Genomic DNA, 57671 nt, shown 5'->3' with positions numbered 1-57671 from the left:
ACGAGGCCATGTCGAAATACATCAGCGCTCGCACGAAGCGCGCCTCGGCAATGTATTGCTTCTGCAGCGCCGCATCCATCGTAATCGTCGGGATGTGGTTCAGCGCCTGGTTGGTGCGGTAGATGGTACGGTAGAAGTCGTTCCAAGCAAAAGCCGAGATGAAGAAGAGGTTATTGGCCTGCACGAAGCGCGTAAACAGGGCCAGCTCCACAAAGGGACTTTGGCTGTACGACTCGTCGGAGCGGGCCGTGATGAACTGCCACGAGTGCCCGTAGCAGGCATACTGCTGAATGCCCGAGTAGCAGGCAATAATCCCGCGGTTGGCATCATCGGCCGTCTTCCAATATTGGTCTACCGACAGCGTGTTAGGGTTGACCTGTTCCAGCAGGTCTTTCTTGCAGCTCGTAGCTACGGCCAGGCTGCCCGCCAGCAACAGGGTAACTAATTTGTGGGATTTCATAAAAAGGAGAGGTTAAGCAAGTAGATTCCCTAGAAAGTGGCCTGCACGCCGCCCGTGAAGGTGCGCACGTTGGGGTAGGCGCTATTATCGATGCCGCGGCCGAAGTAGCCGGTGCCCGTAATCTCGGGGTCGTAGCCCGTGTACTTGGTGAAAGTCACGAGGTTGCGCCCCGTCACGTACACGCGCAGCGAGCCAATGGCCGGAGCCCAGCCCAGCAGGTTTTTACCGAACGTGTAGCCGAGCTGCACGTTCTTCAAGCGCACGTAGGCCCCGTCTTCCAGCCAGCGCGTGGTGTAGTTGAGCGAGTTCATGTTGGCCGACGTGTTCAATGCTTGGGTGGCTCCCAGGCCCTGTAGCAGCCGGGCGTTGGAGTTGGTGTGGTTGTCGGCCGACCACGGCAGCACGTTCAGCTCGTAGTTATTGGGCCCGGCATAATTTTCCAGCGCCACCTTGGCATTGTTGTAAATCAGATTGCCGTGCACGCCCTGCACCAGAATGGACAGGTCGAAGCCCTTGTAGCCAAAATTGAGGTTGGCACCGTACTGCAGCGTGGGGAAGGCCGAGCCTACGTGCACCCGGTCTTTGTTGTCGATTATGCCATCGCCGTTTACGTCGGTGTACTTCACGTCGCCCGGCGCGGCATAGCCCTGAATAAGGCGCCCATCGGCCGTTTTGTAGTTGTTCACCTCATCCTGCGTCTGGAAGATGCCCGCCATCGGCACCAGGAAGAATTGCCCCAGGCTGGTGCCCACGCTGGTACTGGTCAGGCCCTGGCCATCTACCAGCACCTGGCCCTCGTTGGGCAGCGCCAGCACCCGGTTGCGCAGCGTCGTGAGGTTGCCATTGAGGCTATAGGTAAAGTCGCCCAGGTTGCCCTTATAACCCAAGGCCAGCTCCAGGCCCCGGTTCTCGATATTGCCCGCATTCTGGAACACCGGCCCAAAGCTGCCCGTGTAGATGGGCACTACTACCGGAGCCAGCGCCTTGCGCGTTTCCGAAATGTAGTAGTCGGCCGTAAAGGTCAGGCGGCTATCAAACAAGCTCAGGTCCAGGCCCGCGTCCTTGGTGCGGCGCTCTTCCCACTGCAGGTTGGGGCTGGCCAGCACCGTTTGGGTGCGGCCATTGGTCACGACCTGGCCATTGCCCAGCACGTAGTTCACGTTCTGGTTGATGTTGGGGGTAGGCAGGTAGGCGCCGTAGTAATCGCCCGTCAGCTGGTCGTTGCCGATGATGCCGTAGCTGGCACGCAGCTTCAGGTTGCTCACTGCGGGCAAGGCATTCTTGAAAAAATCTTCCTCGCTGATGCGGTACCCCAGGGAGGCCGCCCCGAAGTTGCCAAAACGATTCTGCTCGATGAAGCGCGACGAGCCATCGCGGCGGAAGCTACCGCTCACCAGGTAGCGGTTCTTGTAATCGTAGCTAGCCTGCGAGAAGTACGAGCGGTTGGTAATGATGCCTTCAGTACCCTGCACCACGCCCACCGTCTGCCCCGCGTTCAGCTGGAAGTAGTACTGGGGGGTAGAGGTAAAGTTTTGCGTTTGCGCGGTAGTGTTATGAACGTTGTAGTAGCGCTCCGAGTAGCCGCCCACTACGTTCACGTGGTGGTCGCCAAAGGTCTTGTTGAAGTTCAGCGTATTCTCCGCCATCAGAAACACGTCGTATCCCTGAAATTCGGACAGGTACGAAACCGGAATGGCCGAATTCTGCCGGATGGTGCCGAGCTTCTGCGCGTCGGAATTGCTATACGTGTGGCCATCCATCGCCAGGTTCAGCCGGTAGGTCAGGAAGTCGAAGATGGAGTAGTCGAAGGTCACGTTGCCCGCCACCCGGTTGTCCGACTGCGTGCGGCGCAGCAGCTGCTGGGCGCCCACGGGGTTAGTGGCAAACGTGTTATTGATGGTCGAGCCCGTACCGAAGCCGCCAGAATTAGTGGGGTCGTACACCGGAATGGTGGGTAGCATCGTCAGCACATCAATGAAGGGCAGCCCGTTGAGCAACACCGTGTTGATGTGGGTGAGCTGCAGGTTTTCCTGAAAGCGGAAGCGCCCCTTGGTCAACCCCGAGTTCAGGCGCAAGCTGTAGCGCTTGAAGTCCGGCCCTTTTACAATTCCCTCCTGGTGAAAATACTCCGCCGAAATCAGGTAATTGCTCCCCGTGTTTTCGCCGGTGGTGCCACCCGAAAAATTTATATTGTAGTCTTCTACCTTGCCGGCCTGGAAGAACTCTTTCTGCCAATCGGTGTCAATATTGGGGTTAAAGGCGCCGCCTGGCCCCTTTACTGCGCCCGCCAGGCTGTTCTGGCCCGGCGTGAGCGGGTTAATCCCCGCGTTGGCATAAGCTTGCACCGCGCGGTCGGCCCACTGGCTAGCGTTCGTGAGCTGGTAGCGCTTGTACACATTATCTACCCCGTAGTAGGCGTTGAGGCCAATGGTAGCCACGCCCGCCTTGCCTCTTTTGGTCGTTATCTGAATAACGCCGTTGGCACCCCGCGCCCCGTAGATAGCCGTCGAGGACGCGTCTTTGAGCACTGTAAGCGTGGCAATGTCGTTGGGGTTGAGGTCGCGGATGTTATCGGTCCACAAGCCGTCAATCACGTAGAGCGGGGCGCTATTGCTGTTGCCAGCGCTGCCCGCCCCCCGAATTATTACTATTGGGGCCTCGCCCGGCCCGCCCGAGCCGGTTATTTGCAAGCCCGCCACCTGCCCTTGCAGGGCCTGCGTAATGGTGGGCACTGGTTGCTTGGTAGCCTCCTTCAGGTTAGGCGTGCTTACGGCACTGCTGATGTTCTGGCGGTTTTCCGCCAGGTAGCCTACTACCACCACATCGCCCAGCGACTTGCTATCGGCGGCCAGGGCCACGTCGATGGTGTTGCGGTCGCCCACTACCACTTCCTGAGTGGCATAGCCGACGTACGAAAACACCAGCGTAGCACCGGCCGGAGCCTCAATGGTATAGCGCCCGTCAATATTGGTTTGGGTGCCGTTGCTGCTACCCTTCACCACAACGTTGACGCCGGGCAGGCCTACCCCCTTCTCATCCACGATGCGGCCGGTTACGGGGCCGGCGGCCGGAGCTGGGCGCAGCATTTCGGTGGCGGCCCAGCTATGGGCCAACAGGGGTTGCAGGGGTAGGCAGCTGAGGGCGGCCGGCACCAGGAGCCGCCCCATTTTGGGTACTGACTTTCTCATGAGCGAGAAGAAGTTGGGTGGGAAAAGTGAATGAAATCGAAACAAGCATTTACACAATCGATTGTGTAAGCTGATTAAAAAAAACGCCGCCAACTGCTAAGTAAACCCGCGCGGGGCTGCATTTCTGTGCTGCCGCATTGTATCAGCAAGACAATAATACCGGCTTTTTTTAGAATTAACAAAAAGAAAATTATCACTGAAGAGTCATTTCTCGCTAAAAAAGCTATTGCAATCGTTTGCAGAAGACTTTTTGTCGAGTATTAACTCTTTGAAAAAAACTCATTTTCTTGCCCACAGCTTCTCGAACATTAACGATTGTGTAAATAAGACGGCTAGTGCGCCAGTAATTACTGATGGATAGCTTACGCGGCGGCGGGTAGTCTGGAAAGCAAACTACCCCCACTACGCAGCCCGAAGCGGCTGCGTAGTGGGGGTAGCAATGGAGCCGGGCCGGCTGAGTTCAGCGGGTAGCTGGGCTACTCGGCCACGGGCACCATGGGCGCCACTTTGCTGGCTACATGCTCGCCGCGCACTAGGCGCGAGTAGAGCGAGATTTCCTGGTCGAAGAGGAAGCGCAGCAGCACTTTGGTGTAGCTGGTGTGGTGCAGCAGCGGCTCGTAGAACTCGGGGGCCAGCTTGTGCAGCTCGGGCAGCTTGTTCCAGGGCACGCCGGGCAGGTCGTGGTGCTCGTTGTGGTAGCCGATGTTGAGGTGCACGCCGTTGAGGCGGCCGTAGTAGGAAGTAGTTTCCTGCTCGGGGCTGAGCACGAGGTAGTGCTCCTGAATCCAGCGGGCGCCCACCGGGTGCAGGCTCACCGAAAACCAGAAGCTGAAGAATAGGTACAGAAACGCCGCTGGCCCCAGCCACAGGTACATGCCCAGGTTGAAGGCAATCTGGGCCACCCAGTTGGCCGCGATGTACTTATCGAACGGTACCACGCTGCGGCAGCGAAAGGTGCGCACTACTTGGAAAATCGGGAAGAAGAACAGCCACACGGCCTTACCAATGGCGTAGTGCTGAATGAGCTTGGCCTCGTAGTGGTCGGGCAGGTCGGCGTCGTGCTCGAAGTGGCCCAGCGCCGAGTGGTGCTTGAGGTGATACTTGCGAAAGCTCATGGCCGTGGGCAGCACCATGGGCAGGTTGGCCCCGATGCCCACCGCCGCGTTGGCCCACTGGCCCTTGAAAACAAGGTTGTGGGTGGCCTCGTGAATAATAACGAACAGCGTGTGGCAGATGAACGCACCTACCAGGTAGGCCACGGCCAGCGACCAGTACCAGGCCTGCCCGCGCAGCAGGTAGGTAAGCAGCACCTGGGCCGCCACGCAGCCCGCCGTGATGAGGGCCGTGGTAGAGTTACGGGTCATCAGGCGCTTTACTTCGGGGTGCGCCTTAAGCAGCTGGCGGGCGCGCACGTGGTGCGACACAGGCTCGGCGGTGGGGATGTAGGCGAGGGGGGCGGTAGCCATAAAAAAATCGGTGGAATCCGGCAAAAGCGGCCTGGGACTGCTAAGGTAACCCCTTTTCGGCGCGCAAGTTTGCCAGCGGCCTACCCCCCTACCCCGGTTCCGGGGCCTTAATGCGGGGGTCGAACGCAAAATCTTCGCGGCCCGCGATGCGGATTTGGATAAAGTCGGGGTGGCGGGTATTGAGCACGTAGTTGTACTCGTGGGCAATGATGGACGAGGGCACCCGCAGTACGGCCGTGGCCCGGCGGCGGTACCAGGCCGCGCCCAGCGGCTGGCAGCGGGCATAGGCGCTGGTGGGCTGCCAGTCGGGGGGTAGGGCGGCCAGCGTCAGGTCTTCCACGGCCAGCTCGTCAGGCACCGCTATCCGAATGACGCTGAACAGGTTATTCAGCCCCTCACCACTACGGTGCACCACGTTTTCGAGGCAGGCCAGCGCCCGGCTGCCCGCGGCGTAGATGACGAGCTGCCCGCGCTCGTTCCAGCGGCCCGAATTGCCGGAGGCCACCAGCTCGCCCGCGTACTTGGTCAGGCAAATGCGGTAGATTTCCACTCGTGAATCTGGCTGTTGGCTATTGGCTATTGTTTTTTCTAAACGAAAGCTAGCAGCTTAAAAAAATCAGGCAAAGTCGCCGTAGGCAATGCGGCTCACCTCCTCGGCTACCAGGTCGATGCCGCCACTCGTTTGGAGGAGGGCCAGCGGCAGCTGGTTGTCGAGGCCGAAGGCAGGCTTGCCCAGCCAGCGCCGAAAGGCCGTGGGCTCGCCAAATACTTCGCCGCCCTGCCGGGCCAGCGCCAGCAGTTTGAGCACCTGCTCGCTGGCGGCCGGGGCGAGGCGCTTGTTGGCATCGCGGTAGGTGCGCAAGGTTTTGGTGGTAGTGTGCAGCAGGTCAGCTAGCTCGTCGGTGCTTAGCTGCAGTAAGCTGGCTACGGCAAAGGCTGCTTTGGCGGGCACGCCAGAGCGCGCCTCCATTACGAGGGCAAAAGAATCGGTGACAACAGCGGCCAGGCTGGCCAGCGCTGCCGGCAGGTGGCTAGAAACGTAGTTGGGCGTGGCAAGCATAGCACAAGTAAAGTGGACTAGCCCAATATAACTGGGCAAAGACCCGGCAAAGATGGGAAATTTTTCTTTATAAAACGGAAATTTTTCTTTTTCGTTCCGCCAATGGCCTTGCCTACACGCTTGCTAGGTAACGCTTGTGGCCGTTGGCCCGTTTGCGCTAGCTCACCTACTTGCGTGTAGTTATATGCCGTCCCTACCCCTCCCCCAGCGCGTGGTGGCGCTCGAAGAGCACATCACCTTTCCCGATATGGTGCAGCGCGTGCCGCTGGCCGCCCGGCAGCAGGCCGGCTGGCCCTCCAACAACAACCCCGACTCGCCGGTGCGGGCGCAGCAGGCTCAGCTGGCCGAAATCGGCCCCGAGCGCCTGCGGCTAATGGAGGAGGCTGGCATTACGGTGCAGGTATTATCGGTGTCGGGGCCGGGCGCCGAACTCCTACCCCCCACCGAAGGCCCAGCCTTCGCACAGGAGTACAACGACCGGCTAGCCGAAGCCATCGCCCGGCACCCCGACCGCTTTGCCGGCTTCGCGCACCTGCCTATGACCAACCCCGCGGCGGCGGCCGACGAGCTGGCGCGCACCGTGAACACGCACCACTTTCGCGGAGCCTTACTAAACGGCACCACCCAAGGCTTGTTTCTGGACGACCCGCAGTTTGCGCCGCTGCTGGCCCAGGCCGAAGAGTTGGGCGTGCCGCTGTACCTGCACCCCGGCGTGCCGCCCGCGTCGGTGCGGAACGTGTACTACGACCGCCTACCCCACGGCTTGGGCGAGCGCCTAAGCATGGCCGGCTTCGGCTGGCACGCCGAAACTGCCATTCACGTGCTGCGCCTCATCCTGAGCGGCACGCTGGAAAAGTACCCGCGCCTCAAGCTCATCATCGGCCACATGGGCGAAATGCTGCCCGTCATGATGGACCGCGCCGACATGACCATGCCCGCCCACGAAACGCACCTCCCCCGCAGCATCGCCCAAACGCTGCGCGACCAAGTGCACATCACCACCAGCGGCATTTTTACGCGCCCACCCCTGGAGGCCGCGCTGGCCACGTTTGGGCTAGATAACATCTTGTTTTCAGTTGACTACCCCTACGCACCAAATAAGCCGGGCCACGAGTTCTTAGCGGGCCTGCACTTGCCGCCGGCTGATATGGCTAAGCTGGCTTACCAAAACGCCGACCAGCTGCTGGGGCTCTAAGCCGCCTAGTCTGCTGCGCTTGCAAAGGGCCTTCTCCCAGCTAAACAACCCGCTACCGAACTGGTCACCGAACGCCCGGAAGCGTGGCAAGCTCTTAAATTAAGTCGCCTAGCTCTTTCACTCCAATCGGCCGCTCCACGGTGTAGCCTTCCCCGAATTCCACCCCAATCAGGTGCCCAAATTCGCGGGCGCGGGCTTCCATGAAGTGCGAAAAGGTTTGGCCCGAGAGGTAGGTCACCGGCGCGGTAGGGTCAGCATTCGTGTTGAAGAACTGCGTACCATAGGCATTGATGCTGGCCCACTTGCCGGCCCAGTGCGGGGTAATATCAATTACAAAATCGGCCGCAATCTGGCGGTCCTGGATGTAGTGGTACACGTGCTTGGGCCGCCAGGCAGCCTGCGGCTGGCCATCTTCATCGAGCGTTTCAATCATGCGCAGGCCACTCAAAAAGCACGCATCAGTAGCCAGCTGCGCGCCGCGCCCGTGGTCGGGGTGCCGGTCCGATATGGCGTTGCAGAGTACGATTTCGGGCTGGTAGCGCCGAATGGCCGCGATGAGCGGCAGTTGGTGCTCGCGGTCGTTCTTGAAAAAGCCGTCGGGTAAGCCCAGGTTTTCGCGCACGCTGAGCTGGAGAATCTTGCTGGCCACCGCCGACTCGGCCGCCCTGGTTTCGGGCGTGCCACGCGTGCCCAGCTCACCCCGTGTAAAGTCCACGATGCCTACTTTCTTACCCGCCGCCACGGCCGCCAGCAGCGTACCCGAGCACGACATCTCTACATCATCGGGGTGGGCCCCCAGGGCCAGAATATCTACCTTCATCACGGATTATGCGGATTTAAACGGATTACACAAATTTTGTGGACGATTAACCTTCCCTAAACAAGGCTAGTACTTGACGACGGAAAGCAGGACGTCCACAAAATCTGTATAATCCGTGGTTTTACTTCACGCGCAGACTATGGCCGGGCTGGAGCTTACCGCGCAGCTTAGGGTTGAGACGCTTGAGCGTGCTCACCCGCACGCCGTAGCGGTCAGCAATTTCGGATAGCGTATCGCCCGAGCGAATCTTATGCGTGGCCACGCGGCGGGCAGCCGTGGGCTCGCTGTGGCTGCGACTGCTCCGGTGCACGGCCCGGTTATAGTAGTTAAACAGCGCCGAAGTAATGGTAAACGTCTCACCCCGCAGCTTGTAGTCGGGGAAGTCATATAGGTAGGTTGGATTGATGGGATTGCCTTCGTAACGCACCTCAAAGTGCAGGTGCGAACCCGTACTCCGACCTGTGCTCCCTCCCAAGCCAATGACCTGGCCGGCTCGCACAAAAGTACCCACGGGCAGCAAGGGCTTGCTCAAGTGTCCATATAAGGTTTCGAGGCCATTGTAATGACGCACAAGCAGATAATTACCGTAGCCACCACCGTCCCACTTGCTGATACGAATCACTCCGTCGAAGGCTGCGCGCACCGAGTCGCCAGTTTCCAGGTCGAGGTCAACCCCAAAGTGCCAGCGCCCCCAACGGAACGTAAAGCCCGAGGTAACGGGGGTAGTCAGGAGGGGCATTTTGGCAAATCGCTGCCGCTCCGGCTCGGTTAGGTGTAGCATCAGCGTATCACGGATGCGCCGGCCATCAACCCGGTAAGGATTGATGTTGTGCGTATCCCAGATAGAATAATAGCCCGCCACCTTTACCCACGAAGAGTCGATAAGCACTTCGTCCGACATTTCCACAATCTCTTGCCCACCCTCATTAAGCGTAGTGGTATCCTCGCTCACAATACTGAGCTTGCGGGCCGGGTTAAAAATGGACTTGGCGGCGTCCGACCTGTCATCGGGTATCTCCTCCGTTTCGATGATGGTTGTCGTATCCGGCTTCACGTAACGCATGGTAGGCGTGCGAATACGAAAGAAGTCGCGGTTTTGCGGCATGCCGGCCCGCGCCTTGGGGGCGGACGTTTTTTTGCGGCGTTGCGCCTGCGCTGGCGCGCTACCCCCCAGCCAGCAGGCCAGGAACAGCAGGAGCGCTAGGAAGCGAAAGAACGGCTTGGGGAAATTCAAATGAAGCCCGTAAGTAGCAGCAGTGACCCGATATTCAGACCACTGCTGCGTGTTAACAAAAAGTCGCCGGCTTGGGCGTTAGGTTGCATCTAAACGGCTTTACCTAGCCATGCAGGCCTGCTAGGTAGCGCTCGGCATCGAGCGCGGCCATGCAGCCCGTACCGGCGGCCGTTACAGCCTGCCGATACGTGAAATCCTGCACATCACCGCAGGCAAAGACGCCATCCACGTTGGTCTTGGAGGTGCCGGGTAGGGTTTTCAAATACCCTTGCTCGTCGTGGTGCAGGTAATCATGAAAAATCTTGGAGTTAGGCTCGTGGCCGATGGCTACGAAGAACCCATGAACGGGGATTTCGCGCGTTTCGTGCGTCACCAGGTTCTTTACGCGCACGGCCTCTACGGCGTGCTCACCCAGAATCTCATCGGTAGCCGTATCAAACAGTACCTCAATCTTGGGGTTATCAAGCACCCGCTTCTGCATGATTTTCGACGCCCGCATGGCATCCTTACGTACCAGCATGTACACTTTCGAGCACAAGTTGGCCAGGTAGTTAGCCTCCTCGGCGGCGGTGTCGCCGGCGCCCACAATGGCTACCTCCTTGCCCCGGTAAAAAAAGCCGTCGCACACGGCGCAAGCCGATACGCCCGAGCCATTCAGCCGCGCCTCGGAGGGTAGGCCCAGCCACTTAGCTGAGGCGCCGGTAGCGATAATAACCGAGTCGGCCGTTAGCTCTACCGTTTCATCCACGGTGATTTTGTGCGGATGCCCCGAAAAGTTAACCTTTGTCGCAATGCCGTAGCGGATGTCCGAGCCAAAGCGGGTGGCCTGCTTTTTTAGGTCCTCCATCATCTCCGGGCCCATGACACCGTCGGGGTAACCCGGAAAATTCTCTACGTCGTTGGTAATCGTAAGCTGCCCACCGGGCTGCAAGCCCTGGTACATGACGGGGTTCAGGCCCGCCCGCGCAGCGTAAATAGCGGCCGTATAACCCGCCGGACCCGAACCAATAATCAGGCAATGAATGTGTTCCATATGTAAGGTAAGCTTTAGCTTGCCGTAATGACAATTCAGATAAGTTGACCGGGCAAGCTAAAGCTTACCCTACAAAAAACCCCAACCTCACGGTCGGGGTTTTCAGTTAACAAATTTACGCAGAAATTAGCCCAAATAGGGCTTCAGGGCCTTCGAGCGCGACGTATGACGTAGGCGGCGAATAGCCTTTTCCTTTATCTGGCGCACCCGCTCACGGGTCAGGTTGAATTTCTCGCCAATCTCCTCCAGCGTCAAAGCCGCCTCGCCATTCAGCCCAAAGTAGAGCGTAATAACGTCAGCCTCACGCTTGGTGAGCGTTGAGAGGGCCCGCTGCACTTCCTTGCGCAGCGAGTCATTCATCAGGCCCGAGTCCGGCTTTTCTTCGTCCTCGTTTTCGAGCACGTCGAGCAAACGGTTTTCTTCCCCCTGCACGAACGGCGCATCTACTGACACATGGCGACCCGAGATTTTCAGGGTATCCACGACCTCAGAAGTAGTTAGTTCAAGTACTTCAGCAATCTCTTCGGGTGAAGGCTCGCGCTCAAACTTCTGCTCCAACTCCGAGAACGACTTGCTGATTTTGTTCAGCGAGCCTACTCGGTTGAGGGGTAGGCGCACGATGCGGCTCTGCTCAGCCAAAGCTTGCAGAATGCTCTGGCGAATCCACCACACGGCGTAGGAGATAAATTTAAAGCCACGGGTTTCGTCAAAGCGCTTGGCTGCTTTGATAAGACCAAGGTTACCCTCATTGATGAGGTCACCCAGGCTAAGACCCTGGTTCTGGTACTGTTTTGCTACCGACACTACGAAACGCAGGTTGGCTTTCGTCAATTTTTCGAGCGCTTTCTGGTCACCATCGCGGATGCGCTGCGCCAGCGTCACCTCCTCGTCGGGTGTCAGCAGGTCCACTTTGCCAATCTCCTGGAGGTATTTATCCAGCGACTGGCTTTCGCGGTTGGTAATCTGCTTGCTGATTTTTAGCTGTCTCATCGGTAACGGCGCTAACTAGGTAATTCTAAAGAAGTTATTCGGAAAGTAATAGGTATTTCGAGCTTATTCCAATCTAACCGAAATCAACAAGGCTATACGAGCGAAAGTTCTTTTGGGTCATTTGGCAAGGGGGTAGGCCAGCGGGTATGCCGGCCTACCCCCTACTCAAAAATTACGCCTGCTTTTCGAGCAGCACTTTGCGCGAGAGGCGATACTTGCCGGTTTTCTTGTCGATGTCCACCAGCTTCACGTCAATTTCCTGGCCCACTTCCAGCACGCCTTCGAGCGAGGCAATGCGCTCGTGCGTTACTTCCGAGATGTGCAACAGGCCGTCCTTACCCGGCATAATCTCCACGAACGCGCCGTAGGGCTGAATGCTGCGCACCTTGCCTTTGTAGGTTTCGCCCACTTCGGGCTGCGCCGCGATAGCGCGAATGCGGTCGATAGCACCCTGCATATCGTTCTGATTGGCGGCGTAAATGCTTACATGGCCTTTCTCGTCCTTCTCCTCGATGATTACCGTGGCGTTGGTATCCTTCTGAATCTGCTGGATTACTTTGCCGCCCGGCCCGATGATTGCACCAATGAACTCTTTGTCAATCAGCATCTTGTGCGAGCGCGGCGTGTGTGCCTTCAACTCAGCAGCCGGGGCGGCGATGGTCTTGGCCATCTCGCGCAGAATGTGCAGGCGGCCTTCGCGGGCCTGGTGCAGCGCGGCGGTCAGAATCTCATTACTCAGGCCCTGGATTTTGATGTCCATCTGGCAAGCGCAAATGCCCTTCTCCGTGCCGGTTACCTTAAAGTCCATGTCGCCGAGGTGGTCCTCATCGCCCAGGATGTCCGAAAGCACAGCGTACTCGCCGGTTTCCTTGTCCTGCACGAGGCCCATGGCGATGCCAGCCACAGCGGCCGAAATCTTCACGCCGGCATCCATCAGCGCCAGCGAACCGGCGCACACCGTAGCCATCGAGCTGGAGCCGTTCGACTCCAAGATGTCCGACACGATACGGATGGTGTAGGGGTTTTCATCGTCGGGCGGCAGCACCTGGCGTAGCGAGCGCAGGGCCAGGTTGCCATGGCCGATTTCGCGGCGGCCAGCACCGCGGTTTGGCTTCACCTCGCCGGTCGAGAAACCGGGGAAGTTGTAGTGCAGCATAAACTTGGAGTAACCCTTGGCCAGCGGCTGGTCGATGATTTGCTCATCAAGCTTAGTGCCCAGCGTAGCTGTAGTCAAACTCTGGGTTTCGCCACGGGTGAAGATGGCCGAGCCGTGAGCACCGGGCAGGTAGTTGATTTCCGACCAGATAGGGCGAATTTCGGTGAGCTGGCGGCCGTCAAGGCGCACGCGCTCCTTCACCATCATATCGCGGATGGCCTTCTTCTCAGCCGACGAGTAGTAGCGGCTGAACAGCTTGGTGTCCAACTCCGGCTGCTCCGCCATCAGCTTGTCCAAAAACGCCTTTTTGACGGCCGAGAAGCCTTCCTTGCGGCCACCCTTGCTGGTATTGCCGGTGCGGGCTACGTCGTAAGCACCCTGGTACACGCCATCGCTGATGAGCTTCTTCAGCGTCTCGTTTTCTTCGTACTTAGGGTACTCGCGGGGCTGCGACTCAGGCGTGCGGCCCACAGCCTCAGCCAGCTCCTTCTGCAGCTGACACTGGGCCTTGATGGCTTCGTGGCCGAAGGCGATGGCGGCTACCATCTCTTCTTCGCTCACTTCCTTCATGGCACCTTCCACCATGGCCACTGAGTCGGCGGTAGCGCCCACCATCAGGTCCATATCGGCGCGAGCCAGGTCCGAAGTTTTGGGGTTAATCTGGAACTGACCGTCGATGCGAGCTACCCGTACCTCCGAAATCGGGCCGGCAAACGGAATATCCGAAATCGACAGCGCGGCCGAGGCAGCCAGGGCGGCCAGCGCGTCGGGCTGCACTTCTTTATCAGCCGAGATGAGGGTAATCATTACCTGCACCTCGTAGTGGTAGTCTTTGGGGAACATGGGCCGCAGGATGCGGTCCACGAGGCGGCAAATGAGGATTTCGTAGTCGCTCAGGCGGCCTTCGCGGCGCTGGAACGAGCCGGGAATCTTACCAGCCGAGCCAAACTTTTCCTGGTAATCTACCGATAGCGGCAGGAAGTCAACGCCTTCGCGCTGGCTCGGGGCCGATACAACGGTGGCAAGCAACATCGTGTCGCCGAGGCGAACTACAACGGCGCCATCAGCGAATTTGGCGAGCTTGCCGGTTTCGATGGAAATCTGGCGGCCGTCGGGCAGCGCCAGGGTTTTGGTAATCGCGTGGGGAGCGGGCATTTCTGTGGGTTGGACGTTAGACGTGAGACGCGAGACATGAGAGGCTGTACGGGCACCCCGCTTCAACAGGACACGAGCAAGCCAGGGCCTGCGCATGTCTACTGTCTAACGTCTCATGTCTAAACAGACAATGGGCAAAAAAAAGAGTAGGGAACCCTCGTTTGGAAGGCTCCCTACTCTCAGCGGGTGGGCTTACTTACGGATACCCAACTCCTTGATAATGGCGCGGTAGCGGTTGATTTCGCGGTGCTGGAGATAATCCAGCATGCGGCGGCGCTTGCCTACCAGCTTCAGCAGACCCAAGCGGGTGCTGTGGTCTTTCTTATTAACTTTCAGATGCTCCGTGAGGTGCTGAATGCGGTGCGTGAACAGCGCAATTTGCGACTCGGCCGAACCGGTATCGGTGGTAACTTTCTGAAGGCTGTTTTTTTCGAAGATGGCCTGTTTGGCCTCGGTCGAGAGTATCATCGGCAGATAGGGAGGACCCGTCTTAGATTGAAAAAATAGGAAAAATGCGTACCCCACAACTCGGGGCGGGTGCAAAGGTACGCAGTTTTGGGCGCAATTCCTAGTTCCCCTCCACAATGGGAGTTGCCAGCCGCCGTAGCCGCGGGAAGCGGGGTAGCCGCTGCGCTAGCCGGCGCCAGAAATCCAGCTCCAGCAGCCCCGAGTCGTTATAGGCCTGGTAAAGGAAGAAAGCCCCGAACGGAAATAGAATAGCGTTCGACAGCCACATCCCTACCCCTACTGGTAGCACGAAGTCGCGGCCATACTTCGAGCCCATGGTATCGAATACGTAGAAAACGATAAAGAACAGGATAGATACCAAGATAGGAACTCCCAGGCCGCCCTTTTTAATGATGGCCCCGAGCGGCGCCCCAATCAGAAACATCAGGAGCACGGCCGTCGATTGCGTGTACTTACGATACACCTCAATGCGAAACTCCGCCGACTCGCGGGCAATCTCATAGAGCCGCTGCGAAGTCGCCGTTATAAACGAGTTCACGTTGCGGGCCCGATTGAGCGCCTGCTCGACCTGGGTGGCCGTGAGGGGGGGTAGGCGCGAGGCGGGCACCTGCAGAGCCGCAAGCTTGCGGTTCTGGGCACGGCCCATTGTATCGAGCCGCAGGTACGTGTAATAACCACCCAGCCGTGCTGGAAGCGTGCGGCGCTCGCGGGCCAACGTACGCTGAATAGAATCGGAGGCGTGGAAAAGCTGCGGAATGTTCAGCATCATCCGGTTGGTACTGAAGAGCTCCTTCTTCGTGTTGTTCAGGTCAAACGAGGCCAGCGAGAAGGTTATCATGTTGCGCTTGAAACCCTGCCGGTAGAAAGAGGCTGCCGAGCGGTTCTGGGCATCGGGCTGCTCTATGTACTCGTGCCCCCTAAACAGCTCAAAACCAAGATACTGCCCATTAAACCGCGTAAACATGCGGCCCGAATCGGCCAATATCACCGTGGCATTACCCGTTTTTTGGGTATGGTCATAAATCATGATACCCATCAGGATATCCTTTTCCAGGCCGACTTTCTTATCTACCTTGATAGTGTAGCCAGGAATGCCATTGTAGAAAATGCCAGGCCGAATATCCAGCGCCAGCTTTTTCTGGCGCACATCCCAAAGCAGGCTGTAGGCGCTAAGGTTAGCCTTGGGTACAATGCTGTCGTTAAACCAAAAAGCGATGCCGGCCAGCATCAGGCTAACCAGCCACACTGGCCGCAGAATACGCGTCAGTGCCACGCCCGAGGCCTTAATTGCCGTTAGCTCGTGATGCTCGCCTAGGTTGCCATACGTCATCAGCGACGATAGCAACACCGCTAGCGGGAGCGAAATAGGGATGATGGTGACGCTGAGAAAAAAGAGCAGCTTCAAAATCACCTCTATCCCCAAATCTTTTCCTATAATATCATCTAGATATTTCAATAATAATTGAGTCAGAAAAATAAACTCAACGACCGCAAACGTAAGCAGAAAGGGCCCGGCGAAGGCCTTCAGAATAAGTTTATCTAGCTTTTTCACAAAAGTGTAGGGTAAGCTTTAGCTTGCCGAGTTGTGCTTGTTATCTGAGCGATTTTCTTGCAGTAAGCGAAAGCTTACCGCACAGCCTAACGCCAGTTCCTCCCAGGATAGTGCCTACCCCCCTACCTGCTCCCGAAGCTTGCCCACGAGCCCTTCCCAAAGCTCCGAATGCTCCTGCGTATCGGGATGGTCGGAGTAGTCCGTTACCCGCAAAAATACCTCGTCCGTGATGCGCGACGACTCCAGGGTAAAGTCCAGGTAGTTGGCGTCGTTGAGCGGCCGCTTGTGCTCATCTAGGAACACGTAGCGAATGCTACGGCCGGGGCGCTGGGTAGCAATTTCGGCGTAGTGGCTTTGCTTGTCCCACACCATGTCGAGGCGATGGTCGGGGTCGAGGCGCACATCGTCGCAAAACCACTGCGACAGACCGGAGGCGGAAGCGATGTAGGGGAAGAGAATTTTAGGAGACGCGTTAATCGAGTATTCCATCTCGAAGCGGCGCTTAGCGGCGGCGGGCATAGCCATGTGTATGAGTAAGAGGAAAGTGGCCCGTCACCAATCGCTAAAAAGCGGCTCTGCGGGCAGGAAAACAAGTATTTTTAAGCGAACGCTTGCGGAGACAGGTTTTTTTTGTACCTTTGCGCTCCCAAACCACCAACTGGCGGGGTAGCTCAGTTGGTTAGAGCACAGGATTCATAACCCTGAGGTCACGAGTTCAACTCTCGTCCCCGCTACTTTTATCGAGCCCCACTTTAGCTTAGGCTGGAGTGGGGCTCATCGTTTGTAATCAGCAAAACCGCTGATTACCAGCCATTTCGATACTTACAACATAAAAAAGCGCTTGCCTCCACTTTGGGGGGCAAGCGCTTTTCAGAGTCAGTCGAAAGGTTTAGGCTACACCCGGTAGCCTTAGCCGCATTACTTCACTTTCTCAACGATGCCCGCAAAAGCAACGGGATGGTTCAGCGCGAGGTCAGCAAGCACTTTGCGGTTGAGTTCAATGCCAACCTTCTTGAGGCCGCCCATCAACTGCGAATACGAGAGGCCATGCTCACGGGCGCCAGCGTTGATACGCTGAATCCAGAGGGCGCGGAACTCGCGCTTCTTCACCTTGCGGTCGCGGTAGGCATAGAGCAAGCCCTTTTCTACGGCGTTTTTCGCAACGGTCCATACATTCTTGCGCCGGCCATAGTAGCCTTTGGCGAGGCGCATTACTTTTTTGCGGCGGTGGCGCGAGGCCACATGGTTTACACTCCTTGGCATAACCTACTTGTTTTTGGCAGCCGGCGCGTGGTTGCTTGAGAAACGAATGTTTCAGCCGGAAGCCTGGTGATAGTTTAGATATTCAGCATCTGGCTTACCCGGTTCATATCGGCCGAGCTAACGAGGCCGCTACGGGTAAGAGCGCGCTTACGCTTGGTGCTCTTCTTGGTCAGGATGTGCGACTTGAAGGCGTGCTTGCGCTTCACTTTGCCGGTACCAGTCAGCTTGAAACGCTTCTTGGCACCCGACTTGGTTTTTACTTTGGGCATGGGGTTGGTTGATTATTGATTGTTTGGTACTGACGCTGAACGACTTACTTAGTCGGCAACGGCAGCCATCAACAAACGGGGTTAGGCTATTCGGTGGCGGCGGGCTCCTGCGCCGGCTTTTCCTCCTTCTCCTTGGGAGCTTTAGGTTTATCGGCGGGGGCAGCGGCGGGCTTGGGGGCAGCTTTGGCTACTACCGCCGCCTTGGGAGCCAAGTAGAGGAACATGCGCTTGCCTTCCAGCTTGGGCAGCTGCTCTACTTTAGCCAATTCTTCCAGTGCCTGTGCAAACTTGAGCAACAAAATTTCACCGCGCTCCTTGAAGACGATACTCCGGCCCACAAAGTGAACGTAAGCTTTAATTTTGGCGCCTTCCTTCAAAAACTCTTGCGCATGCTTGAGTTTAAAGTCGAAGTCATGGTCGTCCGTATTGGGTCCGAAACGGATTTCCTTGAGGACTACCTTAGTTTGCTTAGCCTTTAGCTCGCGGGTCTTTTTCTTCTGCTCGTACTTAAATTTCGAGTAGTCGATGACGCGGCACACGGGCGGCACGGCAGTGGGCGAAATCTCCACCAGGTCCAGGTTCTGGTCCTGGGCCATTTTACGGGCTTGGTCGGTCGGGTAAATACCCTGCTCGACGTTATCCCCCACAAGGCGAACCTCGCGGGCGGTGATTTTCTGATTGATTTTGAACGGCTCCTCCACCTGCTGGCGGGGCACGTACCGACGATTCGGGGTAGCTATGGCGAAAGTCCTCCTGCTAAAATGTGGCGGCAATAGTACACTAAGTGAACAACCGGCTCAAAAGCCAGTCGTTCGGGGGGCAAATATCCGAATTTTTACCCGCAAATCCTAATTAAGCTGTTAGCTTTTAGCTATTAGCTGTCAGCCAGGGAGTAAATGTAGTTGCTTACCCCATAAATTAACAGCTAACAGCTAACAGCTAACAGCTTAACTGTTAGCCCATTGCCTCAGACACCTGGCTATTAACGCTCTTGATGAAGCTGTCAATCGGCATTGAGCCAATGTCGCCTTCGCCGTGGCGGCGCACGCTTATAAGGTTATCCTGCGCTTCCTTTTCGCCAACCACCAGCAGATAAGGCGTTTTGGCAATCTCCGCGTCGCGGATTTTGCGGCCAATGCGCTCGTCACGGGCGTCGACGGTGCCGCGCAGTTCGGCGGCTTCGAGGAGGGCCTTCACTTCGTAGGCGTAGTCGGCAAATTTATCGGAGATGGGTAGCACAATAAACTGCTCGGGCGAGAGCCAGAGCGGGAAATTGCCGGCCGTGTGCTCGATGAGCACGGCTACGAAACGCTCCAGCGAGCCAAACGGGGCCCGGTGAATCATCACGGGGCGCTGCTTGGTGTTGTCGGGCGCCACGTACTCCAGGTCAAAGCGTTCGGGCAGGTTGTAGTCTACCTGAATGGTGCCGAGCTGCCAGCGGCGGCCCAGGGCATCGCGCACCATGAAGTCAAGCTTAGGGCCGTAGAAGGCCGCTTCACCTAGCTCCGTCACCGTATTCAGGCCCTTTTCGGCGGTGGCTTCCTTGATGGCATTTTCGGCCAGGGCCCAGTTTTCGTCGGTGCCGATGTACTTGGTCTTGTTCTCGGGGTCGCGGAGTGAAATCTGGGCCGTGAAATCGCTAAAGCCAAGCGCTTTAAAAACGTACAGCACCAAGTCAATCACCTTCTGAAACTCCTCCTTTACCTGGTCGGGGCGGCAGAAGATGTGCGCATCGTCCTGGGTGAAGCCGCGCACGCGGGTGAGGCCGTGCAGCTCGCCCGACTGCTCGTAGCGGTACACGGTGCCAAACTCGGCGAGGCGCACCGGCAGGTCGCGGTAGCTGCGGGGCTTGGTGCGGTAGATTTCGCAGTGGTGGGGACAGTTCATCGGCTTGAGGAAGAACTCCTCGCCGGGGTTAGGCGTCTTGATGGGCTGAAACGAATCGGCGCCGTATTTCTCATAGTGGCCGCTCGTTACGTACAGCTCCTTGGAACCGATGTGCGGCGTCACAACCGGCTGGTAGCCAGCCTTTACCTGGGCCTTGCGTAGAAACTGCTCTAAGCGCTCGCGCAGGGCGGTACCCTTGGGCAGCCACAGCGGCAAGCCGGCCCCTACCCGCTCCGAAAAGGCGAATAGCTCCAGCTCCTTGCCTAGCTTGCGGTGGTCGCGGCGCTTGGCTTCTTCGAGCTTTTCGAGGTACTCGGTGAGGTCCTTGGCCTTGGGGAAGGTGATGCCGTAGAGGCGGGTAAGCTGCTTATTTTTCTCATCGCCGCGCCAATAGGCGCCGGCCACGTTCATTATTTTAGCGGCCTTGATGGTGCCCGTATCGGGAATGTGCGGCCCACGGCAGAGGTCGGTGAAATTGCCCTGCGAGTAGAACGTAATCTGGCCATCTTCGAGGCCGTCAATCAGCTCCAGCTTGTAGGGGTCCTGCTTCTCGGTGAAGTAGGCAATGGCCTCGGCCTTGGGCACTTCGCGGCGCTCAAACTTGCTCTTATTCTTGGCTAGCTCCAGCATTTTCTTCTCGATAGTCGGGAAGTCGTCGCTCGAAATGGTACGGCCTTCGCCGAGGTCTACGTCGTAGTAGAAACCATTTTCGATGGCCGGGCCGATAGCCAGCTTCACGCCGGGGTAGAGCGCTTCGAGGGCTTCGGCCATGAGGTGAGCCGAGGAGTGCCAGTAGGCCTGCTTGCCGCCGGCGTCGTTCCAGGTGAGAATTTCGAGGGTAGCGTCGTCGGTGAGGGGGCGGTGCAAGTCGCGGATTTCGCCGTTTACTTTCACGGCCAGGGCATTGCGGGCCAGGCCTTCGCTGATGCTGGCGGCAAGGTCGTAGCCCGTCGAGCCGGCTTCAACCGCGCGGACGGAGCCGTCGGGGAGAGTGATATGGAGCATAACTACTAAGCTGTTGCTTGCGGTGAGCGCAAAGCAGGCGCAAGTTACGCCGGGGGGCATCAGGAAGTAAAATCAAGCGCAGCTTTATACATTTCAGCCCCCCCTACCCCCTCCTAGCGAACCGGGCGCGCCAGCAGCGGCGCCACGGGCTGAGGCCGGCTGTTTGGTTCCGCAGCCGGCCGGCGGTAGTAGTTCGGGGCGGGGCGCAGGCTATCAGGCAAAGCGGCCCGTACCTGCCCCCCCGTTTTCCATACTTTATAAGTCCAGTGCTGGTTAGTAGGGTTTTCGAGCACGAGCATCTGGTACTGGCGCAGGGCTTCGGGCAGGCGATGCCGCTCTTCCAAGGCCTCGGCCAGTATAGCGCGGGCCTGGGGCAGGCGCGGATTGAGACGCAGGGCGCGCTGCAAATGCGGGATAACTGCGGCCGGCCGCTGGCCGTGGGCGCTGGCTGCCAGAGCAATACGGTAGTCGGCCCGGTACTGCGTGGTATCGAGGGCCAGGGCGCGGCGGTAGTACCGCAGGGCACTGTCGGGGCGGCCCAGCAGCTCCAGCTGGCGGCCGTAGTCGTAGTGCAGGGCGCCAGAAGCGGAGTCGAGCCGCAGGCCCCGGCTGGCGTAAGTGGCGGCCTCTTCCGGCACGCGGTAGGCATTGAGCAAGAAGGCCAGCTGGTGCAGAATTTCGGGCTCGCGCGGGTCGCGGGCCAGGGCCGCGCGCAGGTAGTCGAGGGCCTGCGCGGTGTCGCGGGTGGCCGCGTAGGCTAAACCTTTATAGAACAGCGCGGCGGGCTGGTCGGGGTCGAGGCGGAGGGTACGGTCGAGGCTGGCCAGCGCGGCGTCGTACTGATGCGCGGCGAGGCGGGTTTCGCCTTCGAGCAGCGGCAGCTCGGGCGAGTTGAAACCCGCGTCGGCGGCGCGGCGCGCGGCGGCCAGCGCCTGCGTGAGGCGGCCGAGGGCGCGGTAGGCCCGCGCCTGCAGGTAGTACAGGTCGCCATCCTGGTCATCAATGGCCAGCGCGGTTTCTACATCGTGCAGGGCAGCTACGGGCTGGCCAGCGGCCAGGCGCAGGGTGGCACGGCGGGCCAGCAGCCCGGTATTATCTGGCTGCTGCTGAATGGCGCCATCTAGCTCATCGGCCTGCACGCGAGGGCCACTTTGCACGGTGGCCAGGTCCACGAGGGTATCGGGCCGCTCGGCGGGGGTAGTATGGCAGGCGGCCAGCAGCAAAGCCAGAAAGGGAAGAAGCCGGCGGGGCATGGGGGTAGGGCAACCGTAAAACTGGTCAAAAATAACGCCGGCGCCGGCTTGGCTGGTAGCCGCGCGCCGCCGACCGGCCGCCAGCGCGCAAATTTGTGCGTTGAACAGACACGCAGCTCCGGGCTTTCGGAAGGCAGCGCAATTATTTAGCTATGAAAATTCTCCTTGTCGAAGACGAGCCCTCGGTGGCGGCCTTCCTGCATCAGGGCCTCACGGAGCAGGACTACACCGTGGACCTGGCCGCCGATGGCCTGCTGGGCCTGCGCCGCGCCCAGAGCACGCAGTACGACTGCCTGATTCTGGACCAGATGCTGCCCGGCCTCAGCGGCCTAGAGGTGTGCCGGCAGGTGCGCGCTCACGACCCCGGCGTGCCCATTCTGATGCTGACGGCGCTGGGCGAAACGGATGATAAAATCCGGGGCCTCGACGCGGGGGCCGATGATTACCTGGTCAAGCCTTTTGCCTTTGCAGAATTGCTGGCGCGGCTGCGGGCGCTGGTGCGCCGCCGCACCGACGCGCCCGCCGCCACCGCGCCCCTGCGCCTGGCCGACCTCACCCTCGACCCGGCCACCAAGCGCGTGGAGCGGGCCGGCCAGCCTATTCAGCTCACCGCCCGCGAGTTTGCGCTGCTCGAATACCTGCTGCGCCACCAGGGGCGGGTAGTGAGCCGGGCCGAGCTGCTGGAGCACGTGTGGGATATGAGCTTCGACACGGGCTCCAACGTGATTGACGTGTACATTAATTTTCTGCGCAAAAAAGCGGATAAGGGGTTCGCTACCAAGCTCATTCATACCCTAGTAGGCATGGGCTACGTGCTGCGGGAGGGGTAGCGCCTGCCGCTTCCGGCTTGCCTCCTACCCCCCTCTTTTCGCCCCACGCTATGTCTATTCGCCTGCGCCTGGCGCTTCAGTTCGGCACCTTGCTGGTGGTGACGCTAGTGCTGTTTCTGATGGTGATTTACTTTTTCACCCAGCACACACGGCGCGAAGCCTTTACCCAAAGCCTCTTTAGCCGGGCTGAGGTGATGGGGCACGTGTACGCCGATGGCCAGGTGCACGCCGACTCGGGCAAGGTGGCCTCGTACCGGCGCTACCTGCGGCAGCTCTACCGCACGCTGCCCGCCGAGGAGGGCCGGGTGTATAATGCGGCGGGGCAGCTGGTGTTTCGGGAGGGGCAGCGCAGCTTTAGCCGGCCGGTGCCGGCGGCCTGGCTGCAACAGGTGCGCCGCACCGGCCGGGCCGTGCTGGAGCCCGAGCACAATTTTCACGAAACGGTGGGCATGCTCTACGCCGACCCGCGCCTGGGCGAGCTGGTGGTAGTGGCCTCGTCGGTGGATGAGGACAGCCGCCAGCAGCTGCGGCTGCTGCGGCAGGTGCTGGCGGTGGGCCTGCTGGCGGCCGTGGTCTTCACGGGCCTCGGGGGTTGGGTTTTTGCGGGCCAGGCGCTGCGGCCGCTGCGCCGCATGATTGGCGAAGTCGATGGCATTACGGCTTCGGACCTGGGCCAGCGGCTGAGCCACGCCGCCGGCCCCGCCGATGAGCTCGACCTGCTGGCCACGCGCTTCAACCAACTGCTCGACCGCCTCGAAGCGGCCTTTGCCGGGCAGCGCACCTTCGTGCGCGACGCCTCGCACGAACTGCGTACGCCCCTCACGGCCCTCACCGGCGAGCTCGAAGTAGCGCTGCTGCAAGCCGAGCGGCCCAGTGCCGAGTACCGCCGCGTGCTGCAGCGCACCCTCGATGCTGCCCGCCAGCTCACCAGCCTCACCAACGGCCTGCTGCAAATTGCTCACGCCTCCGGCGACCCTTCGCAGCTGGCAATGGGGCCGGTGCTGCTCGACGAGCTGCTACTGCTGGCCCACGAGCAGGTGGGCCGGCGCTACCCCACCTGCCGCATCGACCTAGAGTTTGGCGAAGGGGCCGAGGCTGGCGCGTTCACCGTCACTGGCAATGAGCCGCTGCTGCTCTCGGCCATGCTCAACGTGCTCGACAATGCCTGCAAGTTTTCGGTGGGCAGCGAGCAGCCCGTGACGGCCACGCTGGCCCGGCGCGGGGGCCGCCCTACCCTACTGGTAGCCGACGAAGGCCCCGGCCTCGCGGGTGCCGACCTGGAGCAGGTCTTCGTACCATTTTTTCGGGCGGCGGCGGCGCGGGCGGTGCCAGGCCACGGCATTGGCCTACCCCTCACGGCGCGCATTATGGCCCTACACGGTGGGCTGGTGCAGCTGGCCAGCGAGCCGGGCCAGGGCACCCGCGTGTGGCTGGAATGGCCCACCACCGCCGGCCGCTAACCCGATTGTTGTTCTGCTAGCCGCCAGCCACTGCCCTACCCCCTCGCTACACGCGGTTGGCAGCGCACGCTCATGCCTGCTGTGCCGCCCCACAGGCAGTCAGTCACTTAGCAAATTATTGCTTTTTCAAGTAGCATAACTTATTTAATTACAGAATATTAACTTTTTAATTTCTTTTTAACTTCACTTTAATTTCATCTTAATTGCGCTGAGGTACACTTGTAGCTACAAACCAGGTTTCTGGTCGCGGCCCCCTTCCTACCCACCCTCACGCAAGTATTTTATGCAAGTAAGCTCTGTTCCGGCGCGCACGGGCACCCCCATTGCCCCCACAGTGCCCCCGGTTCCGCCCGTGCCAAAGGCCTCCATATTCGGGTCAATTGGCCAAGATGCGCCGGCGGGGCTAGTGGTGTTTTTAGTGGCGCTGCCACTGTGCCTGGGCATTTCGCTGGCTTCGGGCGCACCCTTGCTGGCGGGCATGGTATCGGGCATCGTGGGCGGGCTGCTAGTGAGCGTGCTCAGTGGCTCGGCGGTGAGCGTGAGTGGGCCAGCGGCGGGCCTCACGGTGGTTATTCTGTCGGCCATTTCCACGCTGGGCTCGTGGCCGGCGGTGCTGGCGGCTACGGTCGTGGCGGGGGCTATTCAGGTGCTGCTGGGCGTGGCGCGGGCGGGTATTATTGCGCTGTACTTTCCGGCGGCAGTTATTCGCGGCATGTTGGCCGCCATTGGCATCATCTTAATATTGAAGCAGCTGCCGCACTTTCTCGGGGCCGACACGGATTACTTCGAGGACATGGACTTTCTGCAATTCAATGGCCAGAACACCTTCTCGGCCATTGGTGCGGCAGCGCGGCACATCAGCCCCGGCTCGGTGCTGGTGGGGGGGGTAGGGCTGGCGCTGGTGCTGCTGTGGGGCAGCGCGCCGGTGCGCCGGCAGCCCTGGGCCCGGCTGGTGCCGGGCGCCCTGGTGGCCGTGCTGGCGGCCGTGGCTCTCAACTGGCTGCTGCAACAGGTAGCTCCGGCCTGGCAGGTGCGGCCTCAGCACTTGGTAAAGCTGCCCGTGGTGACCTCACTGGGCCAGCTGGCGAGCGAGATGATTTTTCCCGATTTCAGCGCCCTGCGCAACCCGGCTACCTACGGCGTAGCTTTCACCATCGCCATCGTGGCCTCGCTCGAAACGCTGCTTAGTGTGGAGGCCGTGGACAACCTCGACCCGCACAAGCGCCACACGCCCACCAACCGCGAGCTGCTGGCCCAGGGCGCGGGCAACTTGGTAAGCGGCCTGCTGGGCGGCCTACCCCTCACGGCTGTTATCGTGCGCTCATCGGCCAATATCGCGGCCGGCGGACAAACCAAGCTGGCGGCTTTTATTCACGGTATTCTTTTGTTGACAAGCCTCTTGTTTCTGGGCGCGTTGCTAAACATGATTCCGCTGGCGGCGTTGGCGGCGGTGCTGCTGGTGGTGGGCTTCAAGCTGACCAAGCCGGCACTCTATCGCCAGCAGTGGCAGCTGGGCTGGGCGCAGTTTGGGCCGTTCATTATTACCATCGTGGCGGTGCTGTTTACCGATTTGCTCAAGGGTGTGAGCATCGGGCTGGTGCTGGGCTTTTTCTTCATTCTGAAGGACAACGCCAAAGCCGGCTCCTACCTGCGGCGCGATGAAACCGACCTTAACCCCGACGACATCCACAGCGTGCTGCACCTGCGCTTGCCCGAGCACGTATCTTTCCTCAACAAGGCCAGCATTGTAACCACGCTGGAGCAGCTGCCCAGCGGCAGCCGCGTCCTACTCGATGGCTCCCGCTCCGACGTTATTGACCACGACGTGCTCGAAGCCATCGAGGCGTTTCGGCAGGCGGCCCCGGCGCGGGGCATCGACCTGGAGCTACGCGGCATTACGCAGGTAGCCATGGTGGGCCACTAGCTGCTGGCCGCTATTTTTTGTTCATCTATTCCCCTGTTTTCTTCTTTATGAACACGTATTTCAACCAAGCCGTTATTCCCACTACTGGCGGCGTGCAGGACATTCTGGCCAACAACCGCAAATGGGTGGCCGACCGCAACGCCGAAGACCCTAACTTTTTTAAGCGCCTGGCAGATGGCCAGCAGCCGCGCTACCTGTTCATCGGCTGCTCCGACTCGCGGGTACCTGCTTCGGGCATTACGGGCACCGGGCCGGGCGAGATGTTTGTGCACCGCAACATCGCCAACATGGTGGTGCACACCGATATGAACCTGCTCAGCGTATTGCAATACGCGGTAGAAGTATTGGGCGTGCGCGATATTCTGGTAGTGGGCCACTACGGCTGCGGGGGGGTAGCCGCCGCCGCCGCCGATAAGCAGTATGGCCTGATTGACAACTGGCTGGTGAATATCCGCGATGTGGTGCGCCTGCATGAAACCGAGCTGCTGCGCATCCCCAACGAAACCCAGCGCCTACGCCGCCTCGTGGAACTCAACGTTGTGGAGCAAATTCGCAACCTGGCCAAAACCAACATCATCCAGAATGCGATGCGCAGCGACAACCCACCCCGCCTGCACGGCCTCGTATACGACATTGCCGACGGGCGCCTCAAGGACCTGGAAGTGAGCGGCCAGACCGTTATCAGCGACATGGCGCACATCTACGGCACGCAGGCGGCGCAGGTAGCTGACGCTGGCGCCGCCCCGGCCGACGAGCCTAGTCCCGAGGAAGAGGGCAGCAACTACCAGGATGCGCAGTTTAGCAACCACGAGTCCGTGCCCGAGCGGGTAGGCGCTTAGGCTCAGCTCACTAAAATAGAATGGCCAGTAACAGAAGGGGCCCGGCTACTGCAGTAGCCGGGCCCCTTCTGTTACTGGCCGGTGGTGCTCGTGGCAGGCGTGGCTCGCAAGCTCTCATACCAGCGGGCGTGCAGGCGGTCGCGCCGGGCCACGGCCCGCAGCAGGGGGGGTAGCAGCTGCTGGCACAAGCGGTTCATGGCCAGGTCCTCGCTGGTATAGGTAGGCAGCTTGATGGCCTCCTGAAGCACCCGAATGGCGCGGCGGCGCTGGCCCTGGTACTTGTATATCCGGGCCAGGTCGTAGCAGTATTGAATACGCGTTGAGTCGAGCTGCCGGGCTTTTTCGAGGGCCAAAACAGCCTTTTTAGTGGAGGCTCCCTGGGGGTAGCCGCCCAGCACAATGCGCGAAAAGGTCTTTTCCAGCACGTTGTAGTGCGCCACGCGGTAGTGCCAGCGGCCCAGCAGCTGCCAGGCCTCGGGCAGGTCGGGCCGGTGCTCTACGGCCAGAAAAACCGGCGTGCGCAGCTCCTTGAAAATTCGCAAGCGGTCGCGGGCGCTTAGCAAGCCAGCCTCGCTAAAGAGGGCCAGCGCCAGAGCGTAGTTGCTTTCGCCGCCCAGCGGGTGCACGGCCACGGCGCGAGTGGCATAGTCGCGCGCCGCGCTGAAATACGCCTTTTTGCGGGTTTCGTCCGAGTAGCGGTTGCCGATACGTACGCTGAGCACGGCCGCCTGCCACAGGCCCGTGTAATTGCGCGCGTTGAGCTTGAGCGCTTCCTGGTACTGGGCCAGCGCTTCCGAGTCTTGGTACTTGGCTTGCAGCGCGGCGGCCTGGCGCAAGTGCCGACGCAGGGCTACCGAGTCGGGGGCCAACGAAGTGCGGGTAGTCGGCTGGCTCACCAGCTCCGCCCCCTCGGGCATGGCCGGGAACGAGGGCTGCGACGTAGTGGTGGCCTTCTGCGCCGCGGCCACGCGCGGGCTACCCCACCCCAGCAGGCCCAGCACCAACACCCCTATTTTAACGCGACCCAATGGCATAGCTCCTCAATAACGGCGCAGCTCCCGGCTACGTGCCAGCTCCTAGCCAGAAAACAGCCCTAGCTGCGCCTTGGGCCGCCGCAGCAGCGCCTGCGATTGGGCTACCTCCTCCTCGGTTACGTCTACGGACATGGGCAGCTCGGGAACTTCGCTGGCCACGTCGCTACCCCCCTCGGGCTTGGTAGTGCCACGGCGCTTGACTTCGCGGCGAACCGGCTCGGGGCCTTCGTCGGTGAGCAAGCTCAGGTTATGAATTTTGTAATAGCTGAGCTTATTACCCATTGCCTTCCAGCCTTTTACTTCGATAAACTGGTCGAGGCGCAGGGACTCAGTTTCTTTATCGGCCTTTTTATCGCGCTGGAGCTTGATTTCTACCACCGGCTCGGCAAAGCTGCTGGCGGCCAGTAACTTCGAGCCCTTGCTTTCGGATATGAAGGTAAAGCGCTTCTCCAATGTCGTGGTTTCAATGTGAAAACGCTTGACATAGTGGGTTTTGGACTCGCCATCTACGTACACGGCACTCACCACGGTATCGGGCTCCAGCTTACGCAGCAGCACGATGTTGGGCACGTCGAAGTGCGTGGCCGTGGAAGGTGGAGTCAATTCGTACGAGCCGTCTTTGTACACCACCAGCACCAGGTGCTCGGTATCGAAGGTGCCCAGGTAGCGGCCGTGGTTGGTGTGGTTGAGCTTGCCCACCACGCTGTCGAAAAACACTTCCCTACCCCCCAGTGTGCTGTCGCCCAGCGACTTCTGGGTAATTTTCTTAATTAGCTGCTTGGTTACGATATTGCCCATCGAGCCCTTGCCCTTGATGGCCAGCTCGGCAAAATCGAACTCGAACTGCTTGACCCGCGCCGGTGCCTTGTCCGAAAGCTGCACGGCCACGGTTTCGCTCTCCGAATTAGGATTAGCCGTGAGATACAGTGTTTTAGTACCCTTGGTGCCTTTGGTAAGGTCGTAGATTTTGTCGCGCGTGATGCCCGATACCAAGAAGCGCTTGGCGAAGCTGATGCCGCTGGCGCCGTCCACGTACACCATGTTGTACACCAGCCGGTCGTCGTTCTTGTTGTAGACGCCCACGTGCAGAATATCCTTGCCCACGAAGGTCTTCTCCGCAATCTTGGTCACCATAAACGTGCCGTCGCGCCGAATGGCGATGATATCATCGAGGTCCGAGCAGTCGGTCACGAACTCGTCCTTCTTCAGCCCGTAGCCCACGAAGCCATCCTGGCGGTTCACGTAGAGCTTCTGGTTGGCCACCGCAACTTTCTGTGCCGTAACTATATCGAAGGTACGCAGCTGAGTCTTGCGCTCGCGCCCTACCCCATACTTTTTGAGCAGGTTCTCGAAGTAGGCGATGGCGTAGCGCGTGATATTGGCGAGGTTGTCGGCCACTTCGGCCAGCTCGGCGTCGAGCTTCTGAATATATTCCTCGGCCTTGAACCCGTCGAACTTTGAGATGCGCTTGATGCGAATTTCGGTGAGGCGCGTGAGGTCGTCTTCGCTCACCGGCCGGCGAATTACCAGGCGCAAGTCATTGGCCTTGAGCTTCTCCCCTTCCACGCGCACAAACTTCTTAAGGCCCGCGTCGATGGTTTCCAGAATCTGCTCCCAGGTTTCGCACTCCTCAATTTTACGGTAGATGCGATTTTCAATGAAAATCTTCTCCAGCGAGGCAGAGTGCCACTTTTCCTGTAATTCCTGCTGCCTGATTTCGAGCTCACGCTCCAGCAGGCGCACGGTTTTGCCGGTGCTCAGGCGCAGCATGTCCTCCACGCTCACGAAGCGCGGCTTGTCGTCGATGATGACGCAGGTGTTGGGCGAAAGGGAGATTTCACAATCGGTGAAGGCGTAGAGCGCGTCGATGGTGAGGTCGGGGCTGATGCCGGGCGGCAGCTGCACCTGAATCTCGACCAGCGCGGCGGTGTTGTCCACCACCTTCTTAATCTTGATTTTATTGGCTTCTGACGCCTTTACAATGCTCTCCATGAGCGCCGTAGTAGTAGTACCGTACGGAATGTCGCGGATGATGAGCAGCGTCTTATCAACCTTCTCAATCGTGGCTCGCAGCCGGATGCGCCCGCCGCGCTGCCCGCTCTGGTAATTACTGATATCAGCCAGGCCGCCGGTTGGAAAGTCGGGGTGAAGCTGAAATTCCTTCCCGCGCAGCACCGCTACACTGGCCTGGCACAGCTCGCGAAAGTTGTGCGGCATAATCTTGGTACTCAGGCCCACGGCGATACCCTCTACCCCCTGCGCCAGTAGCAGCGGGAACTTAACGGGCAGCGTGACGGGCTCGCGCTTGCGACCGTCGTAGCTCATCTGCCAATCGGTGATGTCGGGGTTGAACACCACTTCGAGGGCAAACTTGCTGAGGCGGGCCTCGATGTAGCGCGCCGCGGCGGCCGAGTCGCCGGTGCGCACGTCGCCCCAGTTACCCTGGTGGTCGATGAGCAGGTCCTTCTGGCCCAGGTTCACGATGGCATCGCCGATGCTGGCGTCGCCGTGCGGGTGGTACTGCATAGTCTGGCCGATGATATTAGCCACCTTGTTGAGGCGGCCATCGTCCATCTCATTCATCGCGTGCAGAATGCGCCGCTGCACGGGCTTCAGGCCATCCTCCACGGCAGGCACGGCACGCTCCAGAATCACGTAGCTGGCGTAGTCCAGAAACCAGTTCTGGTACATGCCCCGCACGCTGTTCACGTCGTGAATAACTTCGCCGGGGGCAAATTTGGGCTCTTCCTCCACGGTGGCTTCCTGCGGCGAGTCGGGTTCCGCCTCAGTAGTAGCCTCTTCGGCTTCCGCTTCATCGGCCGCCTCTTCGCCAAACAGCGCGTGGGCTACAGCCTGCGCCGCATCATCGGCTACTTCGGGTACTGGTGTTTCGGCCGTTGCATCGTGGGCCGCGCGGGCTGGTTCGGGCAAGTCAAAGTCCAGCGAGTCACCCGGTTGAAGGTAGTCGGGAGTAGAAGCGTCGGAAGCGGGAGGGGTAGAAGTAGCCACTGGAAAAAACGTAAATCGGCAAGCTGCCGTCAAAAGTACCGTAAAAAAGGGGGCAATACACCAGTTAAATTAATACTGATACCAGCCGTAAAGTTCCCAAAAATATTAGCCACACCCCAGATTCAGGTTACTAACCACACTAGCAAACAGTTGATGACTCCAACCTGAAACCGCCGCCCTGCCACCAACCAGAGGCAAAGCTACTCGCGCGCCGATGGTAGCTGGCGCGTTTCTTCTAGGTCAGCGCTGGGGGCGGTATACTGCACGTAGTCGAGCAGCTTATCGAGCAGTGGGCTGGGCAGGTTGTGCAGCAAAGGGAGTAGAAACGTGGCATCGGCCGTATTAAAGTGCCCCGTCAGCTCGCCGAGCGCTTCGGGGGTAGCAAACCGAAACCCCATGTGCCAATCGCTGAAGCGCCGCCGTTCGAGCACGCCCGCTGCCAGCAGCTGCAGCCGATGGTGGCGAGGGTCGTGCGCAATGCGTTCAAAGTATAGCTGGTGCAGTACTTCCATCGGCCCTTCCAGCACCTGCAGAAAGTGGCCGTCGGACGCATAAAGCAGCAAGCCAGTCAACTCATTGGCTTGGTTATAAGCGCGGGCCTGTTGCAGCAGCAGTAGCAGGTCGGCTTCGGTTAGCGGCTGGGTGGCTTGGCTTTCGTAAATGAGATGATGCAGCGGCATAAAGCAAAGATACGAATGGCTGAAAAAAGCCATTTTTTAAGGCTGCTAAGAACAGCTTGAGCAATAACTATTTTATGAATAAAAAATATAACTATTGACAAAGCCTCGTAAGCGAAGAAGAAATTTATAAGAGCCTTACGGTATCTATAAAATCACATTTCACTTTTAATAAATTATCGACAATTAATTTTGTTTTTGTTACTTATTTTACACTTTGTTCTCAAATATTTTACATCGCTAATTATTTTCGTTTTATGCATAATGTACAATTTTTTTCAGTTCAAAAACTATTACTTCTGCGAATCAATGAGTTAGCATTTTATTGTTGTGGTGGGGCAGTAGCTTTTACCTAAACAGGCCCATAACTTGCACCTCGAATAGGAGCCACTTAATTAACTACGTGAAAGCATTTTACCGTCTTGTTTTAGCCTTTAGCGTCTTCACAGTTTGCAGTTTATTTGCCTGGGCCAACTGGGATGCCCCGGAAATGCACCATTTTGTGCGGCCGGTTGAGATAACAATCTGGCAGCTAGCTCCCTTGGGTGGCGATTCAGCGGCAGCCTATTCTCTACAGCGCCGGTTGGCCACCGAGCCAGGCGTATCGGCCTGCGCAGTAAGCCCGCGGACCAGCTGCGTGGCCTTCGTCTACCATCCGGAGCAAACTACACTTGCGGCGCTTTACCAAGCCGTGGGCCACTACGGCGCACGCATTATTGACAACCCGCCGGCCAATACTGCTCAGTCGGCCATCCGGCAGTGTCCCGTGCCAGTAAGCTATTTGGCTTGGCTGGACCAGGTCCGGTTTGCGCTCAATGTCCGACGCTTTTTTGTATCCGTCTAGCTGCTTTTCTCCTCCGGCCCTACCCTAGCCAGAGCCAGGGAACGTGGCTATTCCTTGCTTCACCCTCACCTTTTTTCTATGACGAAACCTCAACTCTCCTTAGCCAGCGCTTGCTTGCTAGCCCTCACCTTGGCCACGGCCGGCTGCGGCTCCCAAAGTGACCCTACCCCTGCCGCACAGCCTAGCTCGCTCTACGTGCGCATGGGTAGCAAAACTGGTATTGAAGCCATCGCCGACCAGATGGTAGCCAACGTAGGCGCCGAAACCGGCCAGGCCAATTCCGTGATGTTGCGCTCGCACAAGCCAATGCTCGATGCCATCAGCAGCCAGAATGGCCAGCCGGCCACTGACCCTACCCGCCTTCAGCGCCTGCGCAACAACGTGGTAGACCAGTTTACGGACATTACCGGCGGTCCCATCAAGTATGCGGGTAAGAGTATGCTGGCAACTCATACCGGCATGCAGGTAACCACTGCCGAATACGCCGCCTGGCGCACACTGCTCGACAACTCACTGGCGACCAACAAGATTGGCACTACGGAGAAAACGCAATTCACCGCCCTCATTGATGCTATGAAAAGTGACGTTGTGAATCACTAGCCAACAGAGACGTATCCTCACTAAAAAAGGTCTTGCGGGCCTACCCCTGGGGTAGGCCCGCAAGACCTTTTTTAGTGACACAATCGGTGGAAGCCTACGCCAGCGCGATTTCGGCTACCGGCAGTACGTCGCTCGTTACCAAGTCTTTTTCGAGGCGCAGGTTATCGATGATAAACTCCTGGCGCGCGGGCGTATTCTTACCCATGTAATACGCCAGCACCTGATGCACCGAGCGGTCGGACTGCAGAATAACCGGCTCCAGCTTGATATTTTCGCCGATGAACTTGCCAAACTCGTCGGGCGAGATTTCACCCAGGCCCTTGAAGCGCGTTACCTCGGGGTTGCGGCCCAGCTTGCGCATCGCGTCCTGCTTCTCGCTCTCGTTGTAGCAGTAAATGGTATCCTTCTTGTTGCGCACTCGAAACAGCGGCGTTTCCAGGATGTAGACGTGGCCGTTGCGCACGAGGTCGGGGAAGAACTGGAGGAAGAACGTGAGCAGCAGCAGCCGGATGTGCATACCATCGACGTCGGCGTCGGTGGCGATTACTACGCGGTTGTAGCGTAGGCCTTCGAGCCCTTCCTCAATGTTGAGAGCGTGCTGCAAGAGGTTGAATTCCTCGTTCTCGTACACAATTTTCTTCTTGAGACCGAAGCAGTTGAGCGGCTTGCCGCGCAGGCTGAACACGGCCTCCAGCTCCACGTTACGGCTCTTAGTGATACTACCGCTGGCCGAGTCGCCTTCGGTGATGAAGAGGGTCGTGAGCGGCTCTTTCTCGGCGCCGTCCTTGGCATTCTCGCCCAGATGAAAGCGGCAGTCGCGCAGCTTACGGTTGTGGAGGTTTGCTTTTTTGGCGCGCTGGTTGGCCAGCTTTTTCACGCCGGCCATATCCTTGCGCTCGCGCTCGCTCTGCTCGATGCGCTTCTTGAGTAGCTCCTTGGTTTCGGGGTTTTTGTGGAGGTAGTTGTCGAGGTGCTCCTTCACAAAGTCCAGAATGAAGCCGCGCACCGTCGGGCCCTCCGGCCCCATGTTGATGCTGCCGAGCTTGGTCTTGGTTTGGCTCTCGAATACCGGCTCCTGCACCCGCACCGAGATGGCCCCGATGACGGACGCCCGAATATCGGCCGCGTCGTATTCCTTGCCATAGTGCTCGCGCACGGTCTTCACCAACGCTTCGCGAAACGCGGCTAAGTGCGTGCCACCCTGCGTAGTATACTGGCCATTCACGAAGGAATAATACTCCTCCCCGTAGTCGTTGCCGTGGGTCAGGGCCATCTCGATATCCTCCCCCTTCAGGTGAATGATATCGTAGCGGCGGCTATCCTTGTCCGTTTTGTCGCTGAGCAGGTCGAGCAAACCGTGCTCCGACACGTACTTCTGGCCGTTGAAGTGGATGGTGAGGCCCGCGTTGAGGTAGCAGTAGTAGCGAATCTGGTTTTCGAGATATTCCGGAATGAAGCGGTAGTTCTTGAAAATCGTCTCGTCGGGCTGGAAGGTGATGAGCGTGCCGTTGCGCTGGCTGGTTTTCTGGGGGGTAGGGTCGCTCACGAGCTGGCCCTGCGAAAACTCGGCTGCCTTGAGCTGGCCTTCGCGTATACTTTGTACGAGGAAGTAGCTGCTGAGCGCGTTCACGGCCTTGGTACCTACCCCGTTCAGGCCCACCGACTTCTGGAAAACCTTGCTGTCGTACTTGCCGCCGGTATTGATTTTGCTCACCACGTCCACGACCTTACCCAGCGGAATGCCGCGGCCGTAGTCACGCACCTGCACCTTGCTCTCCGATATCTTTATCTCGATGGTGCGGCCGTGGCCCATCACGTGCTCGTCGATGCAGTTATCGACTACCTCCTTCACCAGCACGTAGATACCATCGTCGTAGCTGGAGCCATCGCCGAGCTTGCCGATGTACATGCCGGGGCGCAGGCGAATGTGCTCGTCCCAGCGCAGGGTGCGGATGCTGTCTTCGTCGTAGGCGTGGATGGGGGCGGCGGGTAGGGAATCACTCATGGGGCAGAAAGCAGAGAAAGGCGCGTTGGTGGGGTAAAATAACGGCGAAAATGGCGGTTAATCACCACCTGCCTTGCCAGCCGGCTTAGTTTTTCCGGCCAATTTACTTAGCTAACAGCGGCCAGCCGCGCCCGGTTCGCTGGGCTGGACCCAACGCGGCAGCCCGCTTTGCGTAAGCGCCCTACCACCTCCGCTATTGGGTCTCAGCTTATCAGCTTATATTCGGAATGCTACCCCCTGCTAATCAATTCAATACTCCCCGCCACGTGCCCTCTCCAACCGCCAACCACGCCCCGGCGCAGGTTAGGCAGTCACCGGTAGTGCACTACACATTTATGCTCATTGGGCTGTCGCTGCTGGTATTTGTGCTGCACAAGCTCGACGACCTGCTGTTGCCGCTGCTCTACGCCATTCTGCTGTCGCTGCTGCTGATGCCGCTGGTAACTAAGCTTGAAAAGTGGAAATGGCCCCGGATGCTGGCCATCGCCACGGCCATTATTCTGGTCATTGCCAGCCTGGCGGTGCTCATCTACTTGTTTGGCTCGCAGATAATCGGGCTCCGCAACGAGATTCCGCTCATCCAGACTAAGCTGGTGGCGTACTTCGACCAAGTGCAGCAGCAGCTGAGCCATCGCTTTGGCTTTCAGCCAATCAGCCACGACGATATTATTACTTCCTCGCTCGATACGGCCCGCAAAGACGCCAGCAAGTACCTGGGCTCTACGCTCAGCACCACCATTGGCATCCTCAGCACCCTGACGCTGGTGCCGATTTACATTTTCTGTTTTCTGTATTACCGCGACCATCTGCGCCAGTTTATGTTCCGCTTTGTGGAACCCGACAAGCGCACGACGGTGCTGCATACCGTTGATAATATTCAAAATGTGGTGCAGGGCTACATGACGGGCCTCTTCACGGTTATCGTGCTGGTTTCCATTATGAACGCCGTGGGCCTGCTGCTGCTGGGCGTGAAATACGCCCTCTTCTTTGCCGTATTTGCCTCAGTGCTGGCCGTTGTTCCGTACGTGGGCATCACGGTGGGCTCGATTATTCCGGCCCTGATTACGTTCGTGGAAAGCGGCTCGCCGGGCCACGGCCTGGCCGTCATTGGGGTGTTTATGGGCGTGCAGGTGATTTCAGATAACATTCTCTCCCCCATGATTACGGCCTCTAAGGTGAGCCTTAACCCACTCACGGCTATCATTGCATTGATTTTGGGTGGTGAGCTGTGGGGCACGCCGGGCATGATTTTGAGCGTGCCCATCTCGGCCGTTATTAAGGTAGTGCTCGATGCGAATAAGGGTACCGAGGCCTGGGGCTTTCTACTGGGTGATGTGGGCGATGGCGAGGCTACCAGAAAAGACCCGGCCGATGACCGTGGCTTTATGGCCAAAATACTCGACCGGCTACGTGGCAAGCGCCCGCCGCTGGCACCCGAGCCGCAGCTGCCCACGATGTCGGCCACCCGCCGGGCCCAGGGCAAGCAGGTCAATGTATAAGGTGACGTGTAAAATTCAGCTGAATTCCGCTCTTTCTCAACCTTAGGCTGACGCCTACCCGTATAATATCCCACAACAGCAGCCCATTGGCGGCTGCTTTCTCACTTCTACTTAAATTCCACAGAAACCATGGCTAACGAAACAATTGCCCGCGCTCTTACCGACATTCTCAACCTCAACCGCACCTCGGTAAAAGGCTATCAGGAGGCTGCCGAAGAAGTAAAAAGCGCCGATTTAAAAGCTAAGTTGAGCCAGTTCTCGCAGCAGCGCGCTGGCTTCGTATCAGACCTCGAAGGCTTTGCCAAACAGTACGGCATTGATGCCCACGACACCAACACCGAAAGCGTAGTAGCTGACGCTGCTGCCGCCGTGCACCGCGGCTGGATTAATATTAAGGCGGCCATTACGGGCCAGGACGATTCTTCGGTACTCGATGCCGCCGAAACCGGCGAGGCTTCGGCTCTGAAAACCTACGAAACCGTGCTGTCGTCGAACGACGTACCGGCTGGTGCCAAAACGGTATTTCAGCAGCAGCACGACGCTATTTTGCAGGCCAAAAACTGGCTGGCTATGAACAAGAACAAGTAATTGCTGCCTGGCAATTAGTTAAAGAAAGCCCGTTGGTGCAAACCAACGGGCTTTTTTGTGCGCAGGCAGCAACTAACAAGCGCCCTAACTTTGTTAACAGCACTCGTCCTCCTACCTCCGCGCTTTGTACGCTATCATTGACTTAGAAACCACCGGTGGCCAGCCGGCCAACGACCGCATCACGGAGCTGGCTATTTTTGTGCACGACGGCCAGCGAGTGGTCGATTCCTATACCACGCTGGTAAATCCCGGCCGGGCCATTCCGCCCTTCATCACCCAGCTCACGGGCATTACCAACGACATGGTGGCCGATGCGCCGCGCTTCCATGAGGTGGCCCGCAAGGTGGTGGAGATGACCGAAGGCTGCGTGTTTGTGGCTCATAACGTGCGGTTTGACTATTCCTTTCTCAAGAAGGAATTTGCTGACTTGGGCTACAACTATTCGCGCAAAACGCTGTGCACCGTGCGCCTCAGCCGCTCCCTGATACCGGGCCAGCCCAGCTACAGCCTCGGCAAGCTGTGCCAGAATATCGGCATTCGGCTGGAGGGTAGGCACCGCGCCGCCGGCGACGCCGAAGCCACGGCCGTGCTCTTCGACCGCCTGCTCAAAATAACCCAGGCCAGCGACCTTGCCGAGGCCAATGCCGCCGACGCCCTGGCCCGGGTAGATGCCCTGGCGCCCGCCGGCCGCGGCGCCACTGCCGAAAAAAAGCCGAGTCCGCGCCGGGTAGCGGCCATGGCCCAGGCTATTAAAACGGCTCTTCTACCCCCCCTCATTACGCCCGAGAAGGTGGCCGCCCTACCCCAGGAAACGGGCGTGTACTACTTCCACAACGAGGCGGGCGAGGTGATTTACGTGGGCAAGAGCATTAACATTTACAAGCGCATTCAGCAGCACTTTGCGGTAGATGTGAAGTCGCGCAAGAGCCTGGATTTCAAGAACTCCATTGCTGATATCACCTATGAGCTGACCGGCTCGGAGCTGGTGGCGCTACTCTACGAGTCGCACCTCATTAAGCAGCTTAAGCCGGCGTATAACCGGGCGCAGCGACGCAGCGTGTTTCCGGCGGGCATCTACCTGAAGACCGACGAAAACGGCTACAAGTGCCTCTATTACGGCCGGGCCGATGCCCGCAACTCGGAGATTCCCATCATCGCGCTAGGCAACCAGTATAAGGCGCAAGGCTTTCTCTACCATAAAGTTGCGAAGTATAACCTGTGCCAGAAACTGTGCGGGCTGTACAAAACAACGGGCGCGTGCTTCGACTATCAGGTGCACCGCTGCCAGGGCGCCTGCGTGGGCCAGGAACCGCCCGAGAGCTACAACCAGCGCGTGGACGAGGCCATCGACAGCATTACCTACGAGCACGAGTCGTTCGTGATTATCGGCACCGGCCGGCGCGCCGACGAGAAGTCGCTGGTCGTGATTGAGAATGGCCGCTACGTGGGCTTCGGCTACGTCGATGAAACGTTTTCGGCGCGCAAGCTGGCCGATTTTCGGGAAGCTGTGAAGCCTTACGCCGATAATAAAGACGTGCAGCAGATTATCCGGCAGTACGTGCGCACCAAGCGCAAGGGCGAGCAGGTGAAGATATTTGGGTAATGACTAATGACGAGCGACTAATAATCCCTTACTCGTCATTAGTCATTAAATAGCTACTTTGCCCGCCAGCTCACGTACACGCCTACCCCCCCACCGGGCAGCAACGTGGGGCTGACCTGCCACTTGGCTCTGGCGGGCTGGGGCAGCGCCAGCCCTACCCCCGGCCGGTTGGCCGGGTGGCGGCCCCAGCGGTGGCGGTGCGACAGATACGCCAAGTGCGCCGACAGGATGCCGAAGCCGGCGCCGGCTACCACGTCCGATTCCCAGTGCTTGTTGTTAAGCATTCGAAAGGCGCCTACGGTGGTGGCCACGGCGTAGGCGCCCACGCCGTACCACTGGCTTTTGTCGCGTAGCTCGGTGTGCACGATGCTGGCCGCCAGAAACGCCTGCGCCGTGTGCCCCGACGGAAACGAGCGGTAGTCGGAGCCGTCGGGCCGCAGGTGCTGAGTAGCGCGCTTGGTAATTTCTACGGCGCCCAGCATCAGGACTTCCGACTTGACCAGAATGAGCGCCAGGTTTACGCGGTCGTTGCGGCCGTCCACGCCGAAAGCCAGCACCGCCCCCAGCTCCAGGTAGGGCACCCACTGCCCATAGTCGTCGAGGTGGCTGCGGAAGTCGGGGAAGTGGTGCTGCAAGTCGGCCTGCGCCTGGCGCGAGGAGTACCACCCGTGGTCGTCGTACACGCTGATACCGTAGCCAATGAGCAGCGCCGGCACCACGCTGGCCCGCACCAGCTTGCCCCGGTACCAAGGCCGGGGCGCGGCGCCGGGCGGCGTCTGGTACTTGTGCAGCGTGGTATCGGGGGGCGTGGCGGCGGGCGTGGGGGGTAGGGCCTGCGCCTGGGCCACGCTGGCCAACGAGCTTGTCAGCAGCACTAAATAGCCGCGACGAAATGGCCGTCCAAGGGGCCGACAAAGGGTAAAAATCGACATAGAATACAAAGAAAAGAGCGGGCCAGCTTACGCTGGCCCGCTCTTACGCAAAACGGGGGGGGTAGGGCGCGGCAGCTATTTGCCGCTGTCGGCCAGGGCATCTTTGCTGAGGCTGGCGGCATCTTTCACGATAACGGCGGTGCCGTTTTTCAGCGTTTTTGACACGGCCCGGAACGGCCCGCTCACCACCTTGGTGCCGGCAGTGAGGCCGCTCACAATCTCGATATTCTGGAAGTCGCTGATGCCTGTTTTTACCGGCGTCAGCACGGCTTTACCGTCCTTTATCACGAATACAACTTCCTCAATCTTCGCTTTGGGCGCGGCCCCGTTCTGGTCCACTGCCTGGGCGCGGGCGTCGGCCCCTTCCACTTTCTGGTCGTTTTTACGCACGGCGGCCGAGTCGGAGCGCGTGGTCACGGCGGCCAGCGGCACACTCAACACGTTGCTTTTGCGGTCGGCAATGATATCGACCGAGGCCGTCATGCCCGGCCGGAAGGGCACGGTGCTGTGGCCCTTGGGACCAACTTTTACTAGATGGCGGTAGCTGTCGGGCAGCAGGCGCACGCGCACCTCAAACTCGGTCACGGCCTCAGCCGTGAGCGCGTCCTTGGCCGTGTTGGCGATGGCCGTTACGATACCTTTAAAGCGTTCATTCTGGGTGGTGTAAGAGTCTACCTCCACCTCGGCCGAGTCGCCGAGCTGCACCCGAATAATGTCGTTCTCGTTCACGCTCACCCGCACTTCCATGTTGTTAAGGTTGGCGATGCGCATGATTTCGGTGCCGGCCATCTGGGTGGTGCCCACCACGCGCTCGCCCTTCTTCACGTTGAGCTTGCTCACGGTGCCGCTCACCGGCGCGTAGATGGTGGTTTTGTTGAGGTTCTTCTGGGCTTCCTGCAAGCCGGCCTGGGCGCTGCGCACGGTGCTTTGGGCCGCCCGTATTTGCGCCTGAATGGCTTTCAGCTGCTCTTGCGAGGCATTATAGGCAGCCTGCGCGGCCTCGTAGTCGGCCTGCGAAATCACCTTCTGCTTATACAGCGAAGCCTGGCGGCGGTAGGTCAGTTCCGTTTGTTTGGCGTTGGCGGTTTGCTGCTGCAGCTGGGCTTCAGCCTGGCCCACGTTGGCGCGCTGGGTGCCCACGGCGGCGCTCTGCTGGCTCACCATGGCCACGTAGTTGTCGGGCCGAATGCGCAGCAGCAGCTGCCCTTTCTTCACCGAGTCGCCCTCGTGCACGTACAGCTCCGTGATTTCGCCCGATACGTCGGGGGAGATTTTCACTTCCGTTTCGGGCTGCACCTTGCCCGAGGCGCTCACTTTCTCCACAATGGTGGCCGGCCCGGCCATGGCCATCGTCACCTCAGCGCCCGCGGGCTTGCCAATCCAGCCCATTTTTTTGGCCAGCGCGAATCCTCCGATGAGTACGATTACTACGGCCGCCAGAATGTATAGTATACGGTTGTTTTTCATTTTTTAAGCTGTTCGCTAATACTAAGCCGCTAACTGTTAGCTACTAGCCGTTAGCTTTTTTTGCAATTATTCCTATCTTACCAAAACGTCAGCTAAGCGCCACTTTGAGGCTCGTGCTGGCAGCCATTAGCCAACGGCCAACGCTCACAGCTCCAGTGGGATGCCCTGGTAGAAATCGAGCACTTTGCGGCGGAAAATGAAGGTGTATTTGGCTTGCAGCTGATTGGAGACGGCAAAGTTCAGGTTGTTTTGGGCAATATTGAACTCGGTGCCGCTGAGCAAGCCGTTATTGAAGCGAATTTCCGAGTTGCGCTGCGTGAGCGTGAGGGCCGCTACCTGGCGCGTGGCAGCAGCATATTGCAGCTGCGCGGCGCGAGCGTCGGCATACGCCTGCTCGATGCCCTGGCGCAGCGTGAGGCGGGCCTGCTCGGCGCGCACCCCGGCGGCCTGCTCATTGATAATGGCGCGCTGCACGCCCGTGCGCACCTGCAAGCCGTTGAGAATCGGGACGGACAAGCCAAACTGAATGGCCTTGCCGTAGTTATTGCTCAGCTGGTCGATAAAGCGCGATGGCAGAGTCTCAAAGTTGGGCTGCCGGCCGGTCGTAACTACGTAGCTGGTAGGTACAATAGCCCCGCTCGATACGCGCTGCAACACCGGCACGTACTGGGCAGCCGTTGAGTCGCCGGTGAAGATGCGCGTCGATTGCGACGAGGAGAAGACCGTGGACAACGAGCCGTTGAGAAACAGGCGGGGGTAGTAGCTGCCGCGGGCAATATCTACGCTGCGGCGGGCGCTCCGCACGCGCAGGTCGGCAGCCTGAATTTCGGGTTTTGTGTTGGCGGCCTGCTGGTACACCGCGTTCAGGTCCAGCGTGTAAGACGCTTCCTGGTCAGGGTCGGGCAGTGAGGGCACCTCAATCTCAAAATTCTGAGCCGTAGCCGGGTCGATGTTGAGCAGCTGCAGCAGCGCCAGGCGAGCCAGATTGGCCTGATTTTGCGACGTTACCACGTTCAACTCGTTGGTAGCGAGCTGCGACTGGTTGTCGAGCAGCGTACTCTCCGGAATACTACCCGCCTTGAGCAGCAGCTTAGAGCGTTCAATCTGAGCCTGGGAATTGTCTACATACAGCTGGTTGGCGCGCACCAGCTCCTGCGCCAACACCAGCTGCAGAAACTGCGAAGCCACGTTGAGACTCAGGTCATTGCGAGATTTTTCAATATCCTGCACGCTGGCCTCGTAGTCCAGGGCATTGCGCTTAATGGTATTACGCAGGATAAACCCCTGAAAGATAACCAGCTGCCCCTGAGCAGCGAAGTTATTGGAGCGCGTTGTCGCGTTCTGAAACTGCGAGGTTACCGGGTTCACGTAGGTACCGTAGTTCCAGCCTTGGGTCGCATTCAGGTTGACGGTAGGCAGCAGCGCCGCCTTGCTCTGGCGCAGCACCTGGGCATTGCCCTGGGCCGTGAACTGGTTGAGGCGCACGCCCAGGTTGTGGTCCAGGGCATAGTCTACGGCGCGCCGGAGCGTCCAGGGGCCGGTAGCGGCCGCCGCAGGCGAGTTGAGCGCCGCCGCGGGCGGTGAGGCCGGGCGCGCATCTTGCTGGGTTTGGGCGGCCAGCGGCCCGGCGGCCAGCAGGCCCGCCAGCCCCAGGGTGGCGCGTAACAGGCAGGTACTTGGTGCAGTCATAGAAAAGAAGAGCTAACGTATTTACAAACAGAGACCCGACACTGCGAAAACGCAGTAGACCAGCAAATATTTTTGCCGGCCAGGATGCCGCTTCGGCCGCTGCGAGGGGGGTAGTATCGGCAACAAGGGCAATTCATTACCAGGCTTCACCGGCTTTTCACCTCTATTTGTGGGCGAAAGTAGGGCTGCTTACTCCAGCGTTGGAATGTAGGTGATGCGCTGCACCCAGCTCAGGTGGCGCAAGTAGGCCAGTGTCAGCTCTTTAATAGCACTATCCATTTCAATAAACTGCCGGGCGGCATCTCGCTTACCCTTGCGCGACACAAACATGGTGGCGATGTTGCAGTCGTCGTGGGCAATAACCGAGGCGATGAAGGCAATGGAGCCCGGCACATCGTGCGCATCTACGATGAGCGTGTGCAGCGCGCCCGAAAAATCGCAGCTAAAGCCATCGACCTCCACAATGCGGATAACGCCGCCGCCCCGGCTCTGGCCAATCACCTCCACGCGGTGGCCATCGGGGCCGGTCAGGTTCAGCTTGATGGTGTTTGGATGCAGGGTAGAAGCGTTGCCCACGCTCTGGAAGGTGTACGTCAGCCCCGCTTCGGCCGCGTGGTCGAAGGCGGTGCGAATGCGCGTATCGTCGGGGGCGTAGCCGAGCAGGCCGGCCACAATGGCGCGGTCCGAGCCGTGGCCCTCGTAGGTGCGGGCAAACGAGTTATAAAACGTGATGACGGCATTGGTAGGTACCGCCCCCAGGATGCGGATAGCGGCCCGCGCAATGCGCACTACCCCGGCGGTGTGCGACGAGCTGGGCCCAATCATCACCGGGCCAATCATGTCAAAAATGCTGGATTTTTCGGCCAAAGTGGTGAGTGGTGAGTAGTGAACTAGTGAGTCGTTGTCGTTGCGAGCGCAATGACAGATGCAGCCTCAAAAGTAGCGCCCCGCCGCGTTCGACCCGCGCCCGGCGGGGCCTGCCGATATTTGCCCCATTCACCACCTCCCGCCGATGGCCCCTTCGCCTACCCCCCCCGCCGCGCCCGAAGCCGAGTTTTCGCCCGCTGTGCTGGCCCAGCTGCGCCGCCTGCAAGCCCGCTACGCGGCCGACAACCAGGACCTGGCCGCTTATCTCGAAGGCCTGTATCACGCTGACTACGTGAACTATTGGGACTACATTCAGCTCGATACGCTGCTGAGCCTGCAACGGCCGCTCACCAAGTTTCCGGACGAGAAAATCTTTATCATCTACCACCAGATTACGGAGCTGTATTTTAAGCTCTGCCTGCACGAGTATGAGCAGCTGGGCGAACTACAAGAGCCCACGCTGGGCGAGGTGGTGCTACGCCTGGGCCGCGTGAACCGCTATTTTGAGAATCTTATCGACTCGTTCGACGTGATGGTGGACGGCATGGAGAAGGAGCAGTTTCTGCAATTCAGAATGAGCCTGATGCCGGCCTCAGGCTTCCAGAGCGTGCAGTATCGCTTCATCGAACTTGCCAGCACGGCCCTCGAAAACCTGGTACCCGCCGAAAAACGCCGCCTGCTCGGCGATGCCCCGACCCACGAAGAATTTATGGGCTGCATCTACTGGCAAGCTGGCGCCACCGTGGAGGACACCGGCGCCAAAGCCCTGACCCTCGTGGAGTTTGAGCGCAAGTATACCGGCGAGCTCGTGGCCCACGCCCGCCAATATGAGCACCGCAACGCCTGGGCCGTGGTGCAGCGCCTGCCTGAGGCCGACCGCCACCACCCGCGCCTGCTGCGCGCCCTCAAACAGCTTGACGTGAACGTGAACGTCAACTGGCCGCTCATGCACTACAAATCGGCGGTGCGCTATCTGCAGCGCGACCCGACCGACGTGCCCGCCACCGGCGGCACCAACTGGCGTAACTACCTGCCCCCCAAGTTTCAGCGCCGCATCTTCTACCCTCAGCTCTGGAGTGCCCAGGAGCTAGAAGAGTGGGGTAAGGGCTGGGTAGATAAGGTGCTGGAAGAACTGGGGTAAAAAAGCCCATTTACTTAATTTAGGAGCTAACATAACCTCCTTTCAGAGCCAATGGATTTTTCCTCTTTCGAGCCGCATGAGCTGACAGCTTTAAGTAAAGCGCTTCATTTTATAAAATTCGAGTCTGAAGATTCGGGCGCTTCGACCATAGCCGGCAGTCCAATCCTGGGGGCGCTTTACGCAAAATCTACCGAAATACTTTGGCAAAAAGCAGCCGCCTCGGGTGCTGGCCCAACCAAATTTTTTATGGCTAATGGTTGGCCAAGCATTGACAACGATGCTGAGAAACTAACTGTACTTAAATTTCATATAGCACAAGTAGAGGGCTGGAATGACTTGGCTGAAAGTGTACAAAGAGGTTTTATCAGTGACTTGATTTATCCCTTAAAAGCAACTGAGCAGACGTTAGATTCTTTACTAAGCTTTGGCAATGAGCACCATTCCCCCGAAGCTGGTATTACGCGCTAGGTTTTAGAGCATACAGGGAAAGTAGGAACGGTCATGCTGAACGCAGTAAAGCATCTCTACCGCTTCGTTAGATTAATCCAACGAAGCGGTAGAGATGCTTTACTGCGTTCAGCATGACGTTCTTTCAGTCGCAGCTAATCCTCAAGAAATGAATACCCCACCCTATTCCCACCCACGCTCATGCTGAAGAAGCTATTTTTCCTGGTCGCGCTGCTGGCCGGTTTGGCTGCCACCGCCCAAGCTGCGCCCCCTACCCCCCTGCGGGTGGGCATTGCCGCAAGGGTATTCACGTGATGGTGGAAAAACCGCTGGCCGTGAATATGGACCACGCCCGCCAGATGGCCGCGCTGGCTCAAAAGCACCACATTCACCTGCTCACCAACTACGAAACCACCTGGTACGGCTCCAACCGCGCCGCCTATCAGCTGGTGCAGAACCACGCCCTCGGTGATATCCGCCGGATGGTGGCCCACGACGGCCACCAGGGCCCCAAGGAAATCGGGGTGAACCAGGAGTTTCTGACCTGGCTCACCGACCCGGTGCAGAACGGCGGCGGGGCGCTGCCCGATTTTGGCTGCTACGGCGCCGACCTTATGACCTGGCTCATGCGCGGCGAACGGCCGCTATCCGTCACGGCCAGCGCCCTGCACATCAAGCCCGACGTATACCCCAAGGTGGAAGACGATGTGACCATCCTAGTTAATTACGCGAAGGCCCAAGGCGTCATTGAGGCGTCGTGGAACTGGCCTTACGCCCGCAAAGACCTCGAAGTGTACGGCCAGACCGGCTCGGTCATCGCCCTCGACCGCGACCACCTGCGCGTGCGCCGCACCGAAAAAGACCCCGCCAAAGATGAAACCGTGGCCGCCCCGCCCGTGCCCTACGACGAGCCCTTCGCATACCTGGCGGCCGTAGTACGCGGCACCGCGCCCGAAGACGTACTATCCTCCCTACCCACCAATATGCTGGTAGTCGAGATTCTGGACGCCGCCCGGCAGTCAGCCAAAGAAGGCCGCACGGTGCAGCTACCCAAGCAGGGGTGGCCGCAAACCGCTCCCGCCACGACAAGCAAAAGCAGCCGGTAAGGAGCCTCGGTGCTACGCCACAGCCGGCGCGGGGCGTAGCATATAGATGTGCGGAATACCGTCCTCTAAGTACCCCGCGCCCTGCTGCTCGAAGCCGAAGCTTTCGTAAAATTCCTTGAGGTAAAGCTGGGCGCCAATCTTGATGGCTTGCGGGCCAAACTGCGCCTGGCACTGCGCCAGGGCCTGGGTTAGCAACTGCTGGCCCAAGCCCTGGCGCCGGTAGCACGGCGAAGTCACGACCCGCCCAATGCTGACCTGGTCGTAGCTGCGGCCCGCCTCGAAAAGCCGGGCGTAAGCGGCCAAATCGCCACTATCGGTGTGCCCCAGCAGGTGCAGGGCCGCCGGGTCGTGGCCGTCAATATCCTGAAAAGCGCAGGTTTGCTCCACCACAAAAACCTCGCTACGGAGCTGCAGCAGGGCGTATAGCTCGGTCAGGGTGAGGGCGTCGAAGGGTTTGGTTGTCCAGTGTAGGGTCGTCATGGGCCGCGAAAGTAGCGGCGCGGGCGGCGTGTTGGCGCCAGGCTGCTCAATTTCCTACCCCCCGGCAAAAGCCTCACTGTACTTACTTAGCGAGGCTTTTGCCGGGGGGTAGGAATAGTAGCGCGAACTTTGTAGTTCGCGTCTCCGCGCCATTAGAACCAACCAAACGGCTCGGGGACGCGAACTACAAAGTTCGCGCTACTGCCCCTGACCCTGAAACCGTGCTAGTGCAGGCATCAGCATAGGCTTTCTAGCTTTGAAAATAATGCCCTTGCTCCAGGTCGGCCAGCAGGCCGGGCTGGGTGGGGTGCCAGCCCAACCGCTGTTGCGTGAGCACGCTGGTGGCCGGCATGTCGAGGCCCACGAAGCGGGCCATCCAGCCGAAATGGTCGGCGGCCTCTTCGGGCGTTTTGGATGCGACTGGCAGATTCAGGTGGCGGCCGATGATGGCGGCAATGTCGCGCATAGCAATGCCTTCGTCGGCCGCGCCGTGGTAGATGGCGCCGCCTACCCCCTGCTCCAGCGCCAGGCGGTAAAGGCGGGCCGCGTCGAGGCGGTGCACGGCGGGCCAGCGGTTGTGGCCGTCGCCCACGTAGGCTGCCACGCCCGTTTGGCGGGCGATGCTGATGAGCGTCGGCACGAAGCCATGGTCGTCGCGGTCGTGCACCGACGACGCCAGGCGCACTACCGAGGCGCGCACGCCCTTCGTGGCCAGGGCCAGCGCCACGGGCTCCGACATACGGGGTAGGGCGATGGGCTTGTCCTCCTCCGTAGCGGGGCGACCGAGGTTGAAACCCGCCAACCCGCCGGTGACGAGCAGCGGGCGGTCAGAGCCGGCCAGCGTTTCGCCCAGCGCCTCGATGGCAAGTCGGTCCGTTTGGCCAGCCGTTTCGTAGGCCGCGAAGTCGTGCACAAAGGCTAAGTGAATGACGCCATCGGCGGCCGCCGCGCCGCGGCGTAGGCTGTCGAGGTCGTCGAGCGAGCCCCGATGGGCCTCGGCGCCGGCGGCGCGTAGCGCCTGGGCTGACTCCTCCGAGCGGGCGAGGCCGAGCACCTGGTGGCCCGCGCTGAGTAATTCCTGCACAACGGCCGAGCCCACAAAGCCCGACGCGCCGGTTACGAAAACACGCATGTTAGTTTCCTTTAAATGAGGTGATTTATTATCTCACAAAGGTCCGGCAAGCAGGGGTAAGCGACATTGCGCGGGTCAAACCATCTGTTGAAAAAATCAAACAACGACCCTACCCCCTAAAATCGCCTGGGGTCAGGCTGGTCTGGCGCTTGAAGAAGTTGCAAAAGTGCGCCACGTCGGCAAAGCCCAGGCTGTCGGCAATCTCGGAGACGGTCCAGTTGGTTTGCTTGAGCAGGATTTTGGCTTCCTGAGCCACGCGGCCGCCGATGAGGCCGGTGGTGGTGTGGCCGGTGGTTTCCTTGAGCACCCGGTTAAGGTGGTTGACGTGCACGGCCAGCTGGCCGGCAAAGTCGGTGGCCGTGCGCAGGCGCAGCCGCTGCTGCGGCGACTCCAGCGGAAACTGCCGCTCCAGCAAGTCGGCAAACTGGGCCGCCACCCGCGCCGAGGCCGAGTGAGCGGGCGCCAGCGCCGGAGCGGGCTGAAACTTCTGCACCAGATGAATCAGCTCCAACAGGTAGGCGCGCAGCAGGTCGTATTTATAGAGGTAGTCAGACGCAATTTCCTGGGTCATCTTCTCAAAAACCGCCCCAATGGCCGCGTATTCGGCATCCGTGACCGCGAACACGGGGTAGGCGCCGGGCTGAAAAACTGGCAGCTCATCGACTACCGTGCGGCCTTTGGCGGGTAGCAAAAACTCCTCGGTGAAGATGCAGAAGTAGCCGGTTTGGTCCTGGTCGTGCGGCAGCCAGCGGTAGGGCACGCGCGAGGTGGCAAACCACAGGGCACCGTCGGCCACGTCCACCACCTGGTCGGCAAACTCTATCCGGCTGCGGCCCCGGATGAGGCTGATTTTGTAGAACGCCCGCCGGTCGAACGTCATCGGCGGCCGGTCGCGGTTAGCTAGCATCAGGTCGGCCACGTTGAAGACGTTGAACAGGCCGACTTCTCGTTGCTGGTCGGTCGGCAGTAAGGCGTTGGGAGCAACGCCGGCTGCGGGAGCCAGCTTAGTGAGGAGTTCGGCAGGCGGACGGGGAGGCATAGGCAAGAGTTGTAAAAATCAAAGGTATGCCTCGGACTTTTTAACTACAACCTGCGCCTACCCCTCCCCGACCGCCGCAATGTTGTAAACCAGGTTATAGCCTTTCCCACTCTGGTTGATGTGCGCCTTTTATATTAGTAGGACCTACGCAAAAGCGCCTGTCATTGCTTCGCTCGCAATGACAGGCGCTTTTGCGTAGGTCCTAAATTAATTGCTTTTCACAAGCAAGAAATTGCGGTAATTAATTCCTTACCGCCAATTCACCTTCTACCTGCGGCACCGACACGCCGCGTAGCGCCTCGGCCAATAGCGCGTAGGAATGCACGCGAGCTTCGTGGCTGAAAATATTGGAAACGGCCATGAGTTCATTCACCTGCGTTTGGTCGATAAAATCCTGCAGCTCCTGTTGCAGCGTGGCCGGGCCGCCGATGAAGGAATAGGCTAGCATGTGCTCGACCATCTGCTGCTGGCCGGGGGCCCAGAGCGGGGCCATCGACTCGACGGGTGGGGGTAGCGGGGCGGGGTGACCCGACACCACGCCCAGCATAAACTGTTGCAGCGACGTGGACAGCCACTGCGCCTCGGCGTCGGTATCGGCGGCTACCACGTTCACGCAGGCAATGACGTAGGGCGCGGCCAGCGCGGCCGAGGGCCGGAAATTCTGACGGTAGATACTCAGCGCCGCCATCATTTGGGTGGGCGCGAAGTGGCTGGCGAAAGCGTAGGGCAGGCCCAGAGCCGCCGCCAGGTAGGCGCTGTCGGTGCTCGAACCCAGGATGTAGATGGGCACATCGAGCCCCTCGCCGGGGATGGCGCGCACGGCGCTGGTACTGTTGCTGGCCGAGAAATACTTCTGGAGCTGCTGCACATCGCGCGGAAAATCCTGCGGCCCGCCAAAGCGGCTGCCCCGGATGGCCTGGGCCGTGACCTGGTCGGAGCCGGGGGCGCGGCCCAGGCCCAGGTCGATGCGGCCGGGGTAGAGCGTGGCCAGCGTGCCGATTTGCTCGGCCACTACCAGCGGGGCGTGGTTGGGCAGCATAATGCCACCTGAGCCCACCCGCAGCGTGGTGGTGCCGCCCGCGAGGTAGCCAATCAGCACCACGGGCGAGGCGCTGGCCACGCTGGCCATGTTGTGGTGCTCCGAGAGCCAGTAGCGGGTATAGCCCAGCTGCTCTACATGTTGCGCCAGGTCGAGGCTGTTATGAAAGGTATCAGCGGGGGTAGCGCCGGCCACAATGGGGGCCAAATCGAGGACGGAGAAAGCAACGGAAGACATAGCGAAGGGATAATGGCGGTCGATAATGAGCAGGTATAACCCCCGGCCGGGCAAATTGATTGCTTTTCGCCCGGCCCGCGGCCCTGGGCCCCTACCCCCTCCTGCCGGGCCAAACGGCCACGGGCAGTCCAGCGCGAACCCATTAATAGGCCGACTGCGGCGGCTAGCACGGGCCGGGCGGTGCAACCAATTTGCTAGTTCGCCAACTTTCTCCCTAACTTATTGCTTTGCCACTTGCGACCCGCCCGGCCTGTCCGGCCGAGCGCTAGCTCACTTTCAGCTTCCTTTTCCCATGACCAAGCATCCTGAGCCGGACGGGCCGGCCAACCACGATGAAAACCGGCGCACGTTTTTAAAACAGTCGTCGCTGTTCACGGCCCTGGCCCTGGTGCCGGGCACGGTAGTAGAGGCCGCCGCCGCCAAGCTGGACGAGCGCGTGGCCGACGCCTTCGAGAAAGTGCCGTTGAGCCTGAAAATCAACGGCGTGAAGCACAAAGTAACGGTGGAGCCGCGCGCTACGCTGCTCGACTTTCTGCGCGAACAACTGCACCTCACGGGCACCAAAAAGGGCTGCGACTACGGCCAGTGCGGTGCCTGCACGGTGCACGTAGACGGCCAGCGCGTAAATAGCTGCCTGAGCTTTGCAGTGATGCACGACGGGCAGGAAATCACAACCATTGAGGGACTGGCCGACGGCGACAAGCTGCATCCCATGCAGGCCGCGTTTGTGAAGCACGACGGCTTTCAGTGCGGCTACTGCACGCCCGGCCAGATAATGAGCGCCGTGGCTTGCGTGCGCGAGGGCCGCGCCGGCTCGGAAGGCGAAATCCGGGAGTACATGAGCGGCAATATCTGCCGATGCGGGGCCTACGCCAACATTGTGGCCGCCATTCAGGACGTAAAAGACGGAGGGCAGAAGGTATGAACCAGTTCCAATACGTGCGGGCCACGAAAGCCCAGGCGGCCATCGACGTGGTGGCCAAGGACCCGAACGCCAAGTTCATCGCCGGCGGCACCAACCTCGTCGATTTGATGAAACGCGGCGTGGTAACGCCCCAGAAGCTGGTGGACATCAACCGCCTACCCCTCGCCAAAATCGAAACGACGGGCACCGGCCTGCGCCTCGGAGCGCTGGCCCTGAACTCGACGGTGGCCAACGACGCGCAGGTACGCGCCCAACACCCGCTGCTGGCGCTGGCCCTGAACGCCGGCGCCTCGCCGCAGTTGCGCAACATGGCCACGGTGGGCGGCAACATGCTCCAGCGCACCCGCTGCACCTATTTCTACGACCTGACCATGCCCTGCAACAAGCGCCAGCCCGGCTCGGGCTGCGGCGCGCTGGAGGGCATCAACCGGATGCACGCCATTTTCGGAGCCAGCTCTACATGCATCGCCGTGCACCCCTCGGATATGAGCGTGGCGCTAGTGGCGCTCGATGCCACGGTGCTGGTGAGCGGCCCCAAGGGCGACCGCCGCATCCCGTTCGGCGACTTCCACCGCCTGCCCGGCGACACGCCCGAAAAGGACACCAACCTCGAAGCCGGCGAGCTGATAACGGCCGTGGAGCTGCCCGCCAGCCCCTTCACCAAGCACGTGCACTACCAGAAGGTGCGTGAGCGCGCCAGCTACGCCTTCGCCCTAGTGAGCGCGGCGGCAGCCTTGGATATTGACGGCAATAACACCATCAAGGCAGCCCGACTCGCCTTAGGGGGGGTAGCGCACAAGCCCTGGCGCCTCACGGCCGCCGAGCAGGTGCTGGTGGGCAAGCCCGCCACGGAAGAGTCGTTCCGGCAGGCTGCCACGGTGGCCATGCAGGGCGCCAAAGCCTTCAAGCACAACGAATACAAGCTGCGCCTCGCGCCCAACACCCTCGTGCAGGCCCTGAAAACGGCGGCCGCCGCCTAACCCCGCTTCCTTATGAAAATGCAAGAAAAGCACATCGGGGCTTCGATGAACCGGGTGGATGGCCACCAGAAAGTGACCGGCGCGGCCAAGTATTCGGCTGAGTATGAGCTGCCGGGCATGAGCTACGGCGTGCTGGTGGGCAGCACCATCGCCAAGGGCCGCATCACGGGCCTCGACACCAAGGCCGCCGAGCGCGCACCGGGCGTGCTGGCCGTCGTCACGCACCTCAACTCGCCCAAGGTGCCGGGCTTCAAGCCGGTTGGCAAAGACCCATCGCAGCCCGCCACCACGGGCGGGCCGCTGAAAGTGTTCAGCGACAACGAGATTCGCTTTAATGACCAGCCGATTGCGCTGGTGGTGGCCGATACGCTGGAGCGGGCCAAGCACGCGGCGCGGCTGGTGCGGGCGCAATACGCCAAGGAGGCGCACCAGACCGACATGAAGGCGGCGGCGAAAGATGCCTTTTTGCCCACTTCGGCCCAGAAAAACCCAAAGTCGCCGATGGCCGACTACCAGCGCGGCGCGGCCGATGCCTTGCAAAAGGCATCGCTGAAAATCGAGCAGGAATACGTGATTCCGACCGAGATGCACAGCCCGATGGAGATGCAGTCCATCACGGCGCATTGGGAGGCGCCCGACCGGCTCACGCTGTATGACAAGACGCAGGGCACCATCGGTACGCGGCGCGACTTTGCCCGCGAGTGGAATTTGCCGGAGGAAAACGTGAAGGTGATTGCCACCTTCGTGGGCGGGGCCTTTGGCAACGCGCTGCACAGCTGGCCGCACGAGTCGGCGGCCATCATTGGGGCCAAAGTGGTGAACCGGCCGCTGAAGCTGATGCTGACCCGCGAGCAGATGTTTACGTCGGTAGGCTACCGGCCCTACACCTGGCAAAAGCTGGCCATGAGCGCCACGCCCGACGGTAAAATTACGGCCATCAGCCACGAGAGCATCGGCCAAACCTCTACCTACGAAGAGTTTACCGAATCGACGCTGGCCCAGACGCGCATGATGTACCAGGCGCCCAGCCTGAGCACGCGCTACCGCATCGCGGCCCTCAACGTGGGCACGCCCATCTGGATGCGTGGCCCCGGCGAGGCCACCGGCGCGTTTGCCCTAGAGTCGGCGATGGACGAGATGGCTCACCTGCTCAAGCTCGACCCGCTGGAGTTTCGGCTGCGCAACTACACCGACCAGGACCCCGAGCGCAACCGCCCCTGGAGCACCAAATACCTCAAGGAATGCTACCAGATGGGCGCCGAGCGCATCGGCTGGAGCCAACGCAAGCTGGAGCCCGGCGCGGTGCGCGAGGGCGACTGGCTCATCGGCTACGGCATGGGGGTAGGGACGTTTGGGGCGCACCGCGGCTCGGCCCACGTAAGCGCCCAGCTGCTGCCCGATGGCACCGCCGTGCTGCAATGCGCTACCACCGATATCGGCCCCGGCACCGGCACGGCCATGACCCAGATTGCGGCCGACGCGCTGGGCCTACCCCCCGAGAAAATCCGCTTTGAGCTGGGCCAGGCCAGCTTTCCGCAGTCGGGCTCGCAGGGTGGCTCGTCTACGGTGAACACCGTGGGCCAGGCCGTGCAGGATGCCTGCCTGGCCCTGAAAGACAAGTTGCGCGAGCTGGCGGGCGCCGGTAACCCGGCCTTTGCTTCGGCCAAAAAAGAGGACGTGGCGCTGGCTAGCGGCTACCTCACGCTGGGCAGCAACGCGGCCGCCCGCGTGCCCCTGGCCGACCTGACCAAGCAGCCCGGCGCGGCGCTGGTGAACGTGGAGTCGAAGCCTACCGGCAATGATGGTCAGCAGTACTCCATGTACTCGTTTTCGGTGCATTTTGCCCAGGTGGCGGTGCATGTGCTCACGGGCGAAGTGCGGGTGCGCAAGCTGGTGTCGGGCGCCGACGCGGGCACTATCATCAACCAGAAAACGGCCGCCAACCAGATGAAGGGTGGCGCGGTGGGCGGCATCGGTATGGCCCTGATGGAGCACGCCGTCATCGACGACCGCTACGGCCGCTACGTTACCAAGGACTTTGCCGACTACCACGTGCCCGTGCAGGCCGACGCGCCCGCCGTGGAGGTGTTCTTCGTGAACCAGCCCGACTACCACGTGAACGCGCTGGGCACCAAGGGCATCGGCGAAATCGCGACCATCGGCGTGGCCCCGGCCATTGCCAATGCCGTGTTCAACGCCACCGGCAAGCGCGTGCGCGAGCTGCCCATTACGCCCGATAAATTGGTGTAATCGCCTCACAAAAGGCATTGCAGAAAAATAGAACGTCATTCCGAGCTTGCCGAGGAATCTCGCTCACGCCGTTGGAATTACTACTCCAACAATGCGAGCGAGATTCCTCGCAAGCTCAGAATGACGTTCTTTCTTACAGCTCACTTTGTGGCGAATACGCCCGGACCTTGCGCTCGTTAGCGGGGGGTAGGGGCCGGGTCGTCGGTGCCCGGCTTGGGGAGGTACAGAATCTTGTCGATGCGGCCGTGGTCGGTATCGACGGCCTCGAAATAGTGGCCGTACCAGGTGAGGTGCTCGCCCTCTTTGGGCACGGCCCCGAGCTCGTGTAGCAGCAGCCCGCCCAGGGTGTGAAAGCCGGTGAGGCCCTGGCGCTCCGCCTCGGTGAGCTGAAACTGGTGGGCAAATTCGTCGAAAGGCAGCTGCGCGTCAATCAGATACGAGCCGTCGTCGCGGCGCACCACTTGCGGCGAGCTGGGCTCTTCGACTAGGTCATCGACCAGCGCATCGAAGATATCCTGAATGGTGAGCAGGCCCAGCACGCTGCCAAACTCATTGACTACCAGCGCGTGCGAGCGGCCCGACTTGCGAAACAGCTCCAGCGCGTGGTAGGCCTTGCTGCTGGCGGGCAGGTAGAGGGCCTCGCGGCTCAGCTCGCGCAGGCGGCCCAGCTGCTGGTCGAGGTCGTCGCTGAGCAGGTCTTCGGAGCGCACGGTGCCCAGCACGTGGTCGAGGCTGCCCTCGGCGAGAGGGTAAACCGGCGATTTGTGGTCGAGCACCGTGCGGCGCAGGCTGGCCACGTCGGCCTGCACATCGAGCCACACCAGGTCGGGGCGGCTGGTCATGAGCGAGCCCACGTGCCGGTCGCCGAGGCTGAAGACGTTCTGCACCAGGCCCTGCTCGATTTCCTGCACTACCCCCTCCGACGTACCCGCCCGCACCAAGGCGTTGATTTCTTCCTCCGTCACGCCGCCATCCGATTTCCCCTTGATACCCAGTAGCTTAATAATGCCATCGCTCGTGAGGCTCAGCAGCCAGATGAAGGGCGATGCCAGCCGCGCCAGCCAGGTCATGGGGCCGGCCACCCATTTGGCAATGCCCTCGGGATTGGCCAGGCCGATGCGCTTGGGCAGCAGCTCGCCCACCACCACCGAGAGGTAGGTGATGAAAAACACGACCAGCACCAGCGCAATGCCCTCACTATGCGCGGCCAGCAGTGGCACCGGCAGCCGCGCCACCAGCGCCGCCACCGTGCGCGTGAGGCTGGCTTCGCCGAAGGCACCCGTAAGGATGCCGACCAGGGTAATGCCAATTTGCACCGTAGAGAGGAACTGGTTAGGCGACTGGGCCAGCTTCAGGGCCTGGCTGGCGCGCTTGTCGCCGGCCTGGGCCTCGACTTCGAGCCGCGACTTCCGCACCGAGATGAGGGCAATTTCTGACATCGAAAACACGCCGTTCAGCATGATTAACAGGAGCAGCAATAAAAGAATCATAGACGCGAAACGGATAAGTAGCCGGGTAGATATGGGCGGGGCCTGCGCGCCCACCTTCTACCAAGCTTAACGAGTGAACCTGGAAAAGGCTCGTAAAATCGGCGGTTTAGCTGCCAGGCAGCTGGCAGCTGGCCCGGCAGTGGGCCGCCGCTAGCAGCCCGCCTACCCCCCTATTTGGGCAGTAATGCGCCCGGCGCGCCTTTCTTAGCGCGGCGCTGCCGTATAGCCAGCACCTGCGATTACTTAGGGCGCTGGGCCGGTTTGCGGCTTTTGGCCCTTGCTTACTCTCTTTACTTCTTCCTACCCCTGCTTTTATGAGCAACCCCACGTATGATGCCGTCGTTGTCGGCTCGGGTCCGAATGGGCTGGCCGCGGCCATTGCGCTGCAGCAGGCGGGCTTGGCGGTGCTGCTGCTCGAAGGCAAGACGGAGCTGGGCGGCGGCCTGCGCACGGCCGAGCTGACGCTGCCCGGCTTTCGCCACGATATCTGCTCGGCCATTCACCCGCTGGCGGTTGCTTCGCCGTTTTTTCAGACTTTGCCGCTGGCGCAATATGGGCTGAACTATATCACGCCGCCGGTGGCCGCCGCGCATCCTTTTGATGATGGCACGGCCGCCACCGTGACCGCGTCGCTGGCTGATTCGGCCCAAACCCTGGGCGCCGATGCCGACGCCTACCAGCGCCTGCTGGCGCCGCTCATTGCCAGCTGGCCCGGCATTGCCAACGACGTGCTGGCCCCGCTGCAATTTCCGAAGCACCCGCTGGACATGGCCCGGTTTGGCAGCCTGGCGCTGCTGCCGGCCACGGTGCTGGCGCGGCGCTTTGGGGACGAAAAAGCCAAGGGGCTGCTGGCGGGCATGGCTGCCCACACTATTCAGCCGCTGAGCAACCTGGCCACGTCGGCCGCGGGGCTGGTGCTGCTGGTGGCGGCGCACCGGCGCGGCTGGCCGCTGGCCCAGGGCGGCTCGCAGTCGCTGGCCGATGCGCTGGTGGCGCACTTCCGGGCCCTGGGCGGGCACGTGGAAACGGGCACCTACGTGCGCTCGCTGACGCAATTGCCATCGGCGCGGGCCGTGCTGCTGGACGTGACGCCGGCCCAGCTGCTGCAGATTGCCGGGCACAAGCTGTCGAGCCTCTATCGGTGGCAGCTGCGGCGCTACCGCTACGGCATGGGCGTGTATAAGGTGGATTGGGCCTTGGCCGAGCCGATTCCCTTTACCGCCGCCGCGTGCCGCCAGGCGGGCACCGTGCACCTGGGCGGCACGCTGGCCGAGATTGCCGCCGGCGAGCGGGGCGCCGCGCGGGGCCAGCACCCGGCCCGGCCCTTCGTGCTACTGGCCCAGCAAAGCCAATTTGACCCCACCCGCGCGCCCGCCGGCCAGCATACCGCCTGGGCCTACTGCCACGTGCCCAACGGCTCGCGCGTGGACATGACGGACACCATCGAGCGGCAGGTGGAGCGTTTTGCGCCCGGCTTCCGCGAGCGCATTCTGGGTTGCCACACCTTCGACACCGCCCAGATGGAGGACTATAACCCCAACTACGTGGGCGGCGATATCAACGGGGGCGTGCTCGATATCAGGCAGCTGTTTACGCGACCGGTGCTGCGGGCTTCGCCCTACCGCACCTCGCAGCGGGGGCTGTATCTGTGCTCGTCGGCTACCCCGCCCGGCGGGGGCGTGCACGGCATGTGCGGCTACTACGCCGCCCGCCGCGCCCTGCGCGATGTATTTCGGCTGCCCGCGCCGCCGCTGCACCAGGAGCCATAGCGAAGTGTAAAAGCTATTAAGTTCTCTTAAAATCGCCCTCCGCGGGCGCCTCATCCCCCGGCCCCTTCTCCGAAAAAGGAGAAGGGGTGCGTTCAACGATTTCCCAAACTACTTTTAGACGAGCCGCCATGGCTCCCCCTCTCCTTTTCGGAGAGGGGGCCGGGGGGTGAGGCGCCCGCGGAGGGCGACCAAGCTAGAACTCAACAACTCTATTCCCTACCCCCCAAAATACACCCAGGCCCAGTGAATGAGGGCCACACTGCCCCAGGCCACCAGCCCCGACACCACCAGAAATGCCAGCAGCACCAGCGCCAC

48 protein-coding genes, 1 tRNA gene and 1 pseudogene (2 of these 50 running past the window's edge) are annotated in these 57671 nt (G+C 60.2%); 18 read left to right on the top strand and 32 right to left on the bottom strand.

Features of this window, described 5'->3' with window-relative positions:
* The 5 genes from E4631_RS15205 to E4631_RS15185 form a co-directional block, all read right to left on the bottom strand.
* Positions 1-460: the start of a RagB/SusD family nutrient uptake outer membrane protein gene (locus tag E4631_RS15205; RefSeq protein WP_133656445.1), read on the bottom strand. The gene continues 1076 nt to the left of window position 1, outside the view; the window shows 460 of its 1536 coding nt (coding positions 1-460); it begins with the start codon at positions 458-460; its stop codon lies beyond the left edge, outside the window.
* Between the two features lie 29 nt (positions 461-489).
* A complete protein-coding gene (locus tag E4631_RS15200; RefSeq protein ID WP_133656446.1) occupies positions 490-3648 on the bottom strand; it encodes a TonB-dependent receptor in 3159 nt (1052 codons plus the stop codon).
* A gap of 476 nt (positions 3649-4124) precedes the next feature.
* A complete protein-coding gene (locus E4631_RS15195; protein ID WP_133656447.1) occupies positions 4125-5114 on the bottom strand; it encodes a fatty acid desaturase in 990 nt (329 codons plus the stop codon).
* Between the two features lie 88 nt (positions 5115-5202).
* Positions 5203-5664, bottom strand: a complete 462-nt coding sequence (locus E4631_RS15190) for an RES family NAD+ phosphorylase (protein WP_133656448.1) — start codon at positions 5662-5664, stop codon at positions 5203-5205.
* Between the two features lie 66 nt (positions 5665-5730).
* Positions 5731-6174, bottom strand: a complete 444-nt coding sequence (locus E4631_RS15185; RefSeq protein ID WP_133656449.1) for an antitoxin Xre/MbcA/ParS toxin-binding domain-containing protein — start codon at positions 6172-6174, stop codon at positions 5731-5733.
* 184 nt (positions 6175-6358) lie between these two features.
* Here E4631_RS15185 and E4631_RS15180 point away from each other — a divergent pair, with 184 nt between their 5' ends.
* On the top strand, positions 6359-7369 hold the full coding sequence (locus E4631_RS15180; protein WP_133656450.1) for an amidohydrolase family protein: 1011 nt from the start codon (positions 6359-6361) through the stop codon (positions 7367-7369).
* 94 nt (positions 7370-7463) lie between these two features.
* On the opposite strand, the gene bshB1 is transcribed toward E4631_RS15180, so the two are convergent.
* The 8 genes from bshB1 to E4631_RS15140 form a co-directional block, all read right to left on the bottom strand.
* Positions 7464-8189, bottom strand: a complete 726-nt coding sequence (bshB1, locus tag E4631_RS15175; protein ID WP_133656451.1) for a bacillithiol biosynthesis deacetylase BshB1 — start codon at positions 8187-8189, stop codon at positions 7464-7466.
* A 121-nt stretch (positions 8190-8310) separates the two neighbouring features.
* Entirely contained in the window at positions 8311-9423 is a 1113-nt protein-coding gene (locus tag E4631_RS26950) for a M23 family metallopeptidase (protein ID WP_302476324.1), read from the bottom strand.
* 103 nt (positions 9424-9526) lie between these two features.
* Complete coding sequence (trxB, locus tag E4631_RS15165) at positions 9527-10456, bottom strand: thioredoxin-disulfide reductase (protein ID WP_133656452.1); 930 nt, start codon at positions 10454-10456, stop codon at positions 9527-9529.
* A gap of 126 nt (positions 10457-10582) precedes the next feature.
* Positions 10583-11446 carry an RNA polymerase sigma factor RpoD/SigA gene (locus E4631_RS15160; RefSeq protein WP_068333804.1) on the bottom strand — a complete coding sequence of 288 codons (864 nt, stop codon included), beginning with the start codon at positions 11444-11446 and terminating at the stop codon, positions 10583-10585.
* A gap of 172 nt (positions 11447-11618) precedes the next feature.
* The gene (pnp, locus tag E4631_RS15155) at positions 11619-13757 is read right to left on the bottom strand and encodes a polyribonucleotide nucleotidyltransferase (protein ID WP_133656453.1); all 2139 of its coding nucleotides are present in this window, start codon (positions 13755-13757) and stop codon (positions 11619-11621) included.
* 192 nt (positions 13758-13949) lie between these two features.
* Positions 13950-14225, bottom strand: a complete 276-nt coding sequence (rpsO, locus tag E4631_RS15150) for a 30S ribosomal protein S15 (RefSeq protein ID WP_133656454.1) — start codon at positions 14223-14225, stop codon at positions 13950-13952.
* A gap of 100 nt (positions 14226-14325) precedes the next feature.
* On the bottom strand, positions 14326-15777 hold the full coding sequence (locus E4631_RS15145; RefSeq protein WP_133656455.1) for an LptF/LptG family permease: 1452 nt from the start codon (positions 15775-15777) through the stop codon (positions 14326-14328).
* A 114-nt stretch (positions 15778-15891) separates the two neighbouring features.
* Positions 15892-16302 carry an START-like domain-containing protein gene (locus tag E4631_RS15140; protein ID WP_240734947.1) on the bottom strand — a complete coding sequence of 137 codons (411 nt, stop codon included), beginning with the start codon at positions 16300-16302 and terminating at the stop codon, positions 15892-15894.
* A gap of 135 nt (positions 16303-16437) precedes the next feature.
* Between E4631_RS15140 and E4631_RS15135 the strand changes: the two genes are divergently transcribed.
* Positions 16438-16511: transfer RNA gene (locus tag E4631_RS15135), tRNA-Met, on the top strand.
* 184 nt (positions 16512-16695) lie between these two features.
* Here E4631_RS15135 and rplT read toward each other — a convergent pair.
* The 5 genes and pseudogenes from rplT to E4631_RS15110 form a co-directional block, all read right to left on the bottom strand.
* Positions 16696-17040 (bottom strand): 50S ribosomal protein L20, encoded by a 345-nt coding sequence (rplT, locus tag E4631_RS15130; RefSeq protein WP_133656456.1) that lies wholly within the window; start codon positions 17038-17040, stop codon positions 16696-16698.
* Between the two features lie 74 nt (positions 17041-17114).
* On the bottom strand, positions 17115-17309 hold the full coding sequence (gene rpmI / locus E4631_RS15125; protein ID WP_133656457.1) for a 50S ribosomal protein L35: 195 nt from the start codon (positions 17307-17309) through the stop codon (positions 17115-17117).
* A 200-nt stretch (positions 17310-17509) separates the two neighbouring features.
* A pseudogene (gene infC, locus E4631_RS15120) lies at positions 17510-18049 on the bottom strand (translation initiation factor IF-3); the annotation flags it as partial.
* Between the two features lie 214 nt (positions 18050-18263).
* Positions 18264-20201 (bottom strand): threonine--tRNA ligase, encoded by a 1938-nt coding sequence (gene thrS, locus E4631_RS15115; protein WP_133656458.1) that lies wholly within the window; start codon positions 20199-20201, stop codon positions 18264-18266.
* Between the two features lie 113 nt (positions 20202-20314).
* Positions 20315-21454: a lipopolysaccharide assembly protein LapB gene (locus tag E4631_RS15110; protein ID WP_133656459.1), complete on the bottom strand. Its 1140-nt coding sequence runs from the start codon at positions 21452-21454 to the stop codon at positions 20315-20317.
* A gap of 152 nt (positions 21455-21606) precedes the next feature.
* Between E4631_RS15110 and E4631_RS15105 the strand changes: the two genes are divergently transcribed.
* From E4631_RS15105 to E4631_RS15090, 4 genes are all read left to right on the top strand, one after another.
* A complete protein-coding gene (locus E4631_RS15105) occupies positions 21607-22284 on the top strand; it encodes a response regulator transcription factor (protein ID WP_133656460.1) in 678 nt (225 codons plus the stop codon).
* Positions 22285-22334: 50 nt separating this feature from the next.
* Complete coding sequence (locus tag E4631_RS15100; RefSeq protein ID WP_133656461.1) at positions 22335-23744, top strand: HAMP domain-containing sensor histidine kinase; 1410 nt, start codon at positions 22335-22337, stop codon at positions 23742-23744.
* Between the two features lie 283 nt (positions 23745-24027).
* Positions 24028-25668, top strand: a complete 1641-nt coding sequence (locus E4631_RS15095; RefSeq protein ID WP_133656462.1) for a SulP family inorganic anion transporter — start codon at positions 24028-24030, stop codon at positions 25666-25668.
* Between the two features lie 47 nt (positions 25669-25715).
* Positions 25716-26507, top strand: a complete 792-nt coding sequence (locus E4631_RS15090; RefSeq protein ID WP_240734945.1) for a carbonic anhydrase — start codon at positions 25716-25718, stop codon at positions 26505-26507.
* A 71-nt stretch (positions 26508-26578) separates the two neighbouring features.
* Here E4631_RS15090 and E4631_RS15085 read toward each other — a convergent pair whose 3' ends face one another.
* The 3 genes from E4631_RS15085 to E4631_RS15075 form a co-directional block, all read right to left on the bottom strand.
* Positions 26579-27541, bottom strand: coding sequence for a hypothetical protein (locus tag E4631_RS15085; protein ID WP_133656463.1), 963 nt, complete (start codon positions 27539-27541; stop codon positions 26579-26581).
* A gap of 42 nt (positions 27542-27583) precedes the next feature.
* The gene (locus E4631_RS15080) at positions 27584-30550 is read right to left on the bottom strand and encodes a DNA gyrase/topoisomerase IV subunit A (protein ID WP_262709797.1); all 2967 of its coding nucleotides are present in this window, start codon (positions 30548-30550) and stop codon (positions 27584-27586) included.
* Positions 30551-30750: 200 nt separating this feature from the next.
* Complete coding sequence (locus tag E4631_RS15075; protein WP_166647991.1) at positions 30751-31230, bottom strand: BLUF domain-containing protein; 480 nt, start codon at positions 31228-31230, stop codon at positions 30751-30753.
* Between the two features lie 400 nt (positions 31231-31630).
* On the opposite strand from E4631_RS15075, the gene E4631_RS15070 reads away from it, so the two are divergent.
* A complete protein-coding gene (locus E4631_RS15070; RefSeq protein WP_133656465.1) occupies positions 31631-32071 on the top strand; it encodes a hypothetical protein in 441 nt (146 codons plus the stop codon).
* Between the two features lie 78 nt (positions 32072-32149).
* A complete protein-coding gene (locus E4631_RS15065) occupies positions 32150-32671 on the top strand; it encodes a hypothetical protein (protein WP_133656466.1) in 522 nt (173 codons plus the stop codon).
* 94 nt (positions 32672-32765) lie between these two features.
* Here E4631_RS15065 and E4631_RS15060 read toward each other — a convergent pair whose 3' ends face one another.
* Positions 32766-34676: a DNA topoisomerase IV subunit B gene (locus E4631_RS15060; protein ID WP_133656467.1), complete on the bottom strand. Its 1911-nt coding sequence runs from the start codon at positions 34674-34676 to the stop codon at positions 32766-32768.
* Positions 34677-34942: 266 nt separating this feature from the next.
* Between E4631_RS15060 and E4631_RS15055 the strand changes: the two genes are divergently transcribed.
* The 3 genes from E4631_RS15055 (at position 34943) to E4631_RS15045 (ending at position 38366) form a co-directional block, all read left to right on the top strand.
* Positions 34943-36175, top strand: a complete 1233-nt coding sequence (locus E4631_RS15055; RefSeq protein WP_240734943.1) for an AI-2E family transporter — start codon at positions 34943-34945, stop codon at positions 36173-36175.
* 129 nt (positions 36176-36304) lie between these two features.
* Positions 36305-36763, top strand: a complete 459-nt coding sequence (locus tag E4631_RS15050) for a PA2169 family four-helix-bundle protein (RefSeq protein ID WP_133656468.1) — start codon at positions 36305-36307, stop codon at positions 36761-36763.
* A gap of 124 nt (positions 36764-36887) precedes the next feature.
* Complete coding sequence (locus E4631_RS15045) at positions 36888-38366, top strand: exonuclease domain-containing protein (RefSeq protein WP_133656469.1); 1479 nt, start codon at positions 36888-36890, stop codon at positions 38364-38366.
* Positions 38367-38419: 53 nt separating this feature from the next.
* Here the strand turns inward: E4631_RS15045 and E4631_RS26265 are convergent, their stop codons facing one another.
* From E4631_RS26265 to sdaAB, 4 genes are all read right to left on the bottom strand, one after another.
* Positions 38420-39241, bottom strand: coding sequence for a phosphatase PAP2 family protein (locus E4631_RS26265; RefSeq protein ID WP_205704247.1), 822 nt, complete (start codon positions 39239-39241; stop codon positions 38420-38422).
* A gap of 132 nt (positions 39242-39373) precedes the next feature.
* Positions 39374-40765, bottom strand: a complete 1392-nt coding sequence (locus tag E4631_RS15035; protein WP_133656470.1) for an efflux RND transporter periplasmic adaptor subunit — start codon at positions 40763-40765, stop codon at positions 39374-39376.
* 144 nt (positions 40766-40909) lie between these two features.
* The gene (locus E4631_RS15030; RefSeq protein ID WP_133656471.1) at positions 40910-42454 is read right to left on the bottom strand and encodes a TolC family protein; all 1545 of its coding nucleotides are present in this window, start codon (positions 42452-42454) and stop codon (positions 40910-40912) included.
* Positions 42455-42643: 189 nt separating this feature from the next.
* Positions 42644-43321, bottom strand: a complete 678-nt coding sequence (gene sdaAB / locus E4631_RS15025) for an L-serine ammonia-lyase, iron-sulfur-dependent subunit beta (RefSeq protein ID WP_133656472.1) — start codon at positions 43319-43321, stop codon at positions 42644-42646.
* A 145-nt stretch (positions 43322-43466) separates the two neighbouring features.
* Between sdaAB and E4631_RS15020 the strand changes: the two genes are divergently transcribed.
* The 3 genes from E4631_RS15020 (at position 43467) to E4631_RS15010 (ending at position 46015) form a co-directional block, all read left to right on the top strand.
* Complete coding sequence (locus E4631_RS15020) at positions 43467-44462, top strand: tryptophan 2,3-dioxygenase family protein (protein ID WP_133656473.1); 996 nt, start codon at positions 43467-43469, stop codon at positions 44460-44462.
* A gap of 51 nt (positions 44463-44513) precedes the next feature.
* A complete protein-coding gene (locus E4631_RS15015) occupies positions 44514-44930 on the top strand; it encodes a hypothetical protein (RefSeq protein ID WP_133656474.1) in 417 nt (138 codons plus the stop codon).
* Positions 44931-45223: 293 nt separating this feature from the next.
* Positions 45224-46015 carry a Gfo/Idh/MocA family protein gene (locus tag E4631_RS15010; protein WP_133656649.1) on the top strand — a complete coding sequence of 264 codons (792 nt, stop codon included), beginning with the start codon at positions 45224-45226 and terminating at the stop codon, positions 46013-46015.
* Between the two features lie 12 nt (positions 46016-46027).
* Here E4631_RS15010 and E4631_RS15005 read toward each other — a convergent pair whose 3' ends face one another.
* The 4 genes from E4631_RS15005 to E4631_RS14990 all read right to left on the bottom strand — a co-directional run bounded on the left by E4631_RS15005 (position 46028) and on the right by E4631_RS14990 (position 49942).
* Positions 46028-46495: a GNAT family N-acetyltransferase gene (locus tag E4631_RS15005; protein WP_133656475.1), complete on the bottom strand. Its 468-nt coding sequence runs from the start codon at positions 46493-46495 to the stop codon at positions 46028-46030.
* A 250-nt stretch (positions 46496-46745) separates the two neighbouring features.
* Positions 46746-47627 carry an SDR family oxidoreductase gene (locus E4631_RS15000; RefSeq protein WP_133656476.1) on the bottom strand — a complete coding sequence of 294 codons (882 nt, stop codon included), beginning with the start codon at positions 47625-47627 and terminating at the stop codon, positions 46746-46748.
* Positions 47628-47736: 109 nt separating this feature from the next.
* Complete coding sequence (locus tag E4631_RS14995) at positions 47737-48666, bottom strand: AraC family transcriptional regulator (protein ID WP_133656477.1); 930 nt, start codon at positions 48664-48666, stop codon at positions 47737-47739.
* A 241-nt stretch (positions 48667-48907) separates the two neighbouring features.
* On the bottom strand, positions 48908-49942 hold the full coding sequence (locus E4631_RS14990; RefSeq protein WP_133656478.1) for an LLM class flavin-dependent oxidoreductase: 1035 nt from the start codon (positions 49940-49942) through the stop codon (positions 48908-48910).
* A gap of 292 nt (positions 49943-50234) precedes the next feature.
* Between E4631_RS14990 and E4631_RS14985 the strand changes: the two genes are divergently transcribed.
* Genes E4631_RS14985 through E4631_RS14975 form a run of 3 tightly spaced genes read left to right on the top strand, consistent with a single transcriptional unit; the run spans position 50235 to position 54097 of the window.
* Positions 50235-50867: a (2Fe-2S)-binding protein gene (locus tag E4631_RS14985; RefSeq protein WP_133656479.1), complete on the top strand. Its 633-nt coding sequence runs from the start codon at positions 50235-50237 to the stop codon at positions 50865-50867.
* Positions 50864-51847 carry a xanthine dehydrogenase family protein subunit M gene (locus tag E4631_RS14980; protein WP_133656480.1) on the top strand — a complete coding sequence of 328 codons (984 nt, stop codon included), beginning with the start codon at positions 50864-50866 and terminating at the stop codon, positions 51845-51847. The genes E4631_RS14985 and E4631_RS14980 overlap by 4 nt, the downstream gene beginning before the upstream one ends.
* A 12-nt stretch (positions 51848-51859) precedes the next feature.
* Complete coding sequence (locus E4631_RS14975) at positions 51860-54097, top strand: xanthine dehydrogenase family protein molybdopterin-binding subunit (RefSeq protein WP_205704246.1); 2238 nt, start codon at positions 51860-51862, stop codon at positions 54095-54097.
* 176 nt (positions 54098-54273) lie between these two features.
* Here E4631_RS14975 and E4631_RS14970 read toward each other — a convergent pair whose 3' ends face one another.
* Entirely contained in the window at positions 54274-55587 is a 1314-nt protein-coding gene (locus E4631_RS14970) for a hemolysin family protein (RefSeq protein WP_133656481.1), read from the bottom strand.
* 314 nt (positions 55588-55901) lie between these two features.
* Between E4631_RS14970 and E4631_RS14965 the strand changes: the two genes are divergently transcribed.
* A complete protein-coding gene (locus E4631_RS14965; protein WP_133656482.1) occupies positions 55902-57356 on the top strand; it encodes an NAD(P)/FAD-dependent oxidoreductase in 1455 nt (484 codons plus the stop codon).
* 216 nt (positions 57357-57572) lie between these two features.
* Here E4631_RS14965 and E4631_RS14960 read toward each other — a convergent pair whose 3' ends face one another.
* Positions 57573-57671 carry the 3' portion of a DUF4112 domain-containing protein gene (locus tag E4631_RS14960; protein ID WP_133656483.1) on the bottom strand. Its footprint extends 399 nt past the window's final position, so 99 of the gene's 498 nt are visible here — the last part of the coding sequence; its start codon lies off the right edge, out of view — the gene reads right to left on this strand; it ends in the stop codon at positions 57573-57575.

The sequence above is a fragment of the Hymenobacter sp. UV11 genome (assembly GCF_004684095.1).
Classification (GTDB): Bacteria; Bacteroidota; Bacteroidia; order Cytophagales; family Hymenobacteraceae; genus Hymenobacter.
The sequence above is the reverse complement of the archived record's forward strand: the minus strand, read 5'-3'. Positions and strand labels throughout refer to the sequence as shown.

Excerpts from the sequence above, each read along its gene's own strand:
- E4631_RS15200 (WP_133656446.1), bottom strand. The coding sequence starts at position 3,648 with ATGAGAAAGTCAGTACCCAAAATGGGGCGGCTCCTGGTGCCGGCCGCC.
- E4631_RS15195 (WP_133656447.1), bottom strand. The coding sequence starts at position 5,114 with ATGGCTACCGCCCCCCTCGCCTACATCCCCACCGCCGAGCCTGTGTCG.
- E4631_RS15185 (WP_133656449.1), bottom strand. The coding sequence starts at position 6,174 with ATGCTTGCCACGCCCAACTACGTTTCTAGCCACCTGCCGGCAGCGCTG.
- E4631_RS15180 (WP_133656450.1), top strand. The coding sequence starts at position 6,359 with ATGCCGTCCCTACCCCTCCCCCAGCGCGTGGTGGCGCTCGAAGAGCAC.
- bshB1 (WP_133656451.1), bottom strand. The coding sequence starts at position 8,189 with ATGAAGGTAGATATTCTGGCCCTGGGGGCCCACCCCGATGATGTAGAG.
- trxB (WP_133656452.1), bottom strand. The coding sequence starts at position 10,456 with ATGGAACACATTCATTGCCTGATTATTGGTTCGGGTCCGGCGGGTTAT.
- E4631_RS15160 (WP_068333804.1), bottom strand. The coding sequence starts at position 11,446 with ATGAGACAGCTAAAAATCAGCAAGCAGATTACCAACCGCGAAAGCCAG.
- pnp (WP_133656453.1), bottom strand. The coding sequence starts at position 13,757 with ATGCCCGCTCCCCACGCGATTACCAAAACCCTGGCGCTGCCCGACGGC.
- rpsO (WP_133656454.1), bottom strand. The coding sequence starts at position 14,225 with ATGATACTCTCGACCGAGGCCAAACAGGCCATCTTCGAAAAAAACAGC.
- E4631_RS15140 (WP_240734947.1), bottom strand. The coding sequence starts at position 16,302 with ATGGCTATGCCCGCCGCCGCTAAGCGCCGCTTCGAGATGGAATACTCG.
- rplT (WP_133656456.1), bottom strand. The coding sequence starts at position 17,040 with ATGCCAAGGAGTGTAAACCATGTGGCCTCGCGCCACCGCCGCAAAAAA.
- rpmI (WP_133656457.1), bottom strand. The coding sequence starts at position 17,309 with ATGCCCAAAGTAAAAACCAAGTCGGGTGCCAAGAAGCGTTTCAAGCTG.
- thrS (WP_133656458.1), bottom strand. The coding sequence starts at position 20,201 with ATGCTCCATATCACTCTCCCCGACGGCTCCGTCCGCGCGGTTGAAGCC.
- E4631_RS15110 (WP_133656459.1), bottom strand. The coding sequence starts at position 21,454 with ATGCCCCGCCGGCTTCTTCCCTTTCTGGCTTTGCTGCTGGCCGCCTGC.
- E4631_RS15105 (WP_133656460.1), top strand. The coding sequence starts at position 21,607 with ATGAAAATTCTCCTTGTCGAAGACGAGCCCTCGGTGGCGGCCTTCCTG.
- E4631_RS15100 (WP_133656461.1), top strand. The coding sequence starts at position 22,335 with ATGTCTATTCGCCTGCGCCTGGCGCTTCAGTTCGGCACCTTGCTGGTG.
- E4631_RS15095 (WP_133656462.1), top strand. The coding sequence starts at position 24,028 with ATGCAAGTAAGCTCTGTTCCGGCGCGCACGGGCACCCCCATTGCCCCC.
- E4631_RS15090 (WP_240734945.1), top strand. The coding sequence starts at position 25,716 with ATGAACACGTATTTCAACCAAGCCGTTATTCCCACTACTGGCGGCGTG.
- E4631_RS15085 (WP_133656463.1), bottom strand. The coding sequence starts at position 27,541 with ATGCCATTGGGTCGCGTTAAAATAGGGGTGTTGGTGCTGGGCCTGCTG.
- E4631_RS15075 (WP_166647991.1), bottom strand. The coding sequence starts at position 31,230 with ATGCCGCTGCATCATCTCATTTACGAAAGCCAAGCCACCCAGCCGCTA.
- E4631_RS15065 (WP_133656466.1), top strand. The coding sequence starts at position 32,150 with ATGACGAAACCTCAACTCTCCTTAGCCAGCGCTTGCTTGCTAGCCCTC.
- E4631_RS15060 (WP_133656467.1), bottom strand. The coding sequence starts at position 34,676 with ATGAGTGATTCCCTACCCGCCGCCCCCATCCACGCCTACGACGAAGAC.
- E4631_RS15050 (WP_133656468.1), top strand. The coding sequence starts at position 36,305 with ATGGCTAACGAAACAATTGCCCGCGCTCTTACCGACATTCTCAACCTC.
- E4631_RS15035 (WP_133656470.1), bottom strand. The coding sequence starts at position 40,765 with ATGAAAAACAACCGTATACTATACATTCTGGCGGCCGTAGTAATCGTA.
- E4631_RS15030 (WP_133656471.1), bottom strand. The coding sequence starts at position 42,454 with ATGACTGCACCAAGTACCTGCCTGTTACGCGCCACCCTGGGGCTGGCG.
- E4631_RS15020 (WP_133656473.1), top strand. The coding sequence starts at position 43,467 with ATGGCCCCTTCGCCTACCCCCCCCGCCGCGCCCGAAGCCGAGTTTTCG.
- E4631_RS15015 (WP_133656474.1), top strand. The coding sequence starts at position 44,514 with ATGGATTTTTCCTCTTTCGAGCCGCATGAGCTGACAGCTTTAAGTAAA.
- E4631_RS15010 (WP_133656649.1), top strand. The coding sequence starts at position 45,224 with ATGGTGGAAAAACCGCTGGCCGTGAATATGGACCACGCCCGCCAGATG.
- E4631_RS15005 (WP_133656475.1), bottom strand. The coding sequence starts at position 46,495 with ATGACGACCCTACACTGGACAACCAAACCCTTCGACGCCCTCACCCTG.
- E4631_RS15000 (WP_133656476.1), bottom strand. The coding sequence starts at position 47,627 with ATGCGTGTTTTCGTAACCGGCGCGTCGGGCTTTGTGGGCTCGGCCGTT.
- E4631_RS14995 (WP_133656477.1), bottom strand. The coding sequence starts at position 48,666 with ATGCCTCCCCGTCCGCCTGCCGAACTCCTCACTAAGCTGGCTCCCGCA.
- E4631_RS14990 (WP_133656478.1), bottom strand. The coding sequence starts at position 49,942 with ATGTCTTCCGTTGCTTTCTCCGTCCTCGATTTGGCCCCCATTGTGGCC.
- E4631_RS14985 (WP_133656479.1), top strand. The coding sequence starts at position 50,235 with ATGACCAAGCATCCTGAGCCGGACGGGCCGGCCAACCACGATGAAAAC.
- E4631_RS14980 (WP_133656480.1), top strand. The coding sequence starts at position 50,864 with ATGAACCAGTTCCAATACGTGCGGGCCACGAAAGCCCAGGCGGCCATC.
- E4631_RS14975 (WP_205704246.1), top strand. The coding sequence starts at position 51,860 with ATGAAAATGCAAGAAAAGCACATCGGGGCTTCGATGAACCGGGTGGAT.
- E4631_RS14970 (WP_133656481.1), bottom strand. The coding sequence starts at position 55,587 with ATGATTCTTTTATTGCTGCTCCTGTTAATCATGCTGAACGGCGTGTTT.
- E4631_RS14965 (WP_133656482.1), top strand. The coding sequence starts at position 55,902 with ATGAGCAACCCCACGTATGATGCCGTCGTTGTCGGCTCGGGTCCGAAT.